Annotated in this window: 58 protein-coding genes, 1 tRNA gene, 1 pseudogene and 1 riboswitch (1 of these 61 running past the window's edge); of the genes and pseudogenes, 28 read left to right on the top strand and 32 right to left on the bottom strand. The window is 71.7% G+C overall.

What is annotated here, in order from left to right:
- On the top strand, window positions 1-808 hold the 3' end of the coding sequence (locus tag ACWEOZ_RS28185) for a VWA domain-containing protein (protein ID WP_451913677.1). Its footprint begins 893 nt before the window's first position; 808 of the gene's 1,701 nt are visible here — the last part of the coding sequence; its start codon lies beyond the left edge, outside the window; it ends in the stop codon at window positions 806-808.
- Between the two features lie 53 nt (window positions 809-861).
- On the opposite strand, the gene ACWEOZ_RS28180 is transcribed toward ACWEOZ_RS28185, so the two are convergent.
- Window positions 862-1,995 (bottom strand): PP2C family protein-serine/threonine phosphatase, encoded by a 1,134-nt coding sequence (locus tag ACWEOZ_RS28180; protein ID WP_451913676.1) that lies wholly within the window; start codon window positions 1,993-1,995, stop codon window positions 862-864.
- A gap of 50 nt (window positions 1,996-2,045) precedes the next feature.
- Between ACWEOZ_RS28180 and ACWEOZ_RS28175 the strand changes: the two genes are divergently transcribed.
- Window positions 2,046-2,522 (top strand): MarR family winged helix-turn-helix transcriptional regulator, encoded by a 477-nt coding sequence (locus ACWEOZ_RS28175; protein ID WP_451913675.1) that lies wholly within the window; start codon window positions 2,046-2,048, stop codon window positions 2,520-2,522.
- 62 nt (window positions 2,523-2,584) lie between these two features.
- Here the strand turns inward: ACWEOZ_RS28175 and ACWEOZ_RS28170 are convergent, their stop codons facing one another.
- The gene (locus tag ACWEOZ_RS28170) at window positions 2,585-3,649 is read right to left on the bottom strand and encodes an ROK family protein (protein WP_451913674.1); all 1,065 of its coding nucleotides are present in this window, start codon (window positions 3,647-3,649) and stop codon (window positions 2,585-2,587) included.
- Window positions 3,650-3,846: 197 nt separating this feature from the next.
- On the opposite strand from ACWEOZ_RS28170, the gene xylA reads away from it, so the two are divergent.
- The 3 genes from xylA to ACWEOZ_RS28155 are packed head-to-tail and all read left to right on the top strand — an operon-like array spanning window position 3,847 to window position 7,889.
- On the top strand, window positions 3,847-5,034 hold the full coding sequence (gene xylA / locus ACWEOZ_RS28165; protein WP_451913673.1) for a xylose isomerase: 1,188 nt from the start codon (window positions 3,847-3,849) through the stop codon (window positions 5,032-5,034).
- 22 nt (window positions 5,035-5,056) lie between these two features.
- Complete coding sequence (xylB, locus tag ACWEOZ_RS28160) at window positions 5,057-6,472, top strand: xylulokinase (protein WP_451913672.1); 1,416 nt, start codon at window positions 5,057-5,059, stop codon at window positions 6,470-6,472.
- Window positions 6,450-7,889, top strand: a complete 1,440-nt coding sequence (locus ACWEOZ_RS28155; RefSeq protein WP_451913671.1) for an MFS transporter — start codon at window positions 6,450-6,452, stop codon at window positions 7,887-7,889. The genes xylB and ACWEOZ_RS28155 overlap by 23 nt, the downstream gene beginning before the upstream one ends.
- On the opposite strand, the gene ACWEOZ_RS28150 is transcribed toward ACWEOZ_RS28155, so the two are convergent.
- The 7 genes from ACWEOZ_RS28150 to ACWEOZ_RS28120 all read right to left on the bottom strand — a co-directional run bounded on the left by ACWEOZ_RS28150 (window position 7,867) and on the right by ACWEOZ_RS28120 (window position 13,283).
- Window positions 7,867-9,498 (bottom strand): glycoside hydrolase family 13 protein, encoded by a 1,632-nt coding sequence (locus ACWEOZ_RS28150; protein WP_451913670.1) that lies wholly within the window; start codon window positions 9,496-9,498, stop codon window positions 7,867-7,869. The two genes, ACWEOZ_RS28155 and ACWEOZ_RS28150, sit on opposite strands and share 23 nt — an antisense overlap.
- A 37-nt stretch (window positions 9,499-9,535) precedes the next feature.
- Window positions 9,536-10,255, bottom strand: a complete 720-nt coding sequence (locus ACWEOZ_RS28145; RefSeq protein WP_451913669.1) for an HD domain-containing protein — start codon at window positions 10,253-10,255, stop codon at window positions 9,536-9,538.
- Between the two features lie 43 nt (window positions 10,256-10,298).
- Complete coding sequence (locus tag ACWEOZ_RS28140) at window positions 10,299-11,225, bottom strand: MHYT domain-containing protein (protein ID WP_451913668.1); 927 nt, start codon at window positions 11,223-11,225, stop codon at window positions 10,299-10,301.
- 201 nt (window positions 11,226-11,426) lie between these two features.
- Entirely contained in the window at window positions 11,427-11,570 is a 144-nt protein-coding gene (locus ACWEOZ_RS28135) for a GPGG-motif small membrane protein (RefSeq protein ID WP_360554986.1), read from the bottom strand.
- Between the two features lie 132 nt (window positions 11,571-11,702).
- The gene (locus tag ACWEOZ_RS28130) at window positions 11,703-12,446 is read right to left on the bottom strand and encodes a metallophosphoesterase family protein (RefSeq protein ID WP_451913667.1); all 744 of its coding nucleotides are present in this window, start codon (window positions 12,444-12,446) and stop codon (window positions 11,703-11,705) included.
- A complete protein-coding gene (locus ACWEOZ_RS28125; protein WP_360554983.1) occupies window positions 12,443-12,697 on the bottom strand; it encodes a hypothetical protein in 255 nt (84 codons plus the stop codon). Before ACWEOZ_RS28125 ends, ACWEOZ_RS28130 begins: the two co-directional genes overlap by 4 nt.
- A gap of 1 nt (window position 12,698) precedes the next feature.
- Window positions 12,699-13,283 (bottom strand): nucleotidyltransferase, encoded by a 585-nt coding sequence (locus tag ACWEOZ_RS28120; RefSeq protein WP_451913666.1) that lies wholly within the window; start codon window positions 13,281-13,283, stop codon window positions 12,699-12,701.
- Window positions 13,284-13,410: 127 nt separating this feature from the next.
- On the opposite strand from ACWEOZ_RS28120, the gene ACWEOZ_RS28115 reads away from it, so the two are divergent.
- Complete coding sequence (locus ACWEOZ_RS28115; RefSeq protein ID WP_451913665.1) at window positions 13,411-14,283, top strand: dTMP kinase; 873 nt, start codon at window positions 13,411-13,413, stop codon at window positions 14,281-14,283.
- An 85-nt stretch (window positions 14,284-14,368) separates the two neighbouring features.
- On the opposite strand, the gene ACWEOZ_RS28110 is transcribed toward ACWEOZ_RS28115, so the two are convergent.
- Window positions 14,369-15,049: an SDR family NAD(P)-dependent oxidoreductase gene (locus ACWEOZ_RS28110; protein ID WP_451913664.1), complete on the bottom strand. Its 681-nt coding sequence runs from the start codon at window positions 15,047-15,049 to the stop codon at window positions 14,369-14,371.
- 549 nt (window positions 15,050-15,598) lie between these two features.
- Between ACWEOZ_RS28110 and ACWEOZ_RS28105 the strand changes: the two genes are divergently transcribed.
- Window positions 15,599-16,600 (top strand): sigma-70 family RNA polymerase sigma factor, encoded by a 1,002-nt coding sequence (locus ACWEOZ_RS28105; RefSeq protein ID WP_041840672.1) that lies wholly within the window; start codon window positions 15,599-15,601, stop codon window positions 16,598-16,600.
- Between the two features lie 82 nt (window positions 16,601-16,682).
- Here ACWEOZ_RS28105 and ACWEOZ_RS28100 read toward each other — a convergent pair whose 3' ends face one another.
- The 3 genes from ACWEOZ_RS28100 to ACWEOZ_RS28090 all read right to left on the bottom strand — a co-directional run bounded on the left by ACWEOZ_RS28100 (window position 16,683) and on the right by ACWEOZ_RS28090 (window position 18,827).
- The gene (locus ACWEOZ_RS28100) at window positions 16,683-17,609 is read right to left on the bottom strand and encodes an NlpC/P60 family protein (protein ID WP_451913663.1); all 927 of its coding nucleotides are present in this window, start codon (window positions 17,607-17,609) and stop codon (window positions 16,683-16,685) included.
- A 47-nt stretch (window positions 17,610-17,656) separates the two neighbouring features.
- A riboswitch (cyclic di-AMP (ydaO/yuaA leader) is annotated at window positions 17,657-17,791 on the bottom strand.
- Window positions 17,792-18,000: 209 nt separating this feature from the next.
- Window positions 18,001-18,327 carry a DUF3817 domain-containing protein gene (locus ACWEOZ_RS28095; protein ID WP_360554977.1) on the bottom strand — a complete coding sequence of 109 codons (327 nt, stop codon included), beginning with the start codon at window positions 18,325-18,327 and terminating at the stop codon, window positions 18,001-18,003.
- A gap of 41 nt (window positions 18,328-18,368) precedes the next feature.
- Window positions 18,369-18,827 carry a hypothetical protein gene (locus ACWEOZ_RS28090; protein ID WP_451913662.1) on the bottom strand — a complete coding sequence of 153 codons (459 nt, stop codon included), beginning with the start codon at window positions 18,825-18,827 and terminating at the stop codon, window positions 18,369-18,371.
- An 89-nt stretch (window positions 18,828-18,916) separates the two neighbouring features.
- Between ACWEOZ_RS28090 and ACWEOZ_RS28085 the strand changes: the two genes are divergently transcribed.
- Window positions 18,917-19,174 (top strand): DUF6158 family protein, encoded by a 258-nt coding sequence (locus tag ACWEOZ_RS28085; protein WP_451913661.1) that lies wholly within the window; start codon window positions 18,917-18,919, stop codon window positions 19,172-19,174.
- A gap of 16 nt (window positions 19,175-19,190) precedes the next feature.
- Window positions 19,191-19,760 (top strand): DUF1360 domain-containing protein, encoded by a 570-nt coding sequence (locus ACWEOZ_RS28080; protein WP_451913660.1) that lies wholly within the window; start codon window positions 19,191-19,193, stop codon window positions 19,758-19,760.
- 64 nt (window positions 19,761-19,824) lie between these two features.
- Here ACWEOZ_RS28080 and ACWEOZ_RS28075 read toward each other — a convergent pair whose 3' ends face one another.
- Both ACWEOZ_RS28075 and ACWEOZ_RS28070 read right to left on the bottom strand, forming a co-directional pair.
- Window positions 19,825-20,007, bottom strand: a complete 183-nt coding sequence (locus tag ACWEOZ_RS28075) for a hypothetical protein (RefSeq protein ID WP_360827039.1) — start codon at window positions 20,005-20,007, stop codon at window positions 19,825-19,827.
- A gap of 43 nt (window positions 20,008-20,050) precedes the next feature.
- Window positions 20,051-20,248 (bottom strand): hypothetical protein, encoded by a 198-nt coding sequence (locus tag ACWEOZ_RS28070; RefSeq protein ID WP_451913659.1) that lies wholly within the window; start codon window positions 20,246-20,248, stop codon window positions 20,051-20,053.
- A gap of 318 nt (window positions 20,249-20,566) precedes the next feature.
- Between ACWEOZ_RS28070 and ACWEOZ_RS28065 the strand changes: the two genes are divergently transcribed.
- Window positions 20,567-20,773, top strand: coding sequence for a hypothetical protein (locus ACWEOZ_RS28065; RefSeq protein ID WP_451913658.1), 207 nt, complete (start codon window positions 20,567-20,569; stop codon window positions 20,771-20,773).
- Between the two features lie 263 nt (window positions 20,774-21,036).
- On the top strand, window positions 21,037-21,792 hold the full coding sequence (locus ACWEOZ_RS28060) for an ANTAR domain-containing protein (protein WP_451913657.1): 756 nt from the start codon (window positions 21,037-21,039) through the stop codon (window positions 21,790-21,792).
- Between the two features lie 6 nt (window positions 21,793-21,798).
- Here ACWEOZ_RS28060 and ACWEOZ_RS28055 read toward each other — a convergent pair whose 3' ends face one another.
- The 5 genes from ACWEOZ_RS28055 to ACWEOZ_RS28035 form a co-directional block, all read right to left on the bottom strand.
- Complete coding sequence (locus tag ACWEOZ_RS28055; protein ID WP_451913656.1) at window positions 21,799-22,101, bottom strand: antibiotic biosynthesis monooxygenase family protein; 303 nt, start codon at window positions 22,099-22,101, stop codon at window positions 21,799-21,801.
- Between the two features lie 54 nt (window positions 22,102-22,155).
- Entirely contained in the window at window positions 22,156-23,895 is a 1,740-nt protein-coding gene (locus ACWEOZ_RS28050; protein ID WP_451913655.1) for an MDR family MFS transporter, read from the bottom strand.
- The gene (locus tag ACWEOZ_RS28045) at window positions 23,892-24,377 is read right to left on the bottom strand and encodes a MarR family winged helix-turn-helix transcriptional regulator (protein ID WP_451913654.1); all 486 of its coding nucleotides are present in this window, start codon (window positions 24,375-24,377) and stop codon (window positions 23,892-23,894) included. Before ACWEOZ_RS28045 ends, ACWEOZ_RS28050 begins: the two co-directional genes overlap by 4 nt.
- 67 nt (window positions 24,378-24,444) lie before the next feature.
- On the bottom strand, window positions 24,445-25,074 hold the full coding sequence (locus tag ACWEOZ_RS28040; RefSeq protein ID WP_451913653.1) for a class I SAM-dependent methyltransferase: 630 nt from the start codon (window positions 25,072-25,074) through the stop codon (window positions 24,445-24,447).
- A gap of 63 nt (window positions 25,075-25,137) precedes the next feature.
- A complete protein-coding gene (locus tag ACWEOZ_RS28035) occupies window positions 25,138-25,992 on the bottom strand; it encodes an AfsR/SARP family transcriptional regulator (protein ID WP_451913652.1) in 855 nt (284 codons plus the stop codon).
- A gap of 240 nt (window positions 25,993-26,232) precedes the next feature.
- On the opposite strand from ACWEOZ_RS28035, the gene ACWEOZ_RS28030 reads away from it, so the two are divergent.
- Window positions 26,233-26,892: a response regulator gene (locus ACWEOZ_RS28030; RefSeq protein ID WP_451913651.1), complete on the top strand. Its 660-nt coding sequence runs from the start codon at window positions 26,233-26,235 to the stop codon at window positions 26,890-26,892.
- Between the two features lie 284 nt (window positions 26,893-27,176).
- Window positions 27,177-28,379, top strand: a complete 1,203-nt coding sequence (locus ACWEOZ_RS28025) for a hypothetical protein (RefSeq protein ID WP_451913650.1) — start codon at window positions 27,177-27,179, stop codon at window positions 28,377-28,379.
- Between the two features lie 19 nt (window positions 28,380-28,398).
- Here ACWEOZ_RS28025 and serA read toward each other — a convergent pair whose 3' ends face one another.
- Window positions 28,399-29,625 carry a phosphoglycerate dehydrogenase gene (gene serA / locus ACWEOZ_RS28020; RefSeq protein WP_451913649.1) on the bottom strand — a complete coding sequence of 409 codons (1,227 nt, stop codon included), beginning with the start codon at window positions 29,623-29,625 and terminating at the stop codon, window positions 28,399-28,401.
- Between the two features lie 153 nt (window positions 29,626-29,778).
- Window positions 29,779-30,696 (bottom strand): phosphotransferase family protein, encoded by a 918-nt coding sequence (locus tag ACWEOZ_RS28015; protein WP_451913648.1) that lies wholly within the window; start codon window positions 30,694-30,696, stop codon window positions 29,779-29,781.
- 142 nt (window positions 30,697-30,838) lie between these two features.
- On the opposite strand from ACWEOZ_RS28015, the gene ACWEOZ_RS28010 reads away from it, so the two are divergent.
- Complete coding sequence (locus ACWEOZ_RS28010) at window positions 30,839-31,078, top strand: hypothetical protein (RefSeq protein WP_451913647.1); 240 nt, start codon at window positions 30,839-30,841, stop codon at window positions 31,076-31,078.
- A 12-nt stretch (window positions 31,079-31,090) separates the two neighbouring features.
- Here ACWEOZ_RS28010 and ACWEOZ_RS28005 read toward each other — a convergent pair whose 3' ends face one another.
- Entirely contained in the window at window positions 31,091-31,552 is a 462-nt protein-coding gene (locus tag ACWEOZ_RS28005) for a MarR family winged helix-turn-helix transcriptional regulator (protein ID WP_451913646.1), read from the bottom strand.
- A 79-nt stretch (window positions 31,553-31,631) separates the two neighbouring features.
- Here ACWEOZ_RS28005 and ACWEOZ_RS28000 point away from each other — a divergent pair, with 79 nt between their 5' ends.
- Window positions 31,632-32,852, top strand: a complete 1,221-nt coding sequence (locus ACWEOZ_RS28000; RefSeq protein ID WP_451913645.1) for an FAD-dependent monooxygenase — start codon at window positions 31,632-31,634, stop codon at window positions 32,850-32,852.
- Between the two features lie 181 nt (window positions 32,853-33,033).
- Here ACWEOZ_RS28000 and ACWEOZ_RS27995 read toward each other — a convergent pair.
- From ACWEOZ_RS27995 to ACWEOZ_RS27980, 4 genes and pseudogenes are all read right to left on the bottom strand, one after another.
- Window positions 33,034-34,125: pseudogene (locus tag ACWEOZ_RS27995) on the bottom strand (glycosyltransferase 87 family protein); the annotation flags it as partial.
- A complete protein-coding gene (locus ACWEOZ_RS27990) occupies window positions 34,122-35,261 on the bottom strand; it encodes a hypothetical protein (protein ID WP_451913644.1) in 1,140 nt (379 codons plus the stop codon). The pseudogene ACWEOZ_RS27995 and the gene ACWEOZ_RS27990, both read right to left, overlap by 4 nt.
- Window positions 35,258-35,581, bottom strand: a complete 324-nt coding sequence (locus ACWEOZ_RS27985; protein ID WP_451913643.1) for a PadR family transcriptional regulator — start codon at window positions 35,579-35,581, stop codon at window positions 35,258-35,260. The genes ACWEOZ_RS27990 and ACWEOZ_RS27985 overlap by 4 nt, the downstream gene beginning before the upstream one ends.
- A 9-nt stretch (window positions 35,582-35,590) precedes the next feature.
- Window positions 35,591-36,286, bottom strand: a complete 696-nt coding sequence (locus tag ACWEOZ_RS27980; RefSeq protein ID WP_451913642.1) for an MOSC domain-containing protein — start codon at window positions 36,284-36,286, stop codon at window positions 35,591-35,593.
- Between the two features lie 193 nt (window positions 36,287-36,479).
- On the opposite strand from ACWEOZ_RS27980, the gene ACWEOZ_RS27975 reads away from it, so the two are divergent.
- On the top strand, window positions 36,480-36,992 hold the full coding sequence (locus ACWEOZ_RS27975) for a hypothetical protein (RefSeq protein WP_451913641.1): 513 nt from the start codon (window positions 36,480-36,482) through the stop codon (window positions 36,990-36,992).
- On the opposite strand, the gene ACWEOZ_RS27970 is transcribed toward ACWEOZ_RS27975, so the two are convergent.
- Together ACWEOZ_RS27970 and ACWEOZ_RS27965 are read right to left on the bottom strand one after the other, a co-directional pair.
- On the bottom strand, window positions 36,961-37,587 hold the full coding sequence (locus tag ACWEOZ_RS27970) for a dihydrofolate reductase family protein (protein ID WP_451913640.1): 627 nt from the start codon (window positions 37,585-37,587) through the stop codon (window positions 36,961-36,963). The genes ACWEOZ_RS27975 and ACWEOZ_RS27970 overlap by 32 nt on opposite strands.
- 66 nt (window positions 37,588-37,653) lie before the next feature.
- Window positions 37,654-38,484, bottom strand: a complete 831-nt coding sequence (locus tag ACWEOZ_RS27965; RefSeq protein ID WP_451913639.1) for a DUF6597 domain-containing transcriptional factor — start codon at window positions 38,482-38,484, stop codon at window positions 37,654-37,656.
- Window positions 38,485-38,509: 25 nt separating this feature from the next.
- On the opposite strand from ACWEOZ_RS27965, the gene ACWEOZ_RS27960 reads away from it, so the two are divergent.
- Both ACWEOZ_RS27960 and ACWEOZ_RS27955 read left to right on the top strand, forming a co-directional pair.
- The gene (locus ACWEOZ_RS27960) at window positions 38,510-38,854 is read left to right on the top strand and encodes a hypothetical protein (RefSeq protein ID WP_451913638.1); all 345 of its coding nucleotides are present in this window, start codon (window positions 38,510-38,512) and stop codon (window positions 38,852-38,854) included.
- A gap of 69 nt (window positions 38,855-38,923) precedes the next feature.
- On the top strand, window positions 38,924-39,511 hold the full coding sequence (locus ACWEOZ_RS27955) for a DinB family protein (protein ID WP_451913637.1): 588 nt from the start codon (window positions 38,924-38,926) through the stop codon (window positions 39,509-39,511).
- An 11-nt stretch (window positions 39,512-39,522) separates the two neighbouring features.
- Here the strand turns inward: ACWEOZ_RS27955 and ACWEOZ_RS27950 are convergent.
- Window positions 39,523-39,598, bottom strand: a tRNA-Arg gene (locus ACWEOZ_RS27950).
- 69 nt (window positions 39,599-39,667) lie between these two features.
- Window positions 39,668-40,678, bottom strand: a complete 1,011-nt coding sequence (locus tag ACWEOZ_RS27945; RefSeq protein WP_451913636.1) for an alpha/beta hydrolase — start codon at window positions 40,676-40,678, stop codon at window positions 39,668-39,670.
- Window positions 40,679-40,860: 182 nt separating this feature from the next.
- On the opposite strand from ACWEOZ_RS27945, the gene ssb reads away from it, so the two are divergent.
- The 10 genes from ssb to ACWEOZ_RS27895 all read left to right on the top strand — a co-directional run bounded on the left by ssb (window position 40,861) and on the right by ACWEOZ_RS27895 (window position 53,180).
- Window positions 40,861-41,721: a single-stranded DNA-binding protein gene (gene ssb, locus ACWEOZ_RS27940; protein WP_451913635.1), complete on the top strand. Its 861-nt coding sequence runs from the start codon at window positions 40,861-40,863 to the stop codon at window positions 41,719-41,721.
- 848 nt (window positions 41,722-42,569) lie between these two features.
- Complete coding sequence (locus tag ACWEOZ_RS27935) at window positions 42,570-43,565, top strand: cobalamin biosynthesis protein (RefSeq protein WP_451913634.1); 996 nt, start codon at window positions 42,570-42,572, stop codon at window positions 43,563-43,565.
- Window positions 43,562-45,100, top strand: coding sequence for a cobyric acid synthase (locus ACWEOZ_RS27930; RefSeq protein WP_451913633.1), 1,539 nt, complete (start codon window positions 43,562-43,564; stop codon window positions 45,098-45,100). Before ACWEOZ_RS27935 ends, ACWEOZ_RS27930 begins: the two co-directional genes overlap by 4 nt.
- On the top strand, window positions 45,090-45,698 hold the full coding sequence (locus tag ACWEOZ_RS27925) for a uridine kinase family protein (protein ID WP_451913632.1): 609 nt from the start codon (window positions 45,090-45,092) through the stop codon (window positions 45,696-45,698). Before ACWEOZ_RS27930 ends, ACWEOZ_RS27925 begins: the two co-directional genes overlap by 11 nt.
- A 43-nt stretch (window positions 45,699-45,741) precedes the next feature.
- Window positions 45,742-46,812: a M48 family metallopeptidase gene (locus ACWEOZ_RS27920; protein ID WP_451913631.1), complete on the top strand. Its 1,071-nt coding sequence runs from the start codon at window positions 45,742-45,744 to the stop codon at window positions 46,810-46,812.
- Window positions 46,813-46,957: 145 nt separating this feature from the next.
- Window positions 46,958-48,301 carry a M20/M25/M40 family metallo-hydrolase gene (locus tag ACWEOZ_RS27915; RefSeq protein WP_451913720.1) on the top strand — a complete coding sequence of 448 codons (1,344 nt, stop codon included), beginning with the start codon at window positions 46,958-46,960 and terminating at the stop codon, window positions 48,299-48,301.
- 1 nt (window position 48,302) lies between these two features.
- Window positions 48,303-49,769: an FAD-dependent monooxygenase gene (locus ACWEOZ_RS27910; RefSeq protein ID WP_451913630.1), complete on the top strand. Its 1,467-nt coding sequence runs from the start codon at window positions 48,303-48,305 to the stop codon at window positions 49,767-49,769.
- Window positions 49,766-50,557, top strand: a complete 792-nt coding sequence (locus tag ACWEOZ_RS27905) for an HAD-IIB family hydrolase (protein WP_451913629.1) — start codon at window positions 49,766-49,768, stop codon at window positions 50,555-50,557. The genes ACWEOZ_RS27910 and ACWEOZ_RS27905 overlap by 4 nt, the downstream gene beginning before the upstream one ends.
- A 97-nt stretch (window positions 50,558-50,654) precedes the next feature.
- The gene (locus ACWEOZ_RS27900; protein ID WP_360554920.1) at window positions 50,655-50,861 is read left to right on the top strand and encodes a hypothetical protein; all 207 of its coding nucleotides are present in this window, start codon (window positions 50,655-50,657) and stop codon (window positions 50,859-50,861) included.
- 756 nt (window positions 50,862-51,617) lie between these two features.
- Window positions 51,618-53,180 carry an ATP-dependent DNA ligase gene (locus ACWEOZ_RS27895; RefSeq protein ID WP_451913628.1) on the top strand — a complete coding sequence of 521 codons (1,563 nt, stop codon included), beginning with the start codon at window positions 51,618-51,620 and terminating at the stop codon, window positions 53,178-53,180.
- Between the two features lie 25 nt (window positions 53,181-53,205).
- On the opposite strand, the gene ACWEOZ_RS27890 is transcribed toward ACWEOZ_RS27895, so the two are convergent.
- Window positions 53,206-53,412: a hypothetical protein gene (locus ACWEOZ_RS27890; RefSeq protein WP_451913627.1), complete on the bottom strand. Its 207-nt coding sequence runs from the start codon at window positions 53,410-53,412 to the stop codon at window positions 53,206-53,208.
- Between the last annotated feature and the right edge of the window lie 323 nt (window positions 53,413-53,735).

Here is a 53,735-nt window from a genome sequence, read left to right as displayed (position 1 = left end):
GAACGAGCTGGCCGCCTCGGGTCTGCGGGCCGCCGACGGCACGGTCGGCAACGGCTTCGCGGCCCCGGTCGGCGCGCCGGCGGCCTCACCCGCCGCGGCCAAGCCCGCCGGTGGTTCCGAGGGCAAGGCTGCGGCCGGCCTGGACGCCGGCGCACTCAACCGGGCGCTGGGCAGCTGGGCCGCGATCACCCTGCCGGGCCGCGCGCTCGCCGTCTTCGACGTGTCCGGTTCGATGCTCACCAAGGTGCCGACGGCCGGTGGCCTGACCCGCGCCGAGGTGACCCGACGGGCCGCCGCCCAGGGTCTCGCCCTGTTCGACGACAAGTGGGCGGTCGGCACCTGGATCTTCTCCACCGAGCTGGTGGGCAAGCAGCCGTGGAAGCAGATCGAGCCGATCAGCCCGCTCTCCTCGCGGCGGGCCGCGCTGGCGGCCTCGATCCAGAAGATCCAGCCCAAGGAGGGCGGCCAGACCGGTCTCTACGACACGGCGCTGGCGGCCTACAAGAACGTGCAGGACAGCTGGCAGGGGGGCCGGGTCAACTCGGTGCTGCTGTTCACCGACGGGGCCAACAAGAACCCCGACGGGATCAGCCGGGCCACCCTGGTCGCCGCGCTCAAGAAGCTCGACGACCCGACCCGGCCGGTGCGCCTGGTGATCATCGGTATCGGCAACGAGGTCGACCGCGCCGAGCTGGAGGCGATCGCCAAGGCGACCCGCGACGGCGGCGTCTTCGTCGCGCCCGACCCCGCGAAGATCGCCGACATCTTCCTCGAGGCGATCTCGTCCCGCTCGGGCGCCAAGAGCTGACCCGCTGAAGGACACCACGGCCGCCGGTTCCCGCGAGGGAGCCGGCGGCCGTCTCAGTTCGTCGTGCCGCCGGTCCAGTCGAGACAGACGGCCACCGCGTCGTCGTCCAGGTCGCCGCCCACGAAGGCCCGCAGATCGCCCAGCAGCGAGCGGATCGCCTGCAACGGCGCCAGCGAACCGGTCCGCCGGACGAACCGGTGCAAAGACGACTCGCCGTAGCGGCTGTTCTCCTTGGCGGCATCGAAGACGCCGTCGCTGACGACCAGGAGCCGGTCGCCGGGGCGCAAACGGAAGGTCTGCGTCCGGTACTCCGAGGTCTCGAACATCCCGAGGGGGAACTGCGCCTCCAGCGGCTCGTCCCGCACCTCGCCGTCGCGCAGCACCATCATCCGCGGCGAACCGGCATCCACCGCCTGCACCACCCCGGTCCGCAGGTCGAGCTCCAGCAGCAGCGTCTCCACGTGCAGGTCGCCGCGATGCTGGGCGAAAACCGCCTGATCGGCGAGGGCGGCCTGGTCGGCCAGCGCCAGCCCGGCGCGGCGGGCATTGCGCAACGCGTACGTGGCCAGCGACGTCAACAGAGTGGCGTTCATCCCGTCGCCGTGACCGTTGAGAACGTTCAGGTAGAGCAGCCCGTCCTGCTCGGCCCAGTCGAAGCTGTCGCCGTGCACCGCGTACGACGGCTCGAGCTGCCCGGCCAGGCTGAACGACGGGCCGGTGCGGCTGCGCCCGGGCAGCAGCTCCCACTGCATCTCCGCCGCGAGCGTGAGGCGCCTGGTGCGGGCGGCAACCGCGTACCGGTCCGTGCCGGCGGCTGCCGCCTGCAACTCGTGCGCGAGCATCGAGGCCACCTCGGCCAGCTCGGCCCGGGTGGCCGCCGAGTCGGGCACCGGTGTGAAGCGCAGCACCCCGATCCGTTCGCCGCGCGCGGTCACCGGCACGAAACCGGAGTGCCCGGCGATGACCTCGCTCTGGTGGTCGAACGAACGCCACGCCGGATCGCCGGCCCGGGTGACCGGGGGGCCGTCGAGCAGTGGCAGCAGGGTGGCCAGGCGATAGTCGACCAACAGGAGGTCGAGGTCGGTCACCGCGTACTCCTTGCCGGCCGTCTCCGCCAGGCACTCGACCAGGCGATCGGCCGGCGCGTCGCCCAGCGCGCGCCGGACCGCGGTCAATCGGTCGGACACGGTTTCCACCCCTCGACAGCCTCCGGCGTACGGGTAGTCTCGGCTGCACCATGGCCGAACACCATGGGCCGGATGGGCCGGACCCGATGCGCGCCGCGGCAGTCGACGACGCCGCGCCCGCACTGCTGGCCACGTGGGATGCCGCTCGTCAGCGGGCCACCCCGCTGCTCTCCGGCCCCCAGCTGAACGCCCTGCTCGTGGTCGAACGCGAGGAGGGCATCAACCTGCGCGGCCTGGCGACGCAGCTGCGGATGATCCTCTCCTCGGCCAGCCGGCTCTGTGACCGCCTGGTGGCCTCGGGCATGGTGGAACGCGCGCCGGGCCGGGCGGACCGCCGCGAGATCGCGTTGTTCCTGACGCCGTCGTCCCGCCAGCTGCTTGACCATCTGCGCACCACCCGCCGTGAGCTGCTGACCGACGTGCTGGAGCGGATGACGCCCACGGGCCGGGCCTCGCTGCTGCGCGGCCTGACCGAGTTCGCCGCCGCGGCCGGCGAGGCGCCGGACTCCACGGTCCGCTCGGCCTGAGCCTACGGCCGCCACCGGGCCGGTGAGGTCTGCTCGCCCGCGGCGCTCGGCCCGGCCCAGCTTCACGGCCGGCGGCGGGCCAGCCAGGCCGCGGGGTTGTCGAGGACGCCGCGCAGCACCGACCCGGCCGCCCCCAGCATCGCCGCGTCCGCCCCGAGCGTCGCGGCCCGCAGCTGCACCGGCGACCAGGCGGCGGTGAGCACCCGCCGGCCCGCCTCGGCCGCGATGCCGTCCCGCAGCCAGGGCAGCAGCGACGCGTAACTGCCACCGAGCACGATCGTCCGGACGTCGAGCAGGTTGACCACAGTCGCGATAGCCATGCCCAGCGCAGCACCAGCCGCCGTGAGTGCGGCCAGCGCGGCAGGCTTCCCGGACGTCGCCGCAGCTGCCAGTGCACTGACCGTGCCGACCCCGGCGGCGCGGAGCACAGCCTCCTGACCCGCGTACTGCTCGAGGCATCCGCGGGCGCCGCACCGGCAGCCCGGACCATCGGAGTTGATCGGGATGTGCCCGATCTCGCCGCTCCAGCCCCGGGAGCCCCGGTACAGCGCGCCGTCGAGGACGATGCCGGCGCCGATGCCGATCTCACCGCTGACGTAGACGAAGTCCTGGGGGAGCTCGCCGACATCGAGCTCGCCCAGCGCCGCGAGGTTGGCCTCGTTGTCGACCGTCATCGCCAGTCCGTCGGGGAGGTCTCCGACGGTGACGTCCTGCCAGCCGAGGTTGGGCGCGATCCGCACCATGCCGTCGGCGGCGACCAGGCCCGGCACGGCCAGGACCGCGCCGGCGATGGTCAGCCCGTCCGCTTCGGCGAGCGCCCGGGCCCGGGCGGCGAGCCGGCCCAGCCCGGCGAGCGCGGTCTGTGGCTCCTGGAGGCGCTGGTCACCGGGCTCCACCAGGCGGTGCCGGACGGTGCCGGTGAGGTCGACGACACAGGCGCCCCGATAGTCGACGTTGATCTCCAGGCCCAGTCCGGCCGGACCGTCCGGCGCGACGACCAGGCCCACGGCGGGCCGGCCGGCTCCGGTGCGCGGGGCCGGCTCGCGTTCGGTGAGCAGGGCGCCGGTGACGAGGTCGTCGACGAGCGCGGAGACGGTGGCCCGGGTGAGCCCGGTGGCCGCGGACACCGATGCCCGAGATATCGGATCTGGGCTGTTCGCCACGGTTCGCAGCACCAGCGCGAGATTATGGGCCCGCACGCTCGATTGCCGGACCGGGGAACCTGTAGCACTCATCATCCGGCCCGTCACGCCCTTGACAATGCCACACCGCCGCCAAATAATTCAACCAATAAACAAATCAGTTCTGTTACGTGGAGGTAACCGTGTCGGTCCAGCCCACCCGCGAAGACAAGTTCTCCTTCGGTCTCTGGACCGTGGGCTGGACTGCCCGTGACCCGTTCGGTGACGCCACCCGGGCCGACCTCGACCCGATCGAGGCGGTGCACAAGCTCGCCGACCTCGGGGCGTACGGCATCACCTTCCACGACGACGACCTGGTGCCGTTCGGGTCCGACGCGCACACCCGCGACGGGATCATCGCCAACTTCAAGAAGGCCCTCGAAGAGACCGGCCTGATCGTGCCGATGGTGACGACCAACCTGTTCACCCACCCCGTCTTCAAGGACGGCGGTTTCACCAGCAACGACCGCAGCGTCCGCCGGTACGCGCTGCGCAAGGTCCTGCGCAACATGGACCTCGCCGCCGAGCTGGGCGCCAAGACCCTGGTGTTCTGGGGTGGCCGGGAAGGCGCCGAGTACGACGTGGCCAAGGACGTCCAGGCAGCGCTCGACCGCTACCGCGAGGGCCTCAACCTGCTCGCCCAGTACTCCGAGGACAAGGGCTACGGGCTGCGCTTCGCCATCGAGCCCAAGCCCAACGAGCCCCGCGGCGACATCCTGCTCCCCACGGCCGGGCACGCCATCGCGTTCATCAACGACCTCGAGCGCCCCGAGCTGTTCGGCATCAACCCCGAGGTCGGCCACGAGCAGATGTCGAACCTCAACTACACCCAGGGCATCGCCCAGGCGCTGTGGCACGGCAAGCTCTACCACATCGACCTGAACGGCCAGCACGGCCCCAAGTTCGACCAGGACCTCGTCTTCGGCCACGGCGACCTGCTCAGCGCGTTCGCCACGGTGGACCTGCTGGAGAACGGCGGCCCCGGCGGCGGCCCCGGCTACGACGGCCCCCGGCACTTCGACTACAAGCCCTCCCGCACCGAGGACTACTCGGGCGTGTGGGAGTCGGCCAAGGCCAACATGCGCATGTACCTGCTGCTCAAGGAGCGCGCGGCGGCCTTCCGGGCCGACCCGGAGGTGCAGGCGGCGCTGGAGGAGGCCAAGGTGCTGGAGCTGTCGAAGCCGACGCTGAACGACGGCGAGAGCTACCAGGATCTGCTCAACGACAAGAGCGCCTTCGAGAACTACGACGTCGACGCGGCCGGTGCCCAGGGCTACCACTTCGTGAAGCTGCACCAGCTCGCCATCGACCACCTGCTGCGCGCCCGCTGATCTTCGACGGAGAATGAGCCCCATGACGCTGGTAGCCGGGATCGATTCCTCGACACAGTCCTGCAAGGTCGTCATCCGTGACGCCGAGACCGGCAAGCTGGTCCGGCAAGGGCGGGCGACCCATCCCGACGGGACGGAGGTGCATCCCGACGCCTGGTGGTCCGCGCTGCAACAGGCCATCGACGAGGCCGGCGGCCTGGACGACGTGGCCGCCGCGTCCGTCGCCGGCCAGCAGCACGGCATGGTGGTTCTGGACGAGAACGGCGAGGTCGTGCGCCCGGCGCTGCTCTGGAACGACACCCGCAGCGCCGGGGCCGCGGCCGACCTGATCGAGGACCTCGGTGGCGGCGACGCCGGCCGCCGGGCCTGGGTCGACGCGGTCGGCATCGTGCCCGTGGCCAGCTTCACGCTCACCAAGCTGCGCTGGCTGGCCCGGCACGAACCGGCGGCGGCGGAGCGGGTGGCGGCGGTCTGCCTGCCGCACGACTGGCTGACCTGGAAGCTCTCCGGTGCGCAGGGCCTGGACACCCTGCGCACCGACCGCAGCGACGCCAGCGGCACGCTGTACTGGTCGGCCAAGTCCCACCAATACCGGCAGGACCTGCTCGAGCTGGGCTTCGGACGGCGCCTGCTGGTGCCCGAGGTGCTCGGCCCGACCGGCATCGCCGGGCATCTGCCCAACGGCGCGCCGCTCGGCCCGGGCGCGGGCGACAACGCCGCGGCCGGTCTCGGTGCGGGGGCGCTGCCCGGTGACGTGATGATCTCCATCGGCACGTCCGGCACGGTGTTCGTCTCGTCCGACGTCGCCCCGGACGACCCGAGCGGCACGGTCGCCGGCTTCGCCGACACCACCGGCCGGTTCCTGCCCATCGTCGTCACGCTGAACGCCGCCCGGGTCCTCGACGCGGCGACCCGGCTGCTCGGCGTCGACCACGAGGAGCTGTCCCGGCTCGCGCTGTCCGCGCCCGCGGGGGCGGACGGGCTGGTGCTGATCCCGTACCTGGAAGGCGAGCGCACTCCGAACCGGCCGAACGCGACCGGTGCCGTGCACGGCCTGACCCTGCGCACGTCGGACCCGGCGCACCTGGCCCGGGCCGCGGTCGAGGGCATGCTGTGCGCGCTCGCCGACGGCCTGGACGCCCTGGTCGCCCAGGGGGCGACGGCCAACCGCATCGTGCTGGTCGGTGGCGGCGCCCGCAGCGAGGCGGTCCGCCGCATCGCGCCGGCCCTCTTCGGCCTGCCGGTCCTGGTCCCACCGCCCGGCGAGTACGTCGCGGACGGGGCCGCCCGCCAGGCCGCGTGGGTCACGGTGGGTGGTGACGCGCCACCGACGTGGTCCGCCGAGACCCCCGAGGTGTACGAGGACAGCAGCGCGCCGATCATCCGGGAGCAGTACGCCGCCGCCCGCGACGCGGTTGTCGACAGGGTGTCCCGCTAACCTTCGTCGCGTGAGATGGCGGGGAGGGCCGGCGCATCGCGCGTACAGCGTGATCGTCTTCGTCATCCTCGCGTCCCTGGACAACGTCGCGATCAACCTGGTCCCGCCGTTGTACGGCAGCATCGCCGACGAGTACGCCGTGGGCGAGGGCCACATCGCCCTCGCCACCACGGTGATGTTCCTGATCAGCGCGGTCGCCGCGATCGCCTGGGCGTACGCGGGGGACCGCCTCGACCGCAAGCCGGTGCTCATCGCCGGCACCCTGATCTGGGTGGCCGGCACCGCCTGGTCCGGCCTGGCCGGCAGTTATCCGTCGTTCCTGCTGTCCCAGGTGCTGGCCGCGGTCGGGCTGGGCGGGGTCGCCAGCGTCAGCTTCTCGGTGGTCAGTGACCTGATCTCACCGCGGCGCCGGGGCCTGGTGATGAGCTTCTGGGGCCTGTCCCAGGGCGTCGGCACCCTGGTCGGCACGTTGCTGGCCGGGGTGCTGGGCTCGGCCGACTGGCGGCGGCCGTTCGTGGTGGTGGCCGTGGCCGGGGTGATCGCCACGGTGGCGTACGTCTTCACCTTCGACGTGCCGCGCGGGGACAGCCAGCCGGAGCTGGCCGGCGTCGAGTACGACGAGCGGATCCACCACGACCACCTGCCCCGGATCCTGCGCCGGCGGACCAACGTCTGGCTGATCCTGCAGGGTCTCACCGCGCAGATCGCGTTCGGGTCGCTGGTGTGGCTGCCGGTGCTGTTCCGCTCGCGCGCCGAGGACCAGGGCTACACGACGGCCACCGCGGTCATCGTGGGCAGCGTCTTCGCCACGTTGTTCCAGCTCGGCGGGGCGCTGTCGATCCTGGGCGGGCTGATCGGCGACCGGCTGCAACGCCGTACCCCCCGGGGCCGGGCCCTGGTCGCGGCCGTGGGCGTCATCGCCGCCGTGCCCTTCTACGTGGTGCTGTTCTTCGTGCCGTTCCGCATCGACGTGCCGAACGGCGGCAGCGCCGGCGACGTCGTGCTGGCCATCCTGGGTCAGGTCTTCACCGAACCGACGGTCGGCCTGAGCCTCGCCACCGCCGTCTTCGCGCTGGCCCTGACCTCGGCGAACTCGCCGAACTGGTTCGCCCTGATCGCCGACGTCAACCCGCCGGAGCACCGCGGCACCGTGTACAGCCTGGGCAATCTGGTCAACGGGGTGGGCCGGGCCGGTGGCAACGCCCTGGTCGCGCTCGTCTTCCGGCAGCTGGCGGGGGCGTTCCCGCCGCCGCTGAACTACGCGGTCGGCCTGGCCGCGTTCCAGTTGTTCTTCGTCCCCACCGGCGTCATGTACTGGCTGGCCAGCCGGACGGTGGCCAGGGACATGGCGGACACCCATGCGGCCCTGGCCACCTACGGTCAGCGGGAAGAGGTCAGACCCGCGCCCACACAGTGACGTCCTGCGGCACCCGGCCGTCGTCGGTGAGCGGGCCGCTGGCCAGCTGCACCCGGGCGTTGAGCGGCAGCTCGGCCGGCGCGTCGCCGAAGTTGGTGAGCACCAGCAGGTCGCTGTTGCGGAACGCCAGCACGTCCGCCGGGGTGTCCACCCAGCGCAGCGTGCCGGTGCCCAGGCCGTGCCCGGCGCGCAGCCGCAACGCCGACCGGTAGAGCTCGTACGTCGAGCCCGTCACGCCGCGCTGGCGGTCGAGTGCGTACTCGGCCCACACGCTGGGCTGGGGCAGCCAGCTCGCGTCGGCCGGCCCGAAGCCGTACGACGGGGCGTCGGCCTCCCACGGGATCGGCACCCGGCAACCGTCGCGACCGCGTTCGGCGTGCCCGGAGCGCTCCCAGGCCGGGTCCTGCCGGTATTCGTCGGGGATCTCGGTGGCCTCCGGCAGCCCCAGCTCCTCGCCCTGGTAGAGGTACGCCGAGCCGGGCAGGGCCAGCATCTGCAGGGTCGCCGCGCGGGCCCGGCGCAGGCCCAGTGCCACGTCCGGCTGCGGGTCGCCGATGCCGATGCCGTGCTTGCGGGGCTCGCCGACCGGGTAGCCCAGCCGGGTCGCGTGCCGCACCACGTCGTGGTTGGAGAGCACCCAGGTGGTGGGCGCGCCGACCGCGGCGTTGGCGGCCGTGGTGCTGTCGATGACCTTGCGCAGCGGGTCGGCCGACCACGGGGTGTCGAGATACTCGAAGTTGAAGGCCTGGTGCATCTCGTCCGGGCGTACGTAGCGGGCCAGCCGGTCGGCGGGCTGCACCCAGGCCTCGGCGACCAGGATGCGGCCCCCCTCGTACTCGTCGAGGACCGAGCGCCACTGCTGGTAGATCTCGTGCACGCCGTCCTGGTCCCACATCGGCGGCGGCGGGGCACCCTCGGGCGCCAGGCCACCGAGGATCTCACCGGCGTAGTGCCAGTCGGCCAGCTCGGCGTCCTTGATCAGGCCGTGGGCCACGTCGACCCGGAAGCCGTGGACGCCGCGGTCGAGCCAGAACCGCAACACGGAGACGAACTCGGTCCGTACGTCCGGGTTGCCCCAGTTGAGGTCCGGCTGCGAGACGTCGAACAGGTGCAGATACCACTGGCCGTCGCTCACGCGTTCCCAGGCGGGCCCGCCGAAGACGCTCTGCCAGCCGTTCGGCGGCTCGCTGCCGTCCGGGCCGCGGCCGTCGCGGAAGATGTAGCGCTCACGTTCCGGGCTGCCGGGCGCGGCGGCCAGGGCGGCCCGGAACCAGGCGTGCTCGTTGGAGGTGTGGTTCGGCACCAGGTCGACGATGACCTTCAGCCCCAGGGCCCGCGCCTCGCCGATCATCTTGTCGGCGTCACCGAGATCGCCGAAGCGCGGATCGACCGCTCGGTAGTCGGCCACGTCGTAGCCGGCGTCGTGCTGCGGCGACGGATAGAACGGCGACAGCCACACCGCGTCCACGCCGAGCTCGCGCAGGTCGCTCAGGCGGGCCGTGATGCCGGGCAGGTCACCCATCCCGTCGCCGTTGCTGTCGGCGAAGGAACGCGGATAGATCTGGTAGATGACGGCGCTGCGCCACCAGTCGGTCTCGGGGGATGGCATGTCCCCAGGCTAACTGCGCCGGGGCACCCCACCGTGGTCAGCCGTCCAGAATCGCGGCGAAGCGTTCTTCTGCTAAATCGAGTTGGTCCAGGATGTGGTCTTTCGCGGCGACGGACAGCGGGGTGTCCGGGCGCCCGACCAGCTCACGCAGCTTCGGCACCAGCGGCCGGTACTTGATCGCCGAGCTGCGAGCCTTGTCATATGTGGTGTGGATGACCCCGACGCCGTTGTCGGTGAAGTCGGAGATCTTGATGATCCGGGCCCACGGGTCACGGTCCAGGTTGTCGGCCACGTGGGCCCGGTACTGCTCGTGCTTGTCGCGTTCCGGGTCGTACTCCGGGTTGGTCACCGACCGGACCAGCTCGGCCATCCGCGGGTTGAACCGCCGGGCCAGCTCGGCCACCGCGGCATCGGTCAGCGCCTGGTGCCCGAGCGCGGGGTCGAGGCCGGCCAGCTCCGCCGGATGGTCCTCGACGGCGTCGTGCAGCAGGGCCGCCGTCAGCACGTCCACGTCCTGGATGCCGTAGTAGCGGATGATCCGGATCGCGACCCGCAGCAGATGGTTCAGGTACGGCTCGCGGACCCGCCGGTCGTCGGCGTGCAGCCGGGCCGCCAGCTCCAGCGCCTCCTCCAGCTGCCGCCGGTCGTCGGGCGGGAACTCGAGCAGTTCGAGGGAGAACCGCTCGCGCAGGCCCGCCTCGCCGTACACCTCGGTGATCGCGTGCAACGGCATCGACAGCAGCATCCTTGGCGCCATGCCGATCAGGTATACCGGACTCGGCCGCCGCGTGGGTCCGCGATCAGGAAGGGACGTCGATCAGCGGCTCGTCGATCAGCGGCTTGGGGCGCAGCGGGACCGGGCGCGGCGAGGGCCGGGCGCCGGGCGAGGGGCGGCTGCCGGGGGCGCGCCGCATGGCCGACATCGAGGCCTGCTTGAGCGACCAGGGGTTCTCGGCGTGCATGCCGCGGCGCGGCACCCCGTCGCCGAAGGTGAACTCCTCGTCGGTCATCGCCTGCAGGGCGCTGAGCGCGACGCCGAGGATGAGCGCGGCGCTGACCAGGGTGATCGGCACGATCATCAGCAGCGGCTTGATGCCGTGGACCTGGGTGGAGACGGTCGGGCTGAGCTCGACGGACATGCTGGCCATCCCGGTGTAGTGCATGCCGGCGACGGCCACGCCCATCAGCGCGGCGGCGCCGATCTTCGCGCCCATGCCCTTGACCGAGACGGCGAACCAGAGGGCGGCGGCGCAGGCGACGACCGCGATGATCGCGGACGCGGCGACCAGGGCCGGGTTGAAGTGGATCTTGCCGGACACGTGCAGTCCGGCCATCCCGGTGTAGTGCATGGCCAGGACGCCGATGCCGGTGAAGAAGCCGGCCACCGCGATCTTCGGCAGACTGCGCCGGCCGTGCCCGACGACCATCAGGCCGAGGCCGACGGTGACCACCGCCAGACCCAGGCTGACCATGGTCACCCAGGGGTTGTACCGCACCGGGCTCTGCGGCACGTCGAAGCCGAGCATCGCGGTGAAGTGCATGAGCCAGATGCCCGCGCCGCCGATCGAGAAGGCGGCGATGACCAGCCAGCGGTTGCGGCGGCCGCGGGATCGGGCGCTGCGCGCCCGGCCGGTGGCGAGCAGTCCGAGGAAGGAACCGAGGACCGCGACCAGGTACGCCGCGATCGGGTTGAAGGCTCCGTAGGTGAAGTGATGGACCTCGGCCACTTTGTCGTCACGCCCTCACGAACATCGGGAACAGTTCGCTGAGGATTACGCCATACGTCCGATGTGGGGCATCGCACGTCGTGTGCGTCCCATTACACAAAGAGAACCGGGGCCACCGTATGGCTGCCTGCGAGAGGTAGCCATACGGCAGCCCCGGTGCGGTCGTCGTGACCGGTCAGGAAACTGCCGGGGGAGGGGGGTCTAACTGAAGATGCTGACGCCACCGGGGCCCACGAGAAGACCCACGATGATGAGGACGACGCCCCAGAGGATCTGCCGCCGGAACAGCGCGAGGATGCCGGCGACCACGAGGATGACTGCGAGGATCCAAAGCAAAAGTGACATGTCGATCTGGTACCCGACGGCCAAAAATCCAAAACCTGTGAGCCGGGGCACCGGGCCGGAAAACCTCCACGAACGACGGCGGCCCCGCCACCACCCTCGCGGGCGGGACGGGGCCGGACGGCCGGGCGGTCGTCAGACGCTGGCGAGACCGGCGTCGACGTCCTCCGAGAGCAGCTGATAGACGTTGTACGCCTGCTTGATCACCGGGTGTGCCACGTTGCGGACGGGCACCCCGCCGGGCGTACGCCCCCGCTCGCTGCCGTGGTGCGCGTGCCCGTGCAGAGCCAGCGCCGTCGGGGCCGAGTCGATCGCCTGACCCAGCAGGTACGACCCCAGGAACGGATAGATCTCGAGCGGCTCACCGACCAGCGTCTCGGGCACCGGGGCGTAGTGGGTGAGCGCCACCAGGGCATCGCAGTCGAGGCTCCGCAGCGCGGCGCCGAGGCGCTCGGCGATGGCCTCGGTGGTGCCGACGAAGTTCTTCATCTCGCGCTCGCCGAACGAGCTGGCGCACGCCCCGGCGAACCCACCGCCGAAGCCCTTCGCGCCGGCGATGCCGAGCCGGTGACCGTTGATCTCCAGGACGGTCGTGTCACCCTCCAGCACCGTCATGCCGGAGTCGCGGAGCACCTCGCTGACCGCGTCCTGCTGGTCGCTCTGGTGGTCGTGGTTGCCGAGCACGACCACGACCGGTACGCCCAGGTCGCCGAACTCGGTGGCCATGCACTTGGCCTCCTCGACGGTGCCGTGCCGGGTCAGGTCCCCGGCGATCAGCAGGGCGTCGGCGACCCCGGGCAGCTGTTCGAGCGCGGGCCGGTAGCGGCCCAGGACATCCTTGTCGACGTGGACGTCACCCACGGCGGCGATCCGGATCATGAGATCTCCTCCACCTCGCTGGGCGCCGCGGCGCGCACGATGCCGATGTCGCAGGCGATCTCCACGTCCGGGAAGTTCGCCGTGATCTGCCGGCAGATCTCGTCACGCCGCTGGGCGCTCTCCACTTCGCCGCCCAGCACGAGCAGGTGCTCACGGCGCTGCAGGGTGATGCCCTGCTCGGCGATCGCGCCGTTCTCGGTGAGCAGGCGCTGGATCTCCGCCTCCACGTATTCGTCGAGCTGTGGTGTCATCTCAACCCCCCACTGTCAGACGTGCTTCCCCCGGCTGCGCGACCACGTCCAGGCGGTCGAGCAGGACCAGGAAAGCCTCCGCGTACGGCGACTTCGCGGTCTCCTGGCGGACCCTGTCCCAGTCGATCTGCTCGCGCAGGGACCGGGCGACCGGCAGGCCGGTGGCGAAGTCGCAGTAGTGCTGGGTGTAGCTCAGCAGCTTGTGCACCATCAGCTGGGTCGCCGACAGCACGGGCATGTTGATCGCCTCGACCGGGCGCATCACGGTGTCCCGCAGCGTGGCATCGGTGACCGGCGACTCGACCGGGCGGTAGATGAGGTCCACCATCCGGCCCTCGTCGAAGACCTTGACCAGCCAGTCCTCGGGCGGTTGCTCCACCTCGAAGCCGACCGCGGACAGCTCCTCGAGCGCCCGGGCCTTGTCCTGCTCGCGGATCAGGAAGTCGACGTCGTGATCGCTGGAATGCCCGCCGTGGGCGTAGACCGCGAAGCTGCCGCCGAGCGCGAACGGGACTTCCGCCTGTTTGAGCACGGAGGCAACCCGTTTGAGCGTGTTGACCAGGCCCTCGTCCACCCGGTGCGGCATGGCGGTCTCCCTGCGTCGATTGATGTGCGTTTGGCACTTCCGGTCTACCCGGAGGCGGTTGCCTTCACACCAGCAGCCACGCTCGGGCCGGAACCGAGCGTGACTGGCCCAGGTACCGTTGGTGGGTATGGTCCCTGACCTCGGTTCCGCCCGCCCCGCTTTCCACGATCCGCACTCCCCGGCCCAGCACCTTCCGGCCCCGCACCGTCCGGTCACCGCCGTCCGCCCGCTGCGCACGGTGGCGCTGGTCGGCATCGACGGCTCCGGCAAGACCACCCAGGCCCATCAGCTGGCGACCGCCCTGGCCGCCCGGGGCCTGCCGGCGACCTACCGGCGCAACGCCGGCGGCCGCCGCTGGTTCGGCCGCCTGGCCACGGCGCTGGGCCGGCGTGACGGTGAGCACCTGCTCGGCCGCCGGGCGATGCTCCTCGTCGAGTCGGTGCTGCGCTGGCTGGCGATCCTGCGCACCCTGCTGCGCCGCACGGTCACGGGCGAAATCGCGATCATGGACAGGTACGCCGTCTGCCAGTACGCGAGCATCCGCGCGCACGCCAAGACCCCCCGGCCCGAGCGGCTCAACCGGGCCGAGCGCCGCGCCCGCCTGGCCTACCGGGTGTTCCCCGCGCCGGACGTGACGTTCCTGCTGGCCGTGGATCCCGCCGTCGCCTACGAGCGGATCGAGCGGCGGGGCTACGACCACGAGGAGATGGACTACCTGCGCGCGGCCACGGCTGCCTACGAGTCCCTGCCCGAGCACCCCACGTTCGTGGTGATCGATGCGAACGGCACGCCGGAGCAGGTGCAGCAGGCTCTGCTGGACCACCTGCGGGCGTGGCTGCCCGCGCCGGCCCCGGCCGCGATGCCGCTGCCCCGGGTGCCGGCCGGCTCGCGGGGTCCGGCGACGATCCTGGTGGCTCACGCCCGGGCTCTGCTGGTGACCGTGGCCACCCTGGCCGCGGCCGCCTCGATGCTGACCTACCAGCTGGCGGAGGGCTTCTAGGAGCTGTCCGGCCGATCATGGGCAATGCGGCGGCGGGGAGCCCGGTGCGTGCGGCCCGGGCGATGACGGCCGGGCCGGGCCGACCCTAAGCCCGGCCGTAAACCGGGATGGCGGCACCGCTGGTCGGCGCTGAGCCGTCCCCGGCCAGGAAGCCGATCACCTGGGCGATCTCGGCCGGGGTGACCCAGCGGGAGAAGTCGGCGGCCGGCTGCGCGGCCCGGTTGGCCGGCGTGTCGATGACGCTGGGCAGCACGGTGTTGCAGCGCACCCCGCTCTTCTTGTATTCGACGGCGACCGCGTTCGCGAAGGCGAGCACCGCGGCTTTGGCGGTGGCGTACCCGGCCGCTCCGGCGAACGGGGCGACCGCCGCGCGCGACGAGACGCACACCACCGAGCCGCCGCCGGCCGCCACCAGGTAGGGCAGAGCGGCCGCGGTCACCAGGTACGTCGGGCGCAGATTCGACCGCAGGATCGCCTCGAAGTCCTCGATCGGCGTCTCGTGCACCGGTCCGCCGCCCGCATAGCCACCGGCCAGGTTCACCACCGCGCGCAATGGCGCACCGGGCTCGGCGGTGACGACGTCCACCGCGGCGGCGACGGCATCGGGATTGCTCAACTCGGCCGTGACCGTCACCACACCTTTGGGCAGCCGATGGGCGCTGCTCCGGACCGGGGCGACGACGCGCCAGCCCTGATCGCGCAGCACCTCGAGGACGGCCCCGCCGAGCCCGCCCGCTCCACCCGTAACCAGCACACTGCGCTCCATACCGTGAACCGTAACGGTGTGTTTTGCATCACTGGCTACAGCCCTCGGCGGAACGGCCGGGGCGGCCCGCCGAACGGCCGTCATTCCCCGGAGGGTCACCCGTACGGGCGAGTGAACTGGGGCTTGTCGTGCCGCATCGTGGCAGGTGGTCCTGCCCGCGGTCGGCGGCGGGAGCTTTTGCCGTGGCGTTTGGGTCAAGCCGGACGGCAACCTGTCGATGCTGGACGTGAACCCAATCGGCTACCAGCCCGTACTGGGTAGTGATGAGCATCGCAGCGGAATCCGTGATGGCCGTCGCTGTGACGAAGAGGGGCCGATGGTGTCATGAAGCGGGCACAGGGTATGCGTCTCATCACGCATCCACCGGCGGGTGCTGCTCCGAATACCTCAGTGAGAGCCCTCTTCAGTAAGTATGCACGCGGCTCTCAGCTGATGCTCAGACACTCGTGACACTTTCGACTCACCAGCCGGAATCAGCGCAGGGCGCCAACTGTTCAGGTATGTGTCAGCACCGCAATGCACGAACTGCGGACGTTACGGGGAGGGCTGATGGACGCAGGTATTGCCCGTAACAGGGTTAGTGAAGGCAATGAGGGGACCGTGGGCAACGTGGAGAAGAACACCGTGATGAGGACCGACCAGGTCGCCGAGGAGCGCGACCTCGTCGGAGTCTACCTGCACGAAATCTCCCGGACGCCGCTGCTGGATGCTGCCAGGGAGGTCGACCTCTCCAAGGCAATCGAGGCCGGCCTCTACGCCGAGCACCTGCTCGACACCGGCGAGGTCCGTCGCGGCGTGAGCCGGGAAGAGCTGGAGCGGCTGGTCACCGAGGGCAAGCGGGCGAAGGATCTCTTCATTCGCGCCAACCTGCGACTGGTCGTGTCGATTGCCCGCCGTTACGTGCGCTCGGGCATGCCGATGCTCGACCTCATCCAGGAGGGCAACACCGGCCTCGTGCGCGCCGTCGAGAAGTTCGACTACGAGCGTGGCTACAAGTTCTCGACCTACGCGACGTGGTGGGTCCGCCAGGCCATCAGCCGGGCCATCGCCCAGCAGGAGCGCACCGTGCGCCTGCCCGTGCACCTGGTCGAGGACGTCAACCGGATGCGCAACGTCACCCGCCAGCTCGTCCGCGAGCTCGGCGCAGACCCGGAGCCCGCGCAGGTCGCCGCGGCGCTGGGTGTGACGGTGGAGCGCGTCACCGAGCTGACCCGCTGGGCCCAGGACACCGTGTCCCTGGACACCCCGGTGGGCGACGACGGCGACACCAACCTCGGCGACCTGGTCGCCGACAGCGACGCGCCGTCGCCCGAGGAGATCGTCCTGACCGCGCTGGAGCGTCAGCGCATCGAGGGACTGCTGAACCACCTCGACGACCGGTCGGCGGGCATCATGCGCGCCCGGTACGGCCTCGAGGACGGTCGCGAGCACTCGCTGACCGAGGTGGCGTCGCGCTTCTCGCTCTCCCGGGAGCGCATCCGCCAGCTGGAGATCCAGGCGCTCGGCCGGCTGCGTGAGCTGGCCCGGGCCGAGGGCCTGCAGGCCGCGTAAGGCAACCGCCGCAACGGCGAAAGGCCGGTGCCCCTCTCGGGGACACCGGCCTTTTCTCGTGCCGTGAGTCGGGTGACCCGGCTCAGGTGACCCGGCCGTAGCCGTTCGGGGTCATGATGTCGATCGTGCGCTTCTTGACGGGCTGGCCCGCGCGGGAGGCGTCGATGATCTGGCCACCGCCGACGTAGAGGCCGACGTGGCCGTTGCTGCGGTAGAAGACCAGGTCGCCCGGCTCGAGCTCGGACCGCGAGATCCTTCTGGTCGCGTTGTACTGCGCCGCGGCGTTGTGCGGCAGCGACTTGCCGGCGGCCCGCCAGGCGGCGGAGGTCAGGCCCGAGCAGTCGTAACCGTCCGGTCCGTCCGCGCCGTAGTCGTACATGACGCCCAGGGCGTTGTAGGCGAAGGTGACAGCCTTGCCGGCGGAGCCCGCGATGGACGGGATGTTGCCGGTGTACTTGCTGGCCTTCTCGGTGGGCGTGCCGTAGGCGGCGGTGCGCATCGCGTACAGCTTCTTGAGATCGCCCTCGATCTTCTTCTTGCGCGCGTTGAGGGCCTTGGCCTCGGCTTCCTGCTTCTTCTGGGTCGCCTGCAGGGCGGCCTGGCGCTCGGCGAAGTTCTCCGTCGTCGCGCGGTACTCCGCGATGTCGCGGCCGCGGCTGCGGGAGATCTGCTCGAGGATGCTCATCCTGTCCATGAGGTTGTCCGCGCCCTCGAGCACGACGTTCATGGTGCCGATGTTGCCGGTCTTGTACGCCGACGACGCGATCGCGTCCATCTGCGTGCCGGCGGCCTCCAGCGCGGCCTTGGCCGGGCCCAGCGACGCGGCCAGCTTCTTTTCCTCGGCCTTGGTCTGCTTGAGGCTGATGTTCATCTTGTTGTACGACTCGACGACGTCCTCGAGCTGATCGGACGCCTTGTCGATCTTCTTCGTCAGCTCACTCGTCGACGGTTCCGCGTGTGCGGCGGTCGCGGTGGTGCCGGTGATCGCGATCGCCAGGGCGGCAACCACCAGCGCACGGAGCCTCGTGCGGGCGTGTGGCAACGGTTTGTGGCCTTTCTTCCGCTCGGGCCGCCTACCGGGTTAGCTGACGGGTTCGGGGCGGGAAGAAGGCCCCTACCGCTCGCGCGGATTCACCCCGGTGCTGCTTCGGTTGGTTCCCCGGTTCGTCGTGGCGGAGGCGGTGACCGTGGGGGATCGGGTCGTCCGTTTCCGCCGGCGAGGATTCGGCGGCGTTGGCCGGCGCCACCGAGGGTGTGGCTGCGGACCGGACCAACCGCATTAACTTATCGGCGCGCGGCATTAACACAAGAGCCCGAAGAGTGACTTGCGCCAATGATCACAAATAAGAGAATGATCCCGATAGCGGCGGGCAACAAATCCGTTCCGCAGCGTTACTTTTCTACTCTGCCATGGCGGGCGGGGAAGTGCGGGCCGCCGGGACCCACTTGTGCGAGACGACCCGTTCGGCCCAGAAGGAGAAGAACGGGATCGTGCCGGCCAGCATCACCAGCAGCATCCGGCCCAGCGGCCAGTGCGCCCGGCGGCTCAGGTCGAAAGCGGCGACCAGGTAGACCATGTACAGGAAGCCGTGGATCGGGCCGATCGCGGCCACCACGGTGTCGTTGTCACCCAGGTACTTCAGCGGCATGCCGACCAGCACGAGCGCGATCAGGACCACGCCGACGATCCAGGCGATGATCCGGTAGCGGGTGAGGGCTCCCTGCATTGTGCACGTCCTTGAACTCGCTGGAACCAGACGGTCTGAACTCAGCCGGCGCTGGCGCGACGGCCGGGATAGTCGCTCGGCCGGGCTCCGGGATGGGCGGCCAGCCAGCCGAGGTAGTCGTTGTAGGCAGTCAGCTCGGGATCGTCGTCGTCGGCTGGCGCCACCTGCGCCACCGGCACGCGGACCGGGCGGCGCACGGTCACCGGGACGTCCTGATGAGGCACGGGCTGCTGCTCCGGCTGCTCCTCCTGCGGCTCAGCCTCCGCCGGCCCGTCCTGCTCGGTGGCGCGGGCCGCGCGGCGCTCCTGCTGGACCTCGCGGAACCAGATGAACACCACGAAGAGCGCGAACACCGGCCATTCGAAGGTGTAGCCCCAGCTGAGCGCATTGCCGCCGGTGGCCCGGCTGAACTGCCACCAGCCCAGGGCCAGAAAGCCGGCCACGAGCACGAGCGCCAGGATGTGGCGCGCGATCCACGCGGGGGTCCACAGCCCTTTCATGTCCCTCAGCGTACCGGCGGGTTTGGCGGCAGGGCGCACGGGCAACCCGTTGCAGCAACCACTGAGCGACCGAGGAAGGGAGTGCCGTCATGACCGACGCCCGGCTCGACTCCGCCGGCGACGAGACCGTCGGCTCCGAGAACGGCATCGACCCCGCGGGGCTGGCCGACGACGATCTGTTCCGTGAGCTGGCCAGCCTGCACCGCACCCGGCTGCAGACGCTGCGGCACGGGCCGGACGCCGCCCTGGCCAACCACCTGCGTCGGACCGAGGAGCTGGAGAACGCGTACCTGTCCCGGTACCCCGGCCGTGAGGTCGACCCGGGCCGGCTCACCCAGGACTTCTGAGAGGACCCCGGACTTCATGATCTCCTCGGTACGCGGTCGGCTGAACCGGCTGCGACGGGACTACGCACCCCACGAGCACCGGCCGCTGGACGGCTACGTCGCCACGATGGGGGCGTTCGGGCTGCTCGCCGGCAGTCTGGCCGCCGCCGCCAAGCTGACCGGGATGCCCGTACCGGACCGGCCGGCCACCGCCGACATCGTCTTGATCTCCATCGCGACGCACAAGCTGAGCCGGCTGATCGCCAAGGACGCGATCACCAGCCCGCTGCGCGCGCCGTTCACCCGTTATTCGGAGCCGAGCGGCAGCGGCGAGATCAACGAAGAGGTCCGCGACCAGGGCAGTTCCCTGCGCCACTCCGTCGGTGAGTTGCTCAGCTGCCCGTTCTGCCTGGCGGTGTGGGTGGCCACCGGGCTGACCAGCGGTCTGGTCTTCGCGCCCCGGCTGACCCGGCTGGCGGCTACGGTGTTCACCGCCACGGCCGCGTCCGACTTCCTGCAGATGGCGTACTCCCTGGCCAAGGAGGCCGCGGAGGGCGACCACCAGAGCGATGAGAACGACCAGCCGGCGCTGGCCCAGGCGGCCTGATCCCGGCACGAGAAAGCCCCCGGCCGCTCGGCCGGGGGCATCTCGCTGTCTTGGGTGACATGGGTCAGGGCGGGCCCTCGCGCTCCAGGCCGGACCAGCCACGTGAGCTTTCTTCCTCGCCCTTCTCACCCTCGATGACCTCCCGGTCCACCGCGGTGTCGGAGTGCTCGCCGGCGAAGTCGCTGTCGCCGTCCGGTACGGCCTCCTCGTCGCCGAAGGCCGGCAGGCGTTCGTTCTGCTGGGTCATCTCGCTCCTTGGTCGGGCATCGCGGCCGTCCGGTATCGACGGGTCAGGTGTCCAGAGTCCGCAGCGCCTCGGCTGCCTCGTCCTGGGCGTACTCGCCCTCGGGCAGCGCGTCGATGCGGGTCAGCGCGGTGGCGGGCAGGTCGGCGGCGATGGCGCCACGCTGCAGGTCGGCGCTGCTGAGCCGTTCCTGCCCGGTGAAAGCCTCGTCGAGGAAGTCGTCCAGCACCTGGAAGTCACTCACGCCGCTTCGTCTACCCAGGGGCCGGGTCGTCAAACGGTGTGGCCTGAGTCACAACCGCTACCGGAATCGGCGGGCCCGGCCGACGGTTGGATCAGATGTCGGTGTGATCAGTGTCCCCGGGCCTCACCCTTTGCCTTCGCGGATTACCGTTCGGCTGGAGCCGCGTTGAGCCTTTCGCCGAGAGGCGACCTGCACACCGACATCTACGATCGCGCCGCTCCCGGTCCGCCGGGAGCGGCGCTTTTGTGTGGGGCGGGTGGCCGGGAGCATCGATCATGATGCAGGTTCGGTTCGCCGCGGCGGGGGTATCCCGCCGCCATGACAGACGACCGGACAGAGCAGCGAGCCGCCGACCTGCTGCCCGAGGAACGCAGCGCGGGTGGCAGCACCGACCCCCGCGCGCAGGCCGAGGCCATTCTCGCCGAGTCGGACGAGCGCGAGGCCGACCTGGAGGCGGCGCCCAGCTCGTTCCTGGAGCATCGATCGTCGGACCAGACGGTCACACCGGGGGACGGCACCCGGTAGTGGACATGACTTTCGTGTTCACCGATGCGCATGGCAATATCGGCCGGATGGCAGCCCCGCAACGAAGCTTCGGGCGCAATGTCTCGCGTCGCGTGCCCGGCTCCGGCATGGCCGCGAGCCCCGATCAGGTCCGCGGCGCAGGCCGCCGGCGACCACCGGCGACCGTGAAGACCATCCTGGCGGCACCGGACGCCACACCCGCCGCGCTCACCTCCGCTGCCGCCGGGCCTCTCATGGCCGGTCCCGGGGGAGAGCAGTCCCCGGTGAGTGCCATCGCCGTCCCGGAGGTCCGGCTCGACCTCCTCCCGCGGGCCGGCCGGACGACTGCCGAGCTGCCGTCCGGACCGCACCCGGTCGAGCTCGCCGGGCTGTTGCACGAGCTCACCGCCCGCCTGCTCGGTGCTGACGACGTGCCGCAGGCGCTGGACCGCCTCGCCGCCTTCGCCGCCGGGGCCATTCCCGGCACCCTGCGCTGCTCGGTGGCCCTGATCGGAGAGGGCGGCCCGCCCGTCGTCGCCGCCTCCGGTGCGGCGGCCAAGGCGCTGGACGACCTCGAGTACGCCGGCGGGGACGGCCCCGGCCTGGAGGCGGCCCGGACCCGGTCCCTGGTGACCGCCCCTGACCTGCAGTCCGATCCGCGCTGGCCGCGGCTGGCCGAGCGCGCGCGGGTGGAAGGGGTGCACAGCGTCGTGGCGATCCCGCTGGACGTGCAGCGCTCCTCGGTGGGGGCGCTGAGCCTGTTCGTCGCCACGCCGGGCGGCCTCGACCCCGAGCTGCTGCTGACCGCGATGGCCATCGTCAACCAGGCCGAGCTGCTGCTCAGCGAGCTGGGCCGGCGCGAAGGCCTGCGTGAGGGCGCGACGGTCGACCGGGCCGCCGGAGTGATCATCGCGCAACGGGGCTGCGGCGTGCAGGAGGCCTACACAGTGCTGCGGGAGACCGCCCAGCGCCTCGGCCTGGACCGCCGGGCCGTGGCGGAACGGCTGATCGCGGCGGCCGCCCGCAACGCCGAGGCCTGAGCGCGCCTACTTCGAGACGCGCTGGACGACCTCGAACTCCAGCAGGCTCGCGCCCGACGCCACCGGGCGGCTGCGCTCACCGGCGTGGGCCGCCCGGCCCGAACCCGCCGACCATGCCTGGAAGTCCTCCTCGGTCTCCCAGCGGGTGTAGACGAAGTACCGGGTCTCCCCGCCGACCGGGCGCAGCAACTCGAAGCCCAGGAAGCCCTTGGCGTTCTCCACCGCGCCCTGGCGGGCGGCGAAGCGCTGCTCCAGCTCGGGGCCGGCGCCCTCGGGGACCTCGATCGCGTTGATCTTCACAACTGCCATACGAAGAAGGGTACGAGCGCGGGCTGCGCTCGTACCCTTCGGTGTCCGCCGCGGTCAGCGGGAGTTCTTGGTCTCCACCTCGGGGCCCGCGCCGACCTCGCCGGGCACACCGTTGCTGTGCTGCGCGGCCAGCGCGTCGTCGGCGCGCTGCTGCTGCGCCGAGCGCTGGGACAGCGGGATCTCCGGCAGGAACAGGACCACGATCAGACCCAGGACCATCACGGCCGCCGCCAGCAGGAACACCACGTGGATGCCGTCGGAGAAGCCGACCTTGAACGGGTGCGACACCACGTCGGAGAGCCGGCCGAGGAACGAGGTGTCGTTCAGCGCGTCGCCGCTCTGGGCCTGCTGCAGCGTCCGCAACTGACCCGGGTCGGCCGCGACCGCCTGCTGGAACTCCGGTGTGCCCTGCGCCGACTGGTACGCCGAGCTGATCTTGCCGCCGACGACGTTGAACAGCACGGACAGGAAGATCGCCGTGCCCAGCGTGCCGCCCATCGACCGGAAGAAGGTCACCGAGCTGGTGGCCACGCCGATCTCCCGCGGGGAGACCGCGTTCTGCACGGCGGTGATCATCGGCTGCATGTTGCCGCCCAGGCCGAGGCCCATGACCACCATGATCAGCATGGTCTTCCAGAGCGGGGTGTCGGCGCCGATGAGCGAGAACAGCCCGAGGGCGACGAGCATCAGCGTGCTGCCGATGATCGGGAAGATCCGGTAACGGCCGGTGCGGGCGATCAGCTGGCCGGCCGCGATCGAGCCGGCCATGATGCCGATCACGAACGGGATCATCTGCAGGCCGGCCTCGGTCGCCGAGGAGCCCTTGACGATCTGCAGGTACAGCGGCACGGTCAGCAGGCCACCGAACATCGCCATACCGATGATCGTGCTGGAGATCGAGCCGACCGCCACAGTGCGGTTGCGGAACAGCCGCAGCGGCAGCAGCGCCTCGTCCTTGTAGGCGCGCTCGGCCAGGATGAAACCGACGATGCCGATGAGCCCGACCGCGTAGCAGCCCAGCGCCCGCGGCGAGTCCCAGCCCCAGCTGCGGCCCTGCTCGGCCACGGTCAGCAGCGGCACCAGGCCGACGATCAGCGCGACCGCGCCCGGCCAGTCGATCCGGTGGTCGGTGCGGGTGTGCGGCAGGTGCAGCACCCGCGCCACGACGAGCATCGCGGCGATGCCGATCGGCACGTTGAGGTAGAAGATCCAGCGCCAGCCGGTGATCCCCAGGATGCTGTCCTGGCCGGCGAAGAAGCCGCCGAGCAGCGGGCCGATGACGCTGGCGGTGCCGAACACGGCGAGGAAGAAGCCCTGGTACTTGGCGCGCTCGCGGGGCGGCACGATGTCGCCGATGATCGCCAGCGCCATCGACATCAGGCCACCGGCGCCGATGCCCTGGATCGCCCGGAACGCGGCCAGCTCGTACATGCTCTGCGACATGCCGCAGAGCACCGAGCCGATCACGAAGACGGCGATCGCGAACAGGAAGAACCCGCGGCGGCCGTAGATGTCGGAGAGCTTGCCGTACAGCGGCGTCGAGATCGTCGAGGTGATCAGGAAGGCCGTGGTGGCCCACGCCTGCAGGTCGAAGCCGTGCAGGTCGTCGGCGATCGTCCGGGTCGCGGTGGCCATGATCGTCTGGTCCAGGGCGGCCAGGAACATGCCCATCATCAGGCCGGCCAGGATGGTCAGGATCTGCCGGTGGGTGAATTCCGCCGACGGTTGCCCGGCGCCCGGAGCGCCCGCCGCGGAACCCGTCCCGGCGGGTGCGGTGGTGCTGGAGTTACTCACGCGTTCTCCCGTGCTGATACGGCTGGGTCGCAGCGCACGAGCGCCTCGACGGAGCTGTTGAATTCTTCGAATAGGTCGGCGAACGCACCCACCCGCTCGACCGGCCAGCCGCTGAGGGCCTTGCTGATCAGGTCGTGACGGGCCTGGTGCAGCTGCAGGCAGGCCGCGAGGCCCTCCTGCGTGATGGCGAGGCGGGAGGCGCGGCCGTCGGCCGGGTCGGCCTCCCGGCGGGCGAGGCCGGCCTTGACCAGCTGCGCCGCCTGCCGGCTGATCGTGGACGGGTCCGCGCCCTTGACCTCGGCGAGGTCGGTGACGCGCATCGGGCCGAGGTGCCGGAGCGGGAACAGCAGCATGAGCGCGGAGAACTCGGCACCGAAGTCCCTCACGTGGAGCATGCCCTTGGCGCGCGCGCCGAGCCGGGCGAATCGCACAAGTTGCTCGGCCAGCCGGCCACTCGCGTCCTCGGCTTCACCGTGGGTCACCACTGCACCTCCCATCAAGATGCGTGCAGCGTACAACTTGTTGGTTGGCGAAAGCATTTCCTTGCCCCTACCCGGTGGCAATTGTGGTGCGCATCTCCCACACGCCAGTGAGCAGTGACTCCTTCTCCTCCAGAGCGGCCGGGACGGGCACCACGTACTCGGCCACGCGGGTGAAGAGCCGCTCCGGGAAGTACCCCCGGCCGGGGTCGCCAACCAGGACCCGGGTGCCTTCGCGGCCGGCGCGACGCATCCGGGTGGCCATCCGGTCGGCGACGGTGCGGGTGTAGAAGACGTCGCCGGCCAGGATCACGTCCGCCGGCACGTCGGAGTCGGCGATGTCGAGCGCGCGGGTCTCGACGGTGACCTCGTTCGCGGCCGCGTTCCGGGCCGCGGCCGCCACCGCCAGCGGATCGACGTCCAGCGCCGTCACCCGGGACGCGCCGGCCTTCGCCGCGGCGATCGCCGCCACGCCGGAGCCGGACGCCACGTCGAGCACCGAGCGGCCCCGCACGATCTCGGGATGGTCCAGGACGTGCCGGGCGAGTGCCTGGCCGCCGGCCCAGACGAACAGCCAGAACGGCGGCGGCACGTCGCTGCTGAACGCGCCGCCGGTGCCGTCGAACAACCCCACCCCGCCGTCGGCCAGGTGCAGCGAGATCTCCGGAGCCAGCGGTACGGGCAGCAGCGTCGTTTCCACGCCCGGATTCTTCGCCGTTGCCGCCCGGTCCGCGCGCTATTTGAGCTGCGTCACAGTGCGCGGCTAGGCGGCCAGTTCGGCGGCCCGGCGCAGCAGCCCGCTCACCGACTCCGGCCCGTGCTGCTCCCCGGCGGCGGCCAGGACAGCGGTGACCGCCAGCTCCAGCGGGGTGCCGGTGCCGTCCTCGCGCAGGAGCTCCAGGAACAGCGCCCGCGTCTGGGCCGACGGCTCCACACCCAGCCCCTCGGCCAGCTCGCGCCGGCACCGGTCGTACGCCCGCAGCGCCGCCACCCGGTCCCCGGTCAGCCGGTGTGCGGCCATCGCGATCGCCCAGCCCCGCTCGGCGACCGGGTCCAGCACCACCGCGCGGTCGGCCAGGGCCAGCGCCTCCCGCGGGTCACCGGCGGTGAGGGCGTGGCCACCGGCGTCCAGCAGGGTGGCCACCAGCCGGGCCCGGTACTGCTCGCGGGCCTGGTCGGCCCAGGCGTGCTGCTCGACGTCCTCGAGCAGCGGGCGGGCGGCCACGTGGGCGGCGGCGGTCAGCGGGCGCAGGGCCCGGCCGGCCGTACGGCCCGAGGCGGCGGCGACCAGCTCGTCGAAGCGGGCCACGTCGACCCGGACCTGATCGGCGACGAGGGCGTAGCCGCCGTTGCGCGTGGTGATCACGGAGTCACGCGTCTGCCCGTCCGGGTCGAGTCGATGGCGCAAAAGGGACACATAACTCTCCACCGTGGCCTGATGTCCGGCCGGTGGACGGCCGCCCCAGAGCAGTTCGGCCAGCTCCGCCTTGTGCAGGTCGCCACGCAGGGCGAGCAGTGCGAGGATGTGGCGGGGCTTGACGCCGCCGAAGTCGCGACCGGTCAGGCGTACGCCCCGGGTGCGGACCTCGAGTCGGCCGAAGAGCTGGATGTCGTACATGGCGTAAGACCCTGTACGGGTGACGGGCACGCGACAAGCGCCCGCCGCCTCGTTTGGCACCCCGAAAGCGAGGGGTGGGCTCCACCGAAGATACGAGTTATGGCGGCCGCTCGGACTCATCCCGTCGGCGCGCGTACCGAGCGATCGACGTGGCTCGCAGGTGCTGTCCGACTGTTGGTACGCCTTGGCTTCCGGCGCGGGACACATAGACTTCCAGCGCTGGCGGATCAGGAGGCATGAATGGGCGAGGCGATCACGGTGCTCGTGGTGGACGGGCATCAGACGTTCGCCGAGTTGCTCGGTGTGGCGTTGGCCGGGCAACCGGACCTGCGCTACGTGGGGCATGCGCGGACCGGCGAGCAGGCAATCCGGCTCGTGCAGGAGTTGCGGCCGAACGTGGTGCTGATGGATCCGGACCTTCCGGACGCCGACGGCATCGCGATCGCCGAGCTGCTGCGCCACCGCCAGCCCGACACCCGTTTTGTCGTGCTGACGGCCAACAACGAGTCCGCCCTGGTCGGCCGGGCCACGGCGGCCGGCGCCTCGGGATTCCTGTCGAAGAACGGGCCCCTCGGCGACGTGCTCAACGCTGTTCACACCGCGCACGGCGGCGGCATGACGGTGTCGACCGACATCCTGGCCCGGCTGCTGCGCAGCACCACCCCGGTGGTCGGTCCGCGCGCCGGTGGGCTGACCGCCCGCGAGCACGAGGTGCTGGTGCTGATGGGCTCCGGGCTCGACCCGCGGGCCATCGCCCGGCGGCTCGGCATCAGCGTCCACACGTGCCGGGGCTATGTGAAGGCTGTGCTGGGCAAGCTCGGTGCGCACAGCCAGCTCGAGGCCGTCGCGGTGGCCACCCGGCGTGGGCTGCTCAGCCCCGACCGTTCTCACGGAGAGTAATTCTCGCTCCTACTCATCCGTTAAGCCGCGGGATCCGTACTTCTCGCTGGAGCGCCTTTCGAAGACTGTCGGCGCCGGCGCGAGTTGGAGGACATCGCGTGGAACGTTCGATCGCCGATTCGTCCGATGTGTCCGTCGCGCTGGCGGAACTCGCGTCGACGTCGGGTGCCGACTGGGCCAACCGTGACAACGAATCGCTCTACCGCCGGACCGAATCGGAACCGGCACCCTACCGGCGGCCACCCGCTGTGAACTCGTTCCGTAACGATGCTGATGAGGAAGACATGGCCGACTCCCCGAGCTGGAGTGCCTTCGGATCACCCCGTACCGCTTCCTCGGCCGCGGAGGTTCCCGCCGCGGACCCGCCGGAGCCCGAGTACGGCCCGGCCCCGCCCGCCGGTCCCGGTCGCGCCTCCTTCGGTTTCACCGCCGGTCCGATCAGCGGCAACCACACCGGCAGTCACGCCACCATCGGCAACCACCAGGGTCGTCCCTCGCCCGTCTCCGGTGCGCCGTTCCTGCCGCCGCCGGCCGGCCCCCCGCCGTACCCGGTCCGCTCGATGACCGGGGAGCAGGCGCCGGTCCAGACCCGGTCGGCGCGCCCGGCCCCACCGGTCGAGCACGACGAGGGCATCGGCGACTTCATCGGCGGGCCGGGCCGGGAGATCCGCCCGCACCGCGCCGCCCGCCACCCGCATCAGGGCGCCGAGCCGCAGTTGCTGGCCGAGCCGGCGCCCCGCGGCCGCGGCGTGCTGATCGCCGGTTTCGTGCTGGGCCTCGCCGTGCTGCTCGGCGGCACCGTCGCGGGCGTCAGCTACTTCTCCGGCTCCGACAAGAGCCTCACCTCGGTGCTGGAGCTCGGCGCCGGCAAGTCCGGCGACCGGACCGCGACCGCGCCGATCGACGGCCGCACGGCCGCGTCCTTCGAGCTCTCCACCGCCGTCACCAAGGTCACCGTGCGCAGCGAGGACCTCGGCGACGACCTCTACCGGATCTCCACCGCCGAGGACGCCGGGCTGGTCCCGAAGCCCGTGCTGGCCCAGGACCGCGTGCAGCTCAGCCTGGTCCCCGACGGCGACGGCACCACCGGGGCCGTCGAGGTGGTGCTCACCACGAAGGTGGTCTGGAACCTGCGCTTCGCCGGCGCCACCGACGAGCAGCGCATCGACTTCACCGGCGGTGAGGTCGGCGGCATCGATCTGGTCGCCGGCTCGCGGGTCACCGAGATCGCCCTGCCCCAGCCGGCCGGTACGGTCGCGCTGAAGGTCACCGGCGCGGTCGACGAGCTGTCACTGAACAGCCCGGCCGGCTTCCCGGTGCGGGTGCAGATGCAGGGCGGGGCCAAGACGGTGGCGGCGGGCAAGCGCACCCTGCGCGACGTCAAGCCGGGATCGACGCTGACGCCCAAGGGCTGGACCACCAACGACCGCTACGACGTGACCGCGGAAGCCCGGGTCACGCTGCTCTCCGTCGAGACGGCGAAGTAGCGCGCCCGGGCCGGGCGGATCAGAGGACCCGGAGCCGCACCGTCTGGCTCATGCCGCGCAGCCGGTCCAGGACGTCGGCACTGTAGCTGCCGCTGATGTCGGTGATCAGGTAGCCGTACTCGCCGCGGGTGCTCAGCAGCTGACCCTCGACGTTCACGTGGTGCTCGGCCAGGATGCTGTTGACCTGGGCCAGCACGCCCGGCATGTTCAGGTGCACGTGGATGATGCGGCTCATGTCGGTGCTGGCCGGCAGGGCGACGCTGGGCAGGTTGACGCTCAGCGTGGTGTTGCCCTCCTGCACGAAGTGCACGAGCTTGTTGGCCACGAAGTCGCCGATGTCCGACTGGGCCTCCTCGGTGGACCCGCCGATGTGCGGGGTGAGGATGACGTTCGGCAGGCCGCGCAACTCCGAGACGAACTCGTCACCGCGGCCCTTCGGCTCCTTCGGGAAGACGTCCACGGCCGCGCCGGCGAGGTGCCCGCTGGTCAGCGCGTCGCGCAGGGCCACGTGGTCGACCACGATGCCGCGCGACAGGTTGAGGAAGATCGACCCGGGCCGCATCCGGCCGAACTGCTCGGCGCCGAAGAAGCCCGCGTTGCCCGGCCGCCCGTCGACGTGCAGGGTCACCACGTCCGAGATCTCCAGCAGCTCGTCGAGGCTGGCGCAGCGCTGGGCGTTGCCCAGGGCCAGCTTGTCGGCGGTGTCGTAGAAGGACACGTGCATACCCAGGTTTTCCGCGAGCACGGAGAGCTGGGTGCCGATGTTGCCGTAGCCGATGATGCCGAGCCGGCGGCCGCGGACCTCGTGGCTGCCGTGGGCCGCCTTGTCCCAGATGCCCTCGTGCATGAGGTTGTTCTTCTCGGTGAGCCGGCGGGTCATCGCGATGATCTCGGCCAGGGCCAGCTCGACGACCGAGCGGGTGTTGGAGAACGGCGCGTTGAAGACGGCGATGCCGGCCTGGGAGGCGGCGGCCAGGTCGATCTGGTCGGTGCCGATGCAGAACGCGCCGATCGCGACGAGACTGTCCGCGGCCTCCAGGACCTTCGCGGTCACCCGGGTCTTGGACCGGATGCCGAGCAGCTGCACACCCTGGACGCGCTCGACCAGCTCGACCTCGTCGAGGGCGCCGGCGACGGACTCGACCTGGTAACCCTCTGCCTCGAGCCGGGACACCGCGTCCGGGTGGATGCTCTCGAGCAGCAGGACTCGCACCTTGGGTTGGTCGATCATCACTTTCCGTTCCATGTCGGATTCTGGTGCACGTGGAAGGGGGACCATCCGGGCCGCCACGCCGAAGCCCAGGTCAGGCGTACCAGCCTAATGCCCCGGATTGCCCGCCCCGCGAAGGTGTGCCGCAGCTCCCATCTGGCGGTCACCCGCGCGAGCGCGCCGCGTCGGTCAGCCGGGAATGCGCTGTCGCAGCCAGGGCAGCATGGCGTCGGCGTGGGCGCGCTGGAACTCCCGGACGTGCGGGATGCCCGGTGAGGGGTGCCGGGAGCGGTCCAGGAAGTCGCCGGTGAAGCCGGTGATGACGTCGGCCGCCGTCCGCGGGTCGATGCCGGTCAGCAGGCGGTCGCCGGGGCCGCCGTGCACCAGCACGTTCATCGCCAGCAGGACGGTGTCCAGCCAGGCCGGTCCGACGCACCCGTACGGCCAGTCGACCACGACGATCGAGCCGTCCGGGCGTACCAGAAGGTTGTCGGCCCGCACGTCGCAGTGCGCGAGAGTGGCACCGGTCGCGACCGCGGTCAGGCCGCGGTCCGCGGCGGCCCGCAGGTCGTCGAGGTGCGCGGCCACCCAGGGGTCCAGATCGGGCACTGGATCGGCGGCGATCCGGGCCCAGCCCCCGAAGCACTGCGCCAGGTGCTCCGCGGCGGTCGGCACGCCGGTCACCGGCGACGGCGTGAGAGCGTCGGCCAGCTCCCGCAGTGCCCGCACGGCCGCGTGGATCTCGTCCTCGACCCACGGGGTACGCGGATGCCGGCCCTCGACGTCCTCGTGGATCAGCACCACCCACTCGCCGTCGTCGAGAGCCGCGAGCAGCCGGGGCACGGGCGCCTCCACGGGCATCCGGGCGGCGACGTGTGCCTCGGCGCGGGCCAGCTCGATCGAGCGGGTGCTCAGCGCGGTGCTGACGGCCTTGACGAACGCCCGCCGTCCGTCCGCGGTGAGCACCCGGTCCGCCGTCCCCGGTGAGAATCCGCCGGACTGCGAGGCCGCGTGCACCACCGGCCCGCCGATGACGGCCTCGACCTTCTCCCTGATCCGCTCGGGCAGATCCGCCCAGCCGATCCGCACCCCGTACCTCTGGATCATCTGATCGACCTCCTTTCCGGCGGATGGTCGCAGTCCGGCAACGGGCGCCGGCGTACTCGATCGCACAACTGCCCCCGCACCCCGACGGAAATGTCACACCGTCCCGGAACGATGTCCGTCAGGCCCGGCGAGGGGACAGGACATGAGCGCACCGACCGCCGCCGCTGCCAGCGCGGCGCGAATGACCGAGGACGAGGCCCTGCGGTGGCAGGCAAGGCTGCGCGAGCGATCGGAGCTGGCTCTGCGCCGGCGGGCCGAGCGGGCAGCAGCGCGCCGGTCGGCCGCTCGGCGGCGGGCGCACGGGCTGGTCGACCGGCAGGCCGCTCGCCTGGCCCGCGGCCGGCCGGACGCCTTCGAGCCGGATCCGCACTGCACGCAGTGACCAGCCGGCCGGTCAGGGCATGGGCTCGCCGGCCACGGTGGTCATGAAGTCGGCGATCACCGCCAGTTCCCGGTCGTCGTAGCGGCCCAGCAGCGCGATCATGTGCTCGGCCTGCCCGGTGTAGTGCGGATGCACGCGGGCGGCGATCTGCTCCTCGTCCAGTGACACGATCACCTTGCGCCGGTCGTGCGGGTCGCGGTCGCGGCGGACGAAGCCCGCGCCCTCCAGCCGGTCCAGCACCCCGGTGACCGTGCCGGTCCGCAGGCCGGTCAGCTCGGCCAGCCGGCCCGGGGTCAGTGGACCGTGCACCTCCAGCAGGGTCATGAACTGCGCGTCACTGGGACCGAGTTTGAGCTGCTCCGACACCTGGTGGCTGTAGAGCACCGCCGCGGCGATCATCCGGCGGGTCGACTCGACGATGCTCTCCTCCCGCGTCGTCCGGGACGGGGCCGGGCCGGATTCACTCGTGGACACAAGTATCTCGCATTCGCTAGTATCTCGGCTTGACGAGATAATCGGCGGTACGAGGGATTTTCTCACGGGGAGGACGGGCATGACGAAGGCACGGACGGCACTGGTGATCGGAGGCGGCATCGCGGGGCCGGTCACGGCGATCGCGCTGCGGCGGGCCGGCATCACCGCGACCGTGTACGAGGCGTACGACCGGCAGGCCGACGGCATCGGCGGCGAGCTGATGCTCGCGCCCAACGGCATGGCGGCACTGGCCGCCGCGGGCATCGCCGACGAGGTGGCAGCGGCCGGGGTGCCGACCCCGCGGATGGTCATGGAGACCGGTCGTGGCAAGCGCCTCGGCCAGTTCGAGGACCTGCCCGGGCTGCCCACCAGCCGCACGTTCACCCGGGCCCGGCTCTATCGGGCGCTGACCGACGCGACCGACGCGGCCGGCGTCCGCATCGAGTACGGCAAACGGCTCACCGCCTACGCGGACCACGGCGACCGGGTGACCGCCACCTTCGCCGACGGCAGCACCGCCGAGGCCGACGTGCTGCTCGGCGCGGACGGCATCCGTTCGACTGTGCGTGGCCTGCTCGACCCGGCGGCGCCGCAGCCGCGCTACTCCGGGCTGGTCGGGCTGGGCGGCTGGAGCCGCGGCCATGGCCTGCCCAGCACGGGCGGTGCGATGCACCTGGCCTTCGGGCGCAAGGCGTTCTTCGGCTACCGGATCGGCGACGACGGCGAGGCCGGCTGGTTCGCCAACGTGCCCTCGGCCCGGATGCTGACCGCCGCGCAGGCCAACGAGATACCGGCCGCCGAGTGGTTGCGGCGGCTGCGCGAGCTGTTCGCCGCCGACACCCTGCCGGCGCTGGGGCTGCTCGACCGGGTCGACCCCGGCGAGTTGGTCGTCGTCGGCGGACTGCAGGACATGCCGCCCGTGCCGGTGTGGCACCGCGGCCGGGTGGCCCTGGTCGGCGACGCGGCGCACGCGATGACCCCCAGCTCGGGGCAGGGCGCGTCGCTGTCCATCGAGAGTGCCGTGGAGCTGGCCCGGGCTCTACGGGACCTGCCCGTCGAGCAGGCCTTCACCAGCTACGAAGGGTTGCGGCGAGCCCGGGTGGAGCGGGTGGCCGCCCGGACGGCCCGGGTGAACAACGACAAGGCGCCCGGTCCGGTCGGCCGGATCCTGCGGGACCTGCTGTTCCCGCTGGCCATGCGCTCGTTCTACGACCAGGAGAAGATGTTCGGCTGGCTGCACAGGTACACCGTCGACTGGGCCACGCCGGCCGGGACAGCGGCAGCAGCGCCGCGATCGTGATCGCCAGCAGCAGCCGCGAGTTGCTCCACAGTGGTGGGCCCAGGGCCGGGACCGGCAGCAGCATCACCACCAGCACCAGGGCGGGCCAGGCGCGCCGGGCCCAGGCCGGGCCGCGTACGGGCAGCAGCGCGGCCAGGACCAGCCAGACCTGGTGATGGGTCCAGGAGACCGGGGAGAGCACCACGCTCGCCGCCCCGGTCAGCACCAGCGCCGAGAACCAGTCATCGTCACGGGCCCGGCGAGTGGCCCGGTGCAACGCCAGCGCGGCGATCACGCCACCGGCCACCAGCACGACAGCCGAGCGCACCGGGGCCGACAGCTCGGCCCGCAGCAGAGCGCCGTTCAGTGACTGGTTGCCGACCGAGGCGATGTAGCCCAGGCGGCTCACGTGGGAGATCTCGGTCGTCCAGAACCGCCACGAGTCGCCGGGCAGCGCGACCGCGGCCAGCGCGCCGCACGCCGCGAAGGTCGCCGACGCCAGCACGGCCGCGCGCCGGCGACCGGCGAACCAGAGCAGCGGGATGAAGATCAGCGGGGTGAGCTTGATCGCCGCGGCCAGCCCGATCAGCAGGCCCTGCCACCGGCTGTGCCGCAGGGCCAGCAGGTCGATCGTGATCAGAGCAGCGAGGAAGAGGCTGACCTGGCCGTACTTGAGATCGGAGGAGACCGGTGCCGACAACACCAGAACCAGGGCGTACGCGGGGGCCCGCCGGCCCAGCAGCAGCGCCAGGCCGGCGACGGTGACGATCGTGGCGAGGGTCCAGCCCAGCTGCAACGCCACGGTGGGGACGCCGGCGAGAGGCAGGAAGACCAGGCCGGCGAACGGGGGATAGGTGAAGGGGGCGTTGCCCGCGCTGATGAAGTCGTACAGGCTCGCGCCGTGGGTCAGGCCCTGCACCGCGCCGGTGTAGACGCCCAGGTCGGACAGGCGGACGTCGGCCGGGCGGGCGAGCACGGCCCAGGCGGTGATCAGCGCGGCCAGCGCGGCGGGCAGCCAGAGCAGGGCGGGGCGCGCGCTGCGTCGTCCGGCGGTGGCCGGTGGGAGCGGGCCGGTGAGACGGTACGCGCGGCGGCCGGCCGACCAGTGCGCCTCGATCAGGCCGGCGCGCTCCAGGCGTACGAGCAAGGGGTAGAGCGACCCGCTCGCCACGCCCGCCTCGCGCACCAGGTCGAGACCGTGCCGGGACCGGCCGGGTCCGGCCGCCTGGTCAGGTTCGGCCGCCCGGTCGGGTTCGGCCGCCAGGGCGGCCAGGACCGCGGCCCGCGCGCTCATGACGCCCGGCGGGCCGGAGCGCCGAGGTGGGCCACCAGCAGTCCGATCAGCAGCGCGACGGCCAGCCGGCCCGCCGGGTTGGCGAGGAAGCCGAAGCCGAACACCGCCGAGTTGTCGGCCAGCCGGTGCAGCGTCAGCTCGGCCGCGCCGCCGGACCGGCGCAGCACCTCGCCGATCGCCAGCCCGCCCAGCCCGGCCACCACGCCGAGCGCCACCTTGCCGGCGGCGTCCGGGGACCGCAGCGCCTCCGGAACGCGGGGCGGACGGCGGCGCAGCAGGCCGGCGACGACCGTGACCGAGCACAGGGTGAGCGGGCCGATCATCGCCGAGGCGTTGCCGAGCAGGACGTCGGAGGCATGGAACGCCGGCCCGTCCTGCGGGAGGCGGCCGAACGCGGCCGTGCCGTCCGCGAAGGAGGCTCCGAAGTCGGCGATCCCGCCGGGCAGCAGGGCGAGCGGGAACCAGGACGGCGCCGAGGCGGCGTCGACCCCGAGAACCGCGGCGGCGTGCAGGGAACCGGCGGCTGCGGCGACGTCGAGCGCGAGCACTGCACCGCCGACTGCCGCCACTCCGGCGAGGGCGGTGCGGCCGGTGGCTCGCAAGCGGGTGCTCACCCGTACGGTCGCAGCCGTCAGGATCGTCCACGCCAGCACCGCCGGACCGATGTCGATCCAGCCCATGAACGGCATGACCGCCACCTGGTTGCCGGCCAGCAGGAAGGCGTAACCGGCCGCACCCAGCAGCACCACCCGGCTGATAGTCGCGCGGCCGCCGACCGCCGCCATCACAGCCGCAGCGGCGGTCAGTGCCACGGCCCCGGCGAGCGCGCCGAACCGCCCCTGCGTCAGATGGGCGGCGTTGACCAGCGCCGCCGCCAGCAGGGTCAGCGCGGCCGGCACCGACAGCGTGCGGGCCCAGCCGGCCCCGCGCTGCGCCCAGGTCACCGGCTCCTCGTCGGCCTCCTCGACGGCGGGGGAGACGGCCAGGCTGCCCGCGAAGGTCAATGCGCGCCAGGAAGATCGCGAGGCGTCCAGCTCGGCGTGCCAGTCCCGGGCCAGGTCGTCGCGCAGGTCCGCCGGCCAGCGCCGGGCCGCGGAGTCGACCAGGCGTCGCGCCAGGCGGTCGGCCGCGCTCATGCCGGCTGCGCCTTGGCGCCCGGGACGGCCACCTGGGCCATCTGCTGCTGCATGACGGCGACTTCCTGCCGGGCCTCGACGGCGCCGTCCGCGGTGAGCCGGTAGTAGCGCCGGGCCGGCCGGCCCTCGGCGGCCGGATCGCTCTGCTCCCAGCGCGACTCGACCCAGCCGGCCCGCTCGAGGCGGACCAGAACCGGGTAGAGGGTGCCGCTGGGCAGGCCGGTGGCCTGCATGAGCTGCAGGCCGTAACGCTCGGCGGCGGGATCGGCGAGCAGCGCCGCCACCACCTTGAGCACCGGCATGGTCATCCGCGGAGGCATGTAGGCACTCTACATAGGGTCGGGTACCGTGTCATCCAGCAGTTCGATCCGGCCCGCACGCTCGACGGTCGCCCAGACGCCGAAGGTCAGGTCGTGGTGCTCCGCGACGGTCCGCAGCAGCCGGCCGTGCTCCGGCACGCCCTCCTGCGCCAGGTCGATCATCACGCACCGGGTCAGGCGCCGTCGCGGCCGCAGCACGACCTGGTCGCCGATCCGCAGATTCCGGCCCAGCCACTCCTCCTCCGGGAAGCCGGTGCCGGGCACGTCGATCAGCAGGTTCGCCCGGAACCGCAGCGGGTCGACCTCTTCTCCGGTCAACTCCCGCAGCCGGCGCAGGGCAGCGGTGCTGATCACGCTCACCGGCCCCTCATCGTGGTGGACGACCTCGGCCTCGCGGGTGATCGTGACCGGCCGGCCCAGCACCTCGCTGACCGCCCGGTGCCCGGCCGGGTCGTCAGCGGCGAAACGGCGCCCGTCGGGCAACTCCACCACCGGTACGGGATCAGCGAAGTGCCCCCGCAACCGGAACAGGCCGGGCATCCGCCGGAACCGCCGGGTGTTCTTGCCGCTGCCCAGTTTGCCTTCGGTGTCCCGGACCGCCCAGAGCCGGTCGCCGGCCAGCCCGCGCTGCTCGACCTCGACGGCCGTGGGCCGTTCACCCAGCAGGGACTTGATCGGGTAACGGCGGATCTCCAGAACCTTCATCGGCTGACTCTTCCGCGTCCGTTTCCTTCGTGGCTGGTTCTCTTTCGTGTCCGGGCGAGATTACGGCCGGTCGGATCGACCTGGTGGCCGATCATCCGAGATCCGGGCGCGGACGCTGTCCCCGGCGGGCGCGGGCATCCACAGTGTTCGGGCGGTCGCTTTCCGCTCATCAGCCCGTCGTTCAGGAGTTCTCATGGCGTACCCGCCTCAGCCGCCGTACGACCCGGCCCGGTACCCGGTCGTTCCGGCGGGTCCGCCGGCGGCTTTCACCGGGTACGGGCCGCCGCCGCAGCCGCCTCGTCGCAGCCTGCTGCCGTGGCTGGCGCTGGCCGCCGTTCTGCTCGTCGTGGCCGGCACGGGCGGATGGTTCCTCTACGACCGGGTCATCCGGACGGATTCCGGGGTGGCGGCCTGCAAGGCACTGCGGGACGGCGACAAGGCGGTCGACGGGGACGACGGCGACAAGACGATGACCGAGGCCGAGTACCGCGAGCTGCGCGGGGTCTTCGAGGACTCCCGCCACGAGGACATCCGCGATCACGGTACGAAGCTGATCGACCTGGTGTGGCAGCTGTCGAAGCTGGGCGACGAACCGGGCCTGGAAGCCCTGGCCTTCATGGGCCCGCTCACCGAGCACGTGACCGGGCTCCAGTCGGCCTGCGCGGACCAGGGCGTCATCGTCGACCTGAAGCTGGGCGGACCTTGAACCTGAGGTGCAGGACGCGCTCGCCCTGGATGACCACGTGGGGATCCTCCAGCAGGTGCTGGGTGTCGATGCCGCCGAAGAAGCGTTTGCCGGATCCGAACACCACCGGCACCACATCCATCGCCACCTCGTCGACGAGGCCGGCGGCCAGAATGTGCCCGGCCGCTTCGCCGGCGCTCACCGCGACGGTCCGGTCCCCGGCGAGCTCCTTGGCCTTGTCGACGGCGGCCGTCACGTCATCGACAAAGTGGTAGGACGCCTCGGGATGCCAGCCGTCGGGCTTGGGTCGGTGCGACAGCACGACCACGTGATCGCCGGCGGGCGGCCGGCCCTCCCAGCCGTTCACCAGGTCGAACAGGTGCCGGCCCATGATGATCGTGCCGATCCCCGCCCAGGTCGACCGGACGTACCCGGCCGAGGCCCGCGAGACCCGGAAGCCGTTGCCGGTGCCGGAGTGATCGAACTGCTGGTCGTCGCCGGGGGTGATCGCCGTGTCCCCGTTGAAGTACCAGTCGTGCAGTGGTCCGACATCGTCGTTCAGATCGGCGATGAAGCCGTCCACCGACACCACGTTGTGCATGGTCACCGTGCCCACAGGTCCTCCTCGGGTGAGTCGCCTGCCGATGGTGTCGCGCCCGGAGCGGACCGGGCTTGTAAAAAATCACACGGCGGGCATCGGACCACTGTCCGGAGGAAAGCCCGGCTCGGCGGGGAACCGGCGTCGCAGGGCCAGATATTCGGTGGGGGTGTGACCGGTGAAGTCCTTGAACTCCTTGCCGAAATGGGCCTGGTCGAAATAGCCGGCGGTGTGGGCGAAGGCCGACCAGTCGACGCGATGTCGGGTGTCCACGGAGACGATCAGCCGGGCGAAGCGGTAGATCCGGGCCATCCGCTTCGGGGTCACCCCGACATGGGAGCGGAACTGGGTGGCTAGGTGGGTGCTGCTTACTCCGGCGGCATCAGCGAGGACGCCGACCGGGACCCCGCCGTGGGAGACCTCCAAGCGTCCGCCGGTGTGCCGGACCAGGTCGAGGCCGCGCGGTGGTGCGCCGGCGAGGCGCGATCGCAGTTCTTGCTCCACCAGGTGCAGTGCTGCGGAGGCCGACGACTCGTCACGGAGGCGATCCAGGGACCGCTGCCAGCGGGCGTCGACCGGGATCCAGTGGTTGAGCAGTTCGGACGCCGGTAGGTCGACGAACGGGGAGACGCCCCAGGGTTTGAAATGGACGCCGACGAGGCGTACGCGGGCGGGATAGTCGATGAGGAAGCGCCTGGTCCAGACGCCCATGAACCAGCCGTCGGTCAGCGTTACCGGTGGCACGGACGGATCGGAGTCCGAGAGGCGGACGGGGTCGCCGAGGTTGAGGAAGAGGTGAGCTGAGGGCATGGGCGGGACGTTCATACGGGGGTGGCGCGGGATGCCGGCCAGGCAGTAGATGTCGTCGATGAAGCTGTCGAGCGGAGGGGCGGGAACCCGGCCGAAATACTCCATCCCCACAGTGTGGATGATCGGATCCGTGCCATCAGACCTTCCCGTACCGATCCCCGGCGTCCTGCCCTGGACCAGCCCGGCGCGCTTCCGGGTCTGGCGCTACGGCATCGGGCACTCCCAGCTACTGCTCACCAGCCGATCCGGGCCCGACTCGACCGCCCACATCGACCTGCTGTTCGAAGCCGTCCAGTTCATCCGACTGCACCGCGCCTACCAGGGGATCCACCTCGCCGAAGACCCCGCCGCGCTGACCGACGTCGCCATCGACAACCCGCTCGGCCTGCCCTACCTTGCCGTGGCCATCTCGGACAGCACCCGCACCCGCACCGGCCTGGTCGTCTGCAGCCGCGTAACGATCACTCGCCAGTGATGCCGAGCCCGCCCCTGCGGCGCTGATTCCTCGCCCGGACAGCTGGCTCGGATGAGGAAGACTGCATGCATGGACGACCTCAGCGACCAGAAGACCGCGCTGCACCACTACCTCAAGGCGACCCGCGAGGACCTGATCTGGAAGCTCGACGGGTTGAGTGAGCGCGAGGCCAGAATGCCCCGCACCGCGACCGGCAACAACCTGCTGGGAGTCGTCAAGCACTGCCTCAATGTCGAAGCCGGCTACTTCGGGCCCACCTTCGGACGCCAGTTCCCGAACGCCGACGAGCTGGTCCCGGAGCAGGTGTTCGAGACCGATCCGCAGGCCGACTGGTACGCACGGGAGGACGAGACGAAGGACGGGCTGATCGACCTCTACCGCCGCGTCGGGGCCTTCGCGGACGAGACAATCGACCAGTTGCCGCTCGACGCGCGGGGCCGGGTGCCGTGGTGGCGGCCGGACAGCCCTGACGTGACCCTGCAGAGGATCATCGTGCACGTGATCTGTGACATCGCCCGTCACACCGGTCACGCCGACATCATGCGCGAGCAGCACGACGGGGCGATCGGGTGGCAGCGGGAGAGCACGAGCATCCCCGAGGAGCAGGACTGGCCGGCGTACGTCGCCAAGCTGACGAAGCTGGCTGATCGGTTCTAGGGGCTGTGAGCTGGCGCGCCCGGCAGGATTCGAACCTGCGACCGACGGATTAGAAGTCCGTTGCTCTATCCGCTGAGCTACGAGCGCCTGGCCGGCCCACGGAGTGTGCTGGCCAGCACATACTAGAGTTTCGCCGCCGCTCGGTCGAGCGGGATGTCAAGCCGTCGTGGCGTCCGCTTTGTCCTCCGGGGCCGGGGGTACGGAGATCTCCGGCGTGCCCTTCGGCGGGACGAACGCGTCGACCCATCTGCCCAGCTCCTGGAACAGCTCTGTGCGTACGTCCTTGCCGGACAGCGTCAGGTCGTGCATGCCGCCGTCGAACCGCGCGATCGTCACCCGCGGCCCGAGCCGCGGGGCCCAGCGCACGATGTGTTCCACGTCCAGGACCGAGTCGCTCAGCCGTACGTCTTCGCTCCAGCTCTTGCCCCGAAAGGTCCGGGTCGAGCAGGCGACCATGATCGGGGCGTCGATGGCCAGCCCGGCGCGCAGGCGGGCCTGGCCGCGGCGGATCGCTTCGAGCCATCCGGTACGGACGGGGAAGCCGTTCACCGGTTTCCAGGCGAGATCGTACGTCCATTCACCACGGTGATCGCTGTGCAGGCTCTGCCCGTACAGGCCGAGCGTGCTCATGGGCAGCACCCTGTACGGATTCCGGCTGCTCGTGCGGCCGACCACGTTCATCAGGGGCCGGCGCAGCAGCCACGGCACGTTGAAGTCGAAGAACGGGCTGTTCAGGAACAGGCCGTCGACGATGCCCTGGTCGTGGCGGGAGTGCGACCACAGCGACGTGATCAGGCCGCCGGTGGAGTGGCCGGCGACGAGCAGCTGGTCGTGGCCGTCGTCCTCGCGGATGATCCGGGCCGCCTCGTCGAGTTCCGGGTAGTACTCGGTGAGGCTGCGCGCGAAGTTCGGCGTCTGGTGCGGCAGCAGGCTGCGGCCGTACTTGCGCAGGTCCAGCGCGTAGAAGTCCCAGCCGCGTTCGACGAAGAAGTCCGCGAGATGGGTCTGGAAGAAGTAGTCGACGAAGCCGTGCACGTACAGCACCGCGCGCCGTGACGGGGTGTCCCCGCGCCGGCGGACCAGGGTCGCGACGACGGCGCCCTCGTCGTCGGTGCCCAGGTCGATGGTGAGTCGCTCGTACGGCACGCCCAGGACGTCGGTCTCCACGCCGCCAGGTTACCCACGCGTAGGGACCTTCGCGCCATACCAGATCAGCGGGATTTTCCTCGGTTTTCCACATTCCCCCGTCATCCACAGGCTCGCGCGGCTCCTGAAGCGGACATCGGGGCGTTCGGAGCACGCTGCTTCCCAGATCGCCCGCCGCACTTCCCCCTCGATAAGGAGACGCAGTGTTCGACACCAACATCGTGGTGGTCGGGAACGTCCTGACCGCGCCGGAATGGCGCCGCACCGCCAGCACGAACACCCTGGTCGCCAACTTCCGGGTGGCGTCGACCGCCCGCCGGATGGACCGGGAGACCGGCCGCTGGGTCGACGGCAACCAGTTCCGGGTACGCGTGAACTGCTGGCGCCGGCTCGCCGAGGGAGTGGCGGCCTCCGTCACCGTCGGCGACCCGGTCGTGGTGGCGGGACGCCTCTACACCCGCGACTGGACCGACTCGGAAGGCAACCTGCGCACGACGTACGAGATGGAGGCTGTGTCGGTCGGTCACGATCTGGCCCGCGGCCGGGGCCGGTTCTTCCGCAACAAGCCCACGTCGGCGACGAGCGCGACCGAGACGGCCGAGAGCGACGGCCAGGTCCGCGGCGAGACGGCGGTCCCGGTCGGGGAGGACGAGGCGCCCACGGTGTACGGCGACGGCGTGCTGGACGGCGACGAGCCGACGTTCGAGGATGTCCCGGGTATGACGCCGGGCGGCTTCGACCCGCTCGCGGCCCTGCGCGGCGGCACCATCGAGCCGTTCGACACGGAGATGGTCGTGCCGGCCGCCATCCCGGCGCCGGATCCCGACGACTCGGAGCCCGTTCCCGAGCCGGGCCCGGAAGGTGGGCCGGACTCCGAGCCCGCCCCTGGTCCCGTTCCGGGTCCGGGCCGGAGCTCCCGGTCCGGCTCCGGGTCCCGGCCGAGCCGTTCCGTGGACCGTGGATCCTCCGGCGCGGGGGCTGACCAGCCCGACGCCGAGGGCGAGAGCCCGGCCCGCCGCACCGGCCGGAGCCGGAGCGCCAGGCGCCAGCCCGTCCCCGCGTGACCGCCGGACGCGTCCACTCGGCGTGACCGCACCGGCGTGATCGCCTCCTGAGCTGCCGTCGTTGCGAGTTGACTTCCCCGTGGGTTCGCAACGGCGGCACCGGACCGGCCCCTCCCTTCCGCCCACCCGGCCGACAGCCTTGTGTTCGGCGCCGACCTCCGCGGCCGCCACCGCAAGGGCAGTTCGGGCGGTGCGCACCGGGCTTCGGTGCGGGTGGTCGAGGGCCGGCCGGCCGATGGGGTCCCGCCGGGGGTGAAAGCGGGTCCCATCGGCCCGGCGGATGGGTGTCGGTGGTCGGCACCCATCCGCCGAACCCCCTGCCGCGCGGTCCCAGCGACTGCCGGCGGTCCGGTCGCCGTCCCCGAAGGCGGGCGACGGCCGGGCCCTGAACGCGGCGGCGGACCATTCCCCTGTCCGCCGTCCGAGCCGGTCGATTCCGGCGCCCTGGGGTGAGGCGTCGCGAACGACCGGCGGGGCGGGTGGGTGTTCGGTGGTCGACACCCACCCGCTACCCCGCCGCCCGTCCTGCTCCGGGGCGCTCCCCTGAGAGAAAGGCGCAACCGCTCGGCACAGCGGACCTGCGCCCGAGCAGGACGGGCGGCATCCACCGAGCCACCGCACCCCGCGGCCAGCGCGCATGCCGAGCTCGGCCTGGCCCGGCCCGGCCCGGCCTGGCCTGGCCTGGCCTGGCCCGGTCTGGTCTGGCCCGGCTGGCCCGGCCCGGCCTCGCCCGGCCTGGTTCGGTGTGGCGCAACCTGGCCTGGCGGCCTCGTCAAGCCCGGCCCGGCTCGACCGCCCGAGGGTGGGCGGGCCGGGACCGGCCAAGAACGCTCACTAGGGTGGTCGGAGTGGGAAGAGCAGGCCGGATACTGACCGCGCGACCGGGCGCCACCACGGCCGATGCGATCGGCCTGCTGGCCGGTTTCGCGCTGGACGCCGCGCTGGGCGACCCGAGGCGCTTTCATCCCGTAGCCGGGTTCGGGCAGGCGGCCGGCGCGCTGGAGCGTCGTCTCTACGCACCGAACCGCTGGGCCGGCGCCGCTTTCACCACGGCGGCGGTCGGGGTACCCGTGGCCGCAGGTCTCGCCGCCTCCCTCCTCACCCGCCGCCGGCCCATCGCCCGGGCCGCGCTGGTCGCCGCCATGACCTGGACCGTGCTCGGCGGCCGCACCCTGCGCCGCGAGTCCGCCGTCATGGCCACCCACCTGGAGAACGACGACCTCGCAGCGGCTCGCGGCCGCCTCAACCACCTCTGCGGCCGCGACCCGTCGACCCTCGACGAGCCCGAGCTGGCGCGCGCCACCGTCGAATCGGTAGCCGAGAACACCTCCGACGCCGTCGTCGCGCCGCTGCTCTGGGGCGGGTTGTTCGGGCTGCCCGGCCTGCTCGGCTATCGGGCGGCCAACACCCTCGACGCCATGGTCGGGCACCGGTCGCCGCGTTACGCCCGCTTCGGCACGCCGGCCGCGCGGCTCGACGACGCCCTCAACCTGCTGCCCTCGCGCCTCACCGGGATGCTGACGATCGCGGCGGCGCCGCTGGCCAAGGGGCGGCCGGCCGAGGCGCTGCGGGTGTGGCGCCGGGACCGCGACGAACACCCCAGTCCCAACGCCGGCCAGTGCGAGTCGGCCATGGCCGGGGCTCTGGGAGTGCGGCTGGGCGGGCGCAACGTCTACTTCGGGCGTACCGAGACCAGGCCGCTGCTGGGCGACGGACCACGCCCGTCCGCCGTTCATCTGCGTCGCGCCGCACGGCTCTCCGGGGCCGTCGGCTCGGGCGCCGTCGTGCTCGCCGCCGGGGTCGCGCTGCTTCGGGGCGCGGTCCGCCGGGCAGGTGAGCGATGAGCGGGGGACTGCTGGTCGCCGGCACCACGTCCGACGCCGGCAAGAGCGTGCTCACCGCCGGCATCTGCCGGTGGCTGCACCGCCGGGGCGTCAAGGTCGCCCCGTTCAAGGCGCAGAACATGTCCAACAACTCGGTTGTCGTGGTCGGCGCCGACGGCCGTGGCGGCGAGATCGGCCGGGCTCAGGCCATGCAGGCCGCGGCGTGCGGGATCGCCCCGGACATCCGCTTCAACCCGGTGCTGCTCAAGCCGGGCAGCGACTTCTCCAGCCAGGTCGTGCTGCTCGGGCAGGCGATCGACACCGTGACCGCGGGCAACTACCGGTCGCTGCGGCCCCAGCTGGCGGAGACCGCGCACGCGACCCTGGCCGAGTTGCGCGCCGAGTACGACGCGGTGATCTGTGAGGGCGCCGGCAGCCCGGCCGAGATCAACCTCCGGGACGGGGATTTCGTCAACATGGGCCTGGCGCGGCACGCCGGGCTACCGGCGATCGTGGTGGGGGACATCGACCGCGGTGGCGTCTTCGCGGCGCTGTTCGGCACGGTCGCACTGCTCAGTCCCGAGGATCAGGCGCTGGTCAGCGGCTTCGTCATCAACAAGTTCCGCGGCGATCTCGGACTGCTGCGGCCCGGGCTCGACATGATCACCGCCGCCACCGGGCGGCCCGTGCACGGCGTGCTGCCGTTCAACCTGGACGTGTGGCTCGACGCCGAGGACTCCCTGGCGTACGGGCGGATGCTCGGCCGGCCCGCCGCGCCACGCGGCACCGAATGGTTGCGGGTTGCCGTGGTCCGGCTGCCGCGGATCTCCAACGCCACTGACGCCGAGGCCCTCGCCACCGAGCCCGGCGTGCAGGTGCGCCTCACCATCGAGCCGGCCGAGATCGCCGACGCCGACCTGGTCGTGCTGCCCGGCTCCAAGGCCACCGTCAGCGACCTGGCGTGGCTGCGCGAGACCGGCCTGGCCGACGCGATCCGCGCGCACGCCATTGCCGGCAAGCCGCTGGTCGGCATCTGCGGCGGCTTCCAGATGCTCGCCGACACGATCCACGACGACGTCGAGAGCCGCCGGGGCACCGTGCCGGGCCTCGGCCTGCTGCCGGTGGACATCACCTTCGGCGAGCGCAAGACCCTGGCCCGGTCGCGCGGCGCGGCCTGGGGGCAGGTTCCGGTGAGCGGCTACGAGATCCACCACGGGTACGTGTCTGCCGGCGATCCGGTGCCGCTGCTGGCGTACGCGGACGGGACGCCCGAAGGTGCGGTGGTCGGCGCGGTCTGCGGGACGCACTGGCACGGCGCCTTCGAGTCGGACGAGTTCCGCCGCCGGTTCCTGACCGAGGCGGCACGGCAGGCGGGCCGGCACGGCTTCGTGGTCGCCCCGGACACCCGCTTCGCGGAGGTACGCGAACGCGCGCTCGATGTCCTCGGCGACCTCGTCGAGGAGCACCTCGACACCGACGCCCTGTGGCGGCTCATCGAGTCCGGGCCTCCGCGTGGCCTTCCCTTCATCCCGCCGGGTGCACCCGATGGTGGCTGAGACCTTCGCTGAGCTCGCGGAGCGAATCTTCGAAGAACCGCCCCGGCTGGGCCCCGTACGGCTGATAGCTGTCGACGGGCCCAGCGGCGCCGGCAAGAGCTGGTTCGCCGCCCGGTTGGCCAAGGCCGCTGACATCCCCGTCGTGCACACCGACGACCTGCTCGACGGCTGGGACGACCAGTTCAGCTTCTGGGCACGGCTCGAGGAACAGGTGCTCGACCCGCTGCGCCACGGCCGTCCCGCCACATACCGGCGGTACCTCTGGCACCGCGAGGCGTTCGGTGGGAATCCGGTCATCGTTGAGCCTGCTCCGGCCGTACTGCTGGAGGGTGTGACCGCCGCTCGACGGGTGATCCGTCCGGAGCTGTCCTTTTCCGTCTTCGTCACCGCGCCGGCCGATCTGCGGTGGCGGCGGGCTTTGGCACGCGACGGCGCCGACGATGTTGCCTTCCGGGCGTACCTTGAGCGCTGGCGCGTGAACGAGGACCGGCACTTCGCCGCGGATGCCACCGCGGCGCACGTGGATCTCCTGGTCGACGGGGCCGCGGAGGGTTTCGACGATCGGTACGAACGGCTCTGGCCGGCGCCGCCGGACTGAACCACGATCAGCCGCGGGAAGCGGCGGGAACGGTGGACGGACGATGACGACCGAGGAAGAGAACCGGCCGGCGCGGCGCCGGATCACGCTGACCGGCATCAGCTCGCGCGCCTGGGAGCACCCGGCCGACCGTGGCGCGCTCACCGCGCTGCGCGAGCTGCGGGGCTTCGACGACGTGGTGAAGGCGTTCTTCGGCATGTGGAACGAGCGCGGCTTCCGGCTGTCGTTCCTTGCCGGCTCCATCCGGGTCGACCACCGTCAGTATCCGCGTGTCTACCAGCGCTTCGCCGAGGCCGCCGCCACGCTCGACGTGGCCGAGCTGCCCGAGCTCTACGTCAGCCAGTCGCCGGTGATCAACGGCCAGGCGATCGGCATGGACAAGCCGTTCATCGTCATCACCACCGCCGCGGTCGAGAAGCTCGACGACGAGGAGCTGCGCGCGCTGCTGGGCCACGAGATCGGGCACGTGCGCAGTGGGCACGCCGTCTACAAGACCATCATGATGATCCTCACCCGGTGGGCCGCGAGCCTGAGCTGGCTGCCGGTCGGCGCGATCGCCCTGCGCGCCATCATCGCGGCGATGTACGAGTGGTGGCGCAAGGCCGAGCTCTCCGCCGACCGCGCGGGCCTGCTCGCCGGTCAGGACCCGGCCGCGTCGCTGCGGCTGCTCATGAAGCTCGCCGGTGGCGGTGACCTGTCGCAGATCGACACGGCCGCGTTCCTCGAGCAGGCCGCCGAGTATGAGGGCGGGGGAGACCTTCGCGACAGCATCCACAAGCTGGGTATGACTGCCTGGAGCACCCACCCGGTGCCCGTCGCGCGCGCCGCCGAGCTGCGCAAGTGGGTCGACTCCGGCGAGTACGGCCGGATCCTCGGCGGGGACTACCCGCGTCGCGACTCCGATGGCAACGCCTCGGTCACCGACGACGTCAAGGCCGCCGCCGACTCGTACCGTGAGTCCTTCAACACCTCGCAGGACCCGCTCGTCGGCCTGCTCCGCAAGCTCGGCGACGGCGCCGCCGACCTGGCCGGATCCGCCGCGCGCGGTGCCCGGGGCTGGGCCGGCAAGGGTCGCCGCCCCGACGACGAGCCGCCGGCGCCGCCGGCCGGCTGAGTTGTCCACAGGCCGATGACGCAGGCCCGCACGACCCGAGCCGCCCGGCTTAGGATCGGTTCATGAGCGAGCTTGCTACCCAATCATCAACTCCGCGCCCGACGGGTCTCCTCGCCGGAGCGCCGGCGGAGGCGATGGCATGAGCCTGACCGAAGACGACCTGCGCGCCGCGATCGCGCGTGAGCTGCCCGGTGTCCGTGCCGACCTCGAGCGGCTGGTCCGCATCCCCGGGATCGCGTTCGACGGTTTCGACCACTCGCACGTCGAGCGGTCCGCCGAGGCCGTCGCCGAGCTGCTGCGCGGCTGCGGCCTCGAGGTGCAGATCGTCCGGGGCACGGGGCAGCCTGCCGTCATCGGCCGCAAGGCGGCGCCCGAGGGCGCACCGACCGTCCTGCTCTACGCGCACCACGACGTGCAGCCGGCCGGTGACCCCGCGCTGTGGACCAGCGACCCGTTCGAGCCGGTCGAGCGCGACGGCCGGTTGTACGGTCGCGGTGCCGCCGACGACAAGGCCGGCGTGATGGCGCACGTCGCCGCGCTGCGGGCGTTCGGCGACGAGCTGCCGGTCGGGGTCGTGCTGTTCGTGGAGGGCGAGGAGGAGTTCGGTTCCGAGTCGCTCGACGAGCTGCTCGAGGCCCACAAGGAGACGCTCCGCTCCGACGTCATCGTCATCGCCGACTCCGGCAACTGGGACATCGGCGTACCGGCCCTGACCACGTCGCTGCGCGGCCTGGTCAACTGCTTCGTCGAGGTCAGCACCCTCAACAACGCCGTGCACAGCGGCATGTTCGGTGGCGCCGTGCCCGACGCGCTCACCGTGCTGGCCCGGCTCATCGCCACCCTGCACGACGAGAACGGTGAGGTTCTCGTCGACGGCCTGGCCCGCCGTGAGGCCGCGACCGTCGACTACCCCGAGGACCGCTTCCGCCACGAGGCCGGCGTGCTCGACGGCGTCAAGCTGATCGGCGAGGGCCGGCTCACCGACCGGATCTGGACCAAGCCGTCGATCTCCGTGCTCGGCATCGACGCGCCGAAGACCAGCGAGGCGCCGAACGCCCTGGTGCCGCGGGCCAAGGCCAAGCTGAGCGTGCGGCTCGCGCCCGGCGACGACTGGAATTCGGCGTACGCGGCGATCCGCGCCCACGTCGAGAAGTTCGTGCCGTGGGGCGCCCACGTCGAGGTCACGCTGGAGAGCGGCGGCGAGCCCTGCGTCATCGACGCGACCGGCCCCGCGTTCGACGCCGCGCGGGCCGCGTTCCAGCAGGCCTGGGACGGAGTCGCGCCGGTCGACATGGGCGTGGGTGGCTCGATCCCGTTCATCGCCACCTTCCAGGAGCTCTTCCCGGAGGCGGCGATCCTCGTGACCGGCGTCGAGGACCCGTACGCCGGCGCCCACGGGCCGAACGAGAGCCTGCACCTCGGCGAGTTCGCCCGGGTGTGCCTCGCCGAGGCCCTGCTGCTGCGCAACGTGGCCGCGCTGGGTAGATGACATGGCCGCCGAGCTGAGCTGCGACGTGCTGGTCGTCGGCGCCGGCCCCACCGGGCTGATGCTGGCGAACTGGCTGGTGAAGCTCGGCGTCCGGGTCATCGTGGTCGACGGCAAGGACGGCCCCACCCGGGAGTCCCGTGCGCTGGTGGTGCAGGCCCGCAGCATCGAGGTGTATGACCAGCTCGGCATCGCGGACAAGGTGCTCGCGGCCGCACACCGGGCGGTCGCGCTGGCTCCGGGCTTCGGGGATCGCGTCTTCGGCCGGATCCCGATCGGGCCGCTGGGTGGCGATGTGACGCCGTACCCGTGGATCGAGATCTTGGAGCAGAGCCGCAACGAGGAAATCCTGTACGAGAATCTGCGGGCCCTCGGCGGCGACGTCCGCTGGGGCCGGCAGGTCACCTCGCTGACCGCCACCGCTGAGCACGTCGAGGCCGTGGTCGGCGACGAGACGATCACGGCCCGGTTCTGCGTCGGCGCCGACGGGGCGAATTCGGTGGTCCGCAAGTCGCGGGGCATCGCGTTCGACGGCGTGACCAGCCCACACCTCTTCTACGTCATCGACGCGACGGCGGTCGGTGGACTGGTGGCCGACGCGATCAACGTCCGGCCCGCCGGCGACGAGTTTCTGCTCGGCTTCCCGATGCGCGGCCGCGGCAACTGGCGGTTGATCGGTCTGGCCCGCGACGACGACGGCGACGGCCAGATCACCGAGCGGGACGCCCAGGCCCGGATCCGCCGATCGTTCGCGGTGACCTACGCGCAGTCCCGCTGGTTCGCGACCTACAAGGTGCATCACCGGGTGGCGGAGACGTTCCGCGACGGGCGCTTCTTCCTGGCCGGCGACGCCGCGCACGTGCACTCGCCGGTCGGTGGCCAGGGCATGAACACCGGCCTGCAGGACGCGCACAACCTGGCCTTCAAGCTGGCCGACGTGGTGCACGGCCGCGCCGGCGACGCGTGGCTGGACCGCTACGAGGCCGAGCGGCGCCCGGTCGCCCGGAAACTGGTGGCGACGACCGATCGGATGTTCGGCTACATCACGTCGCAGCGGGTCCAGCTGCGGGCGGTGCGCCGGTTGATCGTGCCCCTGCTCGCGCCGGTCGGCGTTCGGCTGCTGCCGCGGACGGGTGGCGGCTCGCGCTTCTTCGGCTACGTCGCGCAGCTGCGGATCCGCTACCGCATGACCCCGGACGAGGGGCGCGACCCGGTGGTCGGCCGCCGGCTGGCGTGGGCCGGCGGCAACTACGAGGTGCTTCGGTCACTGCAGTGGCAGATCCACGGGTACGGCGGCATCGAGCGATCCGACGTTCCGGACCTGGGACTGCCGGTGCACCTGTTCGACGCCGCGCCGCAGACGCCGCTGCTTCCGGGGCAGCTCTACCTCGTACGGCCGGACGGCTTCGTGGCCGCAGCGGCGTCACCCTCGCACGCCGCGGCGGTGTTCAGACAGGCCCTGCCCCGGTGACCAGCGCGGCAGTCGTCACCGACCTGGACGGCACGATCGTCCGCACCGACGGGACGATCAGCGAGGCGACCGTCTCGGCCTGCCACGCACTGCGAGCACAGGGCATACCGGTCATCGCCGCGACCGCCCGATCCTCGGCCGGAGTCCGCGCCCTCACCGAGCTGACCCCCCACCTCACGCTGGCGATCTGCTGCGGGGGCTCCCTCGGGTACGCGTTCGAGCCCCCATCCGTGCTGTGGCGCGACACCTTGCAGTCCGACGCTGTGCAAGCGCTGCTGGCGCTCATACGCGCCGAGCTGCCGGAGGCGGGAGTCGCGATCTACGACGGCGAATCGTGGCGGATGAACGAGGCCTACGTCGCGATCCGTACCTCCCAGCACAATGGCCCGTCGGCTGTGGTTCCCGTCGACGCGTTCGCCGGAGTGGCAGCATGCGCGATGACGCTGTGCCACCCGACGCTCGGCCCGGCCGACCTCATCACCCTGCTCACCCAGCGCGGCATTCCGCTCAGCCTGAGCTTCGCCGGCCCGGAGATCGTCGAGATCGCGCCGGCCGGCATCACCAAGGCCAGCGGAGTGGTACGAGCCCTGCGCGAAGTCGGCGTGCCGGCGGACCGGGCAGTGGCCTTCGGCGACATGCCGATCGACATCCCGATGTTCACCACGGTGGGCCGATCGGTGGCGATGGCCGACGCGCCGAAGGAGGTGCTGGCTGCGGCGACAACGGTGACCGGGACGGTAGAAGAGGACGGCTTCGCCCGCGCCCTGGCCCGCCTGGGCCTCATCTAGAAGGCCGTTTCGGCCGGGTTCACCCCTGCGGCAATCGGCTTCGCTTGATCGGGTGAGTCTGCTGCACGGGCGAGATCATTCCTGTTAGGATTCGAACATGAGTTCGAACGAGGCGATCGTGGCGCTCCGCGCCGCCGGCAGTGCTCTGGGAGACGTCGACGTCTCCGGGTGGGACGACACCGCCCTCACCGCTCAGCTCGCTGAGCTGTCCGACGCTCTGTGTCAGCTCGACGCGCAACTCAGCCGCGTCGCCGAGGCCATCCGCGCCCGCGGCTACCGCATCACGGAGCCGGTGGCCGCCTGACTTTGCTCCATGTCCCCGGGCCCGTCGCCCGGCGCACCCCGTCGCCACGCGGTGCGCCGGGCGACAGGCCCCTCCCACCGCCTGACCCCTCCGCCGTCCAGTCCTCCCCAACTCGGCTGCGCGGCGAGTGGTTGCTCGTGTCCTCCCGGCATGGCGACGGCCGTGACAGGCGTCTGGCCGTCGGTGTCCTGGACACGCGGCAGCACAGTTGTGGGGGAGCGGGCAGGGAGGGCTCTGGCGGCCGAGTTGTCCTGCGACTCGGCCGCGCATGGTGGCCCGCTGAGGTCTTCCGGCTCATGCGGCGGAAAGGAGCTCGGTCGGCCGGTCCACAACAGCGGCTGGTCGCAAGCCGGCCAGCCATCGGATTGGTCGGCGAGGAGTCGGCTGGCTGTGGGGTTGGTCGGCGGCGGGCGGCTGGCCGTGGGGCCGGCTGGCGGCGAGCCAGCCAACCGCTGGGTCGGTCGGCGGCGAGTCGGCTGGCTGTGGGGTCGGCTGGCTGTGGGGTTGGTTGGCTGCGGGGTTGGTCGGCGGCAAGCCGGTTGGCCGCGCGGTCGGTCGGCGGCGAGTCAGCCAGCCGCTGGATCAACCGGCCATAAGCCAGCCACTCGACCTGGCAGCTAGAACCCGGCCTCGCCCGGCCTGACCTGCTTCACGGCCAGGTCGCCGCGGCGCAGGCCCCCGGACCGGGCCGGTTGCGAACGCTTCACGGGGGAGCGGATCGCGACCGGCCCGCGAATGTCGTACCTGGCTGCCAGGATGGGGTTCGTGCAGTTCCTCGACCTGGCAGCCACGTCGGCCGCCGTTTCCGCCACCTCCGGCCGCAAGGCCAAGATCGACCTGCTGGCCGATGCCCTCCGGCGTCTCGATCCCGGCGAGCTGGCTGCCGGCTCCGCCTACCTGGCCGGTGAGCTACGGCAACGCCAGACCGGCGTCGGCTACGCCGGCCTGCGTGACCTGCCCGCCCCCGCCGCCGAGCCGGTGCTCACCGTGGCTGAGGTCGACGAGCGGATCGCCGCCATCTCCGTGGTTTCGGGCGCCGGGTCGCAGGCGCGCCGGCGTGAGTTGCTGTCCGGGCTCTTCGGCCGGGCCACCGCTGACGAGCAGCGGCTGCTCGTCGGCCTCTTCAGCGGCGAGTTGCGCCAGGGGGCCCAGGCCGGGCTGCTCGCCGACGCGATCGCCCGCGCCGCCGAGGTGCCTGTCACGGCGGTTCGGCGGGCGCTGCTGCTCTCAGGGGACCTCAAACAGGTGGCTGTCGCCGCGCTCACCGGCGGGGCGCCCGCGCTCGGCGAGATCAGCTTGCGGGTCGGCACTCCGCTGACCCCCATGCTGGCGAGCAGTGCCCCCGATGTTGCCGCCGCGCTGCTGGCCACCGGGTCGCCGGCCACCGTCGACGTGAAGCTTGATGGCATTCGCATCCAGGTGCACCGTTCCGGGGACGAGGTCGCCGTTTTCACCCGCAGCCTCGACGACATCACCGCGCGGCTCCCCGACGTTGTCGCCGCTGCGCGGGCCGTTCCGGCTCGGGAGTTCGTGCTCGACGGTGAGGCCATGGCCCTCGACGCCCAGGGGCGGCCGCGACCGTTCCAGGAGACGTCGAGCCGGGCCGCCACCCGAGGTGCCCGGCGCGGCGGGAAAGAAGGGCCGGTCGACGGGCCCGGGCTGGTTCCGTACTTCTTCGATCTTCTCCATCTGGACGGCACCGACCTGCTGGACGAGCCGGGGCGGGTGCGCTGGGCCGCGCTGGCCGACGCGCTGCCCGCCGAGCTGATCGTGGGGCGGCGGACCGTCGAGAGTGAGGAGCAGGCCGCCGAGGCGTTCGCCGCCGCCCTTGCCGCCGGGCAGGAGGGCGTCGTGGTCAAGGCCCAGGAGGCCCCGTACGACGTGGGCCGCCGGGGTGCCGCCTGGGTCAAGGTCAAGCCGCGGCACACGCTTGACCTGGTTGTTCTCGCTGTCGAATGGGGTCACGGCCGGCGGCAGGGGTGGCTGTCCAACCTGCACCTGGGCGCCCGGGATCCGCGGACCGGCGGGTTCGTCATGCTCGGCAAGACGTTCAAGGGCCTCACCGACGAGCTGCTGCGCTGGCAGACCGAGCGGTTCAAGGAGCTGGCGATCGACGACTCCGGCTGGGTGGTCACCGTGCGGCCCGAGCAGGTCGTGGAGATCGCCTTCGACGGCGTGCAGACCTCGCCCCGATATCCGGGCGGGGTGGCGCTGCGGTTCGCCCGCGTCCTGCGTTACCGCGACGACAAGCGCGCGGAAGAAGCCGACACCATCGACATGGTCAAGGCTCTCGGCTTCCCGACCACGCCGGAAGCCTGAGGTTCGACCTGCGAGACGGCCGAGGTCAGTGGTCGGTCAGGTCGTTGAGGACCTCGACGGCGTGCTCGCTGCCGGCCTCGGCCAGTCTCCGCAGTTCCGCCACATCGCCGCGCTCCCCGGCAATCTCGATCAGCGCCGATACCGCGTCGGCGTTTTCCGCCGCCGCGAGGCGGCGTAGCTCATCCAGGTCGTCGAGCTCGACAGCTCGCGCGACGCGATAGTCATCGGTCATGGCGTCATCCTCCCGCAGGCACGCCACCGGGTCGGGGGATCGCCCGGCCGGGCGGGAAGAGAAGTCCGCGGACAGCGCCGAGAAGGACGGAGGCGGCGAAGGCCGCGGGTGGGAAGGACGGGGGCGGCGAAGGCCGCGGGTGGTGAGGGACGCGGCAGCGAAGGCTGCGGGTGGTGAGGACGCGGCGGCGACGGCCCAGCGGGGGGGGGGGGGGGGGGGGGGGGGGGGCGCCCCCAGGGACCGCACGTAGTTGAAGTGGTGATGGTCATTGGTCACCTGCGCCTGATCGGTCACCGGGATCGGGGCGACTTACTGCCGCTCTC

The sequence above is a fragment of the Actinoplanes sp. NPDC004185 genome (assembly GCF_053603475.1).
Note: the sequence above shows the minus strand (reverse complement) of the source record. Positions and strands in the feature narration are given on the sequence as shown.

Bases quoted from the DNA above. Each gene is read 5' to 3' on its own strand.
- serA (WP_451913649.1), bottom strand. From the start codon at position 29,625: ATGGAACGGAAAGTGATGATCGACCAACCCAAGGTGCGAGTCCTGCTG.
- ACWEOZ_RS28015 (WP_451913648.1), bottom strand. From the start codon at position 30,696: ATGATCCAGAGGTACGGGGTGCGGATCGGCTGGGCGGATCTGCCCGAG.
- ACWEOZ_RS28175 (WP_451913675.1), top strand. From the start codon at position 2,046: ATGGCCGAACACCATGGGCCGGATGGGCCGGACCCGATGCGCGCCGCG.
- ACWEOZ_RS28035 (WP_451913652.1), bottom strand. From the start codon at position 25,992: ATGTACGACATCCAGCTCTTCGGCCGACTCGAGGTCCGCACCCGGGGC.
- ACWEOZ_RS27925 (WP_451913632.1), top strand. From the start codon at position 45,090: ATGGTGGCTGAGACCTTCGCTGAGCTCGCGGAGCGAATCTTCGAAGAA.
- ACWEOZ_RS27985 (WP_451913643.1), bottom strand. From the start codon at position 35,581: ATGCCTCCGCGGATGACCATGCCGGTGCTCAAGGTGGTGGCGGCGCTG.
- xylB (WP_451913672.1), top strand. From the start codon at position 5,057: ATGACGCTGGTAGCCGGGATCGATTCCTCGACACAGTCCTGCAAGGTC.
- ACWEOZ_RS28150 (WP_451913670.1), bottom strand. From the start codon at position 9,498: ATGCCATCCCCCGAGACCGACTGGTGGCGCAGCGCCGTCATCTACCAG.
- ACWEOZ_RS28000 (WP_451913645.1), top strand. From the start codon at position 31,632: ATGACGAAGGCACGGACGGCACTGGTGATCGGAGGCGGCATCGCGGGG.
- ACWEOZ_RS28010 (WP_451913647.1), top strand. From the start codon at position 30,839: ATGAGCGCACCGACCGCCGCCGCTGCCAGCGCGGCGCGAATGACCGAG.
- ACWEOZ_RS28125 (WP_360554983.1), bottom strand. From the start codon at position 12,697: ATGACACCACAGCTCGACGAATACGTGGAGGCGGAGATCCAGCGCCTG.
- ACWEOZ_RS27910 (WP_451913630.1), top strand. From the start codon at position 48,303: ATGGCCGCCGAGCTGAGCTGCGACGTGCTGGTCGTCGGCGCCGGCCCC.
- ACWEOZ_RS28025 (WP_451913650.1), top strand. From the start codon at position 27,177: ATGGCCGACTCCCCGAGCTGGAGTGCCTTCGGATCACCCCGTACCGCT.
- ACWEOZ_RS27975 (WP_451913641.1), top strand. From the start codon at position 36,480: ATGGCGTACCCGCCTCAGCCGCCGTACGACCCGGCCCGGTACCCGGTC.
- ACWEOZ_RS28110 (WP_451913664.1), bottom strand. From the start codon at position 15,049: ATGGAGCGCAGTGTGCTGGTTACGGGTGGAGCGGGCGGGCTCGGCGGG.
- ACWEOZ_RS28130 (WP_451913667.1), bottom strand. From the start codon at position 12,446: ATGATCCGGATCGCCGCCGTGGGTGACGTCCACGTCGACAAGGATGTC.
- ACWEOZ_RS28115 (WP_451913665.1), top strand. From the start codon at position 13,411: ATGGTCCCTGACCTCGGTTCCGCCCGCCCCGCTTTCCACGATCCGCAC.
- ACWEOZ_RS28105 (WP_041840672.1), top strand. From the start codon at position 15,599: ATGGACGCAGGTATTGCCCGTAACAGGGTTAGTGAAGGCAATGAGGGG.
- ACWEOZ_RS27920 (WP_451913631.1), top strand. From the start codon at position 45,742: ATGACGACCGAGGAAGAGAACCGGCCGGCGCGGCGCCGGATCACGCTG.
- ACWEOZ_RS27900 (WP_360554920.1), top strand. From the start codon at position 50,655: ATGAGTTCGAACGAGGCGATCGTGGCGCTCCGCGCCGCCGGCAGTGCT.
- ACWEOZ_RS27890 (WP_451913627.1), bottom strand. From the start codon at position 53,412: ATGACCGATGACTATCGCGTCGCGCGAGCTGTCGAGCTCGACGACCTG.
- ACWEOZ_RS27895 (WP_451913628.1), top strand. From the start codon at position 51,618: ATGGGGTTCGTGCAGTTCCTCGACCTGGCAGCCACGTCGGCCGCCGTT.
- ACWEOZ_RS28135 (WP_360554986.1), bottom strand. From the start codon at position 11,570: ATGTCACTTTTGCTTTGGATCCTCGCAGTCATCCTCGTGGTCGCCGGC.
- ACWEOZ_RS28065 (WP_451913658.1), top strand. From the start codon at position 20,567: ATGACAGACGACCGGACAGAGCAGCGAGCCGCCGACCTGCTGCCCGAG.
- ACWEOZ_RS28085 (WP_451913661.1), top strand. From the start codon at position 18,917: ATGACCGACGCCCGGCTCGACTCCGCCGGCGACGAGACCGTCGGCTCC.
- ACWEOZ_RS28145 (WP_451913669.1), bottom strand. From the start codon at position 10,255: ATGGCGCCAAGGATGCTGCTGTCGATGCCGTTGCACGCGATCACCGAG.
- ACWEOZ_RS27980 (WP_451913642.1), bottom strand. From the start codon at position 36,286: ATGAAGGTTCTGGAGATCCGCCGTTACCCGATCAAGTCCCTGCTGGGT.
- ACWEOZ_RS28080 (WP_451913660.1), top strand. From the start codon at position 19,191: ATGATCTCCTCGGTACGCGGTCGGCTGAACCGGCTGCGACGGGACTAC.
- ACWEOZ_RS28075 (WP_360827039.1), bottom strand. From the start codon at position 20,007: ATGACCCAGCAGAACGAACGCCTGCCGGCCTTCGGCGACGAGGAGGCC.
- ACWEOZ_RS27990 (WP_451913644.1), bottom strand. From the start codon at position 35,261: ATGAGCGCGGCCGACCGCCTGGCGCGACGCCTGGTCGACTCCGCGGCC.
- ACWEOZ_RS27930 (WP_451913633.1), top strand. From the start codon at position 43,562: ATGAGCGGGGGACTGCTGGTCGCCGGCACCACGTCCGACGCCGGCAAG.
- ACWEOZ_RS28095 (WP_360554977.1), bottom strand. From the start codon at position 18,327: ATGCAGGGAGCCCTCACCCGCTACCGGATCATCGCCTGGATCGTCGGC.
- ACWEOZ_RS28090 (WP_451913662.1), bottom strand. From the start codon at position 18,827: ATGAAAGGGCTGTGGACCCCCGCGTGGATCGCGCGCCACATCCTGGCG.
- ACWEOZ_RS27955 (WP_451913637.1), top strand. From the start codon at position 38,924: ATGGACGACCTCAGCGACCAGAAGACCGCGCTGCACCACTACCTCAAG.
- ACWEOZ_RS28120 (WP_451913666.1), bottom strand. From the start codon at position 13,283: ATGCCGCACCGGGTGGACGAGGGCCTGGTCAACACGCTCAAACGGGTT.
- ACWEOZ_RS27965 (WP_451913639.1), bottom strand. From the start codon at position 38,484: ATGGAGTATTTCGGCCGGGTTCCCGCCCCTCCGCTCGACAGCTTCATC.
- ACWEOZ_RS28055 (WP_451913656.1), bottom strand. From the start codon at position 22,101: ATGGCAGTTGTGAAGATCAACGCGATCGAGGTCCCCGAGGGCGCCGGC.
- ACWEOZ_RS28030 (WP_451913651.1), top strand. From the start codon at position 26,233: ATGGGCGAGGCGATCACGGTGCTCGTGGTGGACGGGCATCAGACGTTC.